The sequence below is a fragment of the Leptospira sarikeiensis genome, assembly GCF_004769615.1.
Classification (GTDB): Bacteria; Spirochaetota; Leptospiria; order Leptospirales; family Leptospiraceae; genus Leptospira_B; species Leptospira_B sarikeiensis.
Genome location: NZ_RQGF01000028.1, coordinates 1 through 57,671, shown reverse-complemented (window position 1 = coordinate 57,671; position 57,671 = coordinate 1). Strand labels below are relative to the sequence as shown.

Annotated in this window: 55 protein-coding genes, 2 tRNA genes and 1 riboswitch (1 of these 58 running past the window's edge); of the genes, 25 read left to right on the top strand and 32 right to left on the bottom strand. The window is 40.2% G+C overall.

Annotated features, from left to right (window positions below; all coding sequences use genetic code 11):
- Together EHQ64_RS11535 and EHQ64_RS11530 are read right to left on the bottom strand one after the other, a co-directional pair.
- Positions 1 to 413, bottom strand: the beginning of a protein-coding gene (locus tag EHQ64_RS11535) for an SDR family NAD(P)-dependent oxidoreductase (RefSeq protein WP_135649639.1). 430 nt of this gene lie to the left of the window's left edge; the window shows 413 of its 843 coding nt (coding positions 1-413); the start codon lies at positions 411 to 413; its stop codon lies off the left edge, out of view.
- A gap of 32 nt (positions 414 to 445) precedes the next feature.
- Positions 446 to 1,897, bottom strand: coding sequence for a flavin-containing monooxygenase (locus EHQ64_RS11530; protein WP_135649638.1), 1,452 nt, complete (start codon positions 1,895 to 1,897; stop codon positions 446 to 448).
- A 286-nt stretch (positions 1,898 to 2,183) separates the two neighbouring features.
- On the opposite strand from EHQ64_RS11530, the gene EHQ64_RS11525 reads away from it, so the two are divergent.
- Both EHQ64_RS11525 and EHQ64_RS11520 read left to right on the top strand, forming a co-directional pair.
- On the top strand, positions 2,184 to 3,473 hold the full coding sequence (locus EHQ64_RS11525; protein ID WP_135649637.1) for an Ig-like domain-containing domain: 1,290 nt from the start codon (positions 2,184 to 2,186) through the stop codon (positions 3,471 to 3,473).
- Positions 3,474 to 3,594: 121 nt separating this feature from the next.
- Positions 3,595 to 4,134, top strand: coding sequence for a hypothetical protein (locus EHQ64_RS11520; protein WP_135649636.1), 540 nt, complete (start codon positions 3,595 to 3,597; stop codon positions 4,132 to 4,134).
- 41 nt (positions 4,135 to 4,175) lie between these two features.
- On the opposite strand, the gene EHQ64_RS11515 is transcribed toward EHQ64_RS11520, so the two are convergent.
- Positions 4,176 to 5,264 carry a helix-turn-helix transcriptional regulator gene (locus EHQ64_RS11515; RefSeq protein ID WP_135649635.1) on the bottom strand — a complete coding sequence of 363 codons (1,089 nt, stop codon included), beginning with the start codon at positions 5,262 to 5,264 and terminating at the stop codon, positions 4,176 to 4,178.
- Positions 5,265 to 5,376: 112 nt separating this feature from the next.
- On the opposite strand from EHQ64_RS11515, the gene EHQ64_RS11510 reads away from it, so the two are divergent.
- Positions 5,377 to 5,856, top strand: coding sequence for a TfoX/Sxy family protein (locus tag EHQ64_RS11510; protein WP_246048732.1), 480 nt, complete (start codon positions 5,377 to 5,379; stop codon positions 5,854 to 5,856).
- Between the two features lie 89 nt (positions 5,857 to 5,945).
- On the top strand, positions 5,946 to 6,890 hold the full coding sequence (locus EHQ64_RS11505) for an SHOCT domain-containing protein (protein WP_167882391.1): 945 nt from the start codon (positions 5,946 to 5,948) through the stop codon (positions 6,888 to 6,890).
- Between the two features lie 29 nt (positions 6,891 to 6,919).
- Here the strand turns inward: EHQ64_RS11505 and EHQ64_RS11500 are convergent, their stop codons facing one another.
- On the bottom strand, positions 6,920 to 7,240 hold the full coding sequence (locus EHQ64_RS11500) for a DUF1330 domain-containing protein (RefSeq protein WP_135649633.1): 321 nt from the start codon (positions 7,238 to 7,240) through the stop codon (positions 6,920 to 6,922).
- Between the two features lie 143 nt (positions 7,241 to 7,383).
- Here EHQ64_RS11500 and EHQ64_RS11495 point away from each other — a divergent pair, with 143 nt between their 5' ends.
- Both EHQ64_RS11495 and EHQ64_RS11490 read left to right on the top strand, forming a co-directional pair.
- The gene (locus EHQ64_RS11495) at positions 7,384 to 8,079 is read left to right on the top strand and encodes a FecR family protein (RefSeq protein ID WP_135649632.1); all 696 of its coding nucleotides are present in this window, start codon (positions 7,384 to 7,386) and stop codon (positions 8,077 to 8,079) included.
- Between the two features lie 362 nt (positions 8,080 to 8,441).
- Positions 8,442 to 9,728 carry a hypothetical protein gene (locus EHQ64_RS11490; protein WP_135649631.1) on the top strand — a complete coding sequence of 429 codons (1,287 nt, stop codon included), beginning with the start codon at positions 8,442 to 8,444 and terminating at the stop codon, positions 9,726 to 9,728.
- A gap of 44 nt (positions 9,729 to 9,772) precedes the next feature.
- On the opposite strand, the gene EHQ64_RS11485 is transcribed toward EHQ64_RS11490, so the two are convergent.
- A complete protein-coding gene (locus EHQ64_RS11485; RefSeq protein WP_135649630.1) occupies positions 9,773 to 10,621 on the bottom strand; it encodes a tetratricopeptide repeat protein in 849 nt (282 codons plus the stop codon).
- Between the two features lie 116 nt (positions 10,622 to 10,737).
- Between EHQ64_RS11485 and EHQ64_RS11480 the strand changes: the two genes are divergently transcribed.
- Positions 10,738 to 10,917 (top strand): hypothetical protein, encoded by a 180-nt coding sequence (locus EHQ64_RS11480; protein WP_135649629.1) that lies wholly within the window; start codon positions 10,738 to 10,740, stop codon positions 10,915 to 10,917.
- Between the two features lie 69 nt (positions 10,918 to 10,986).
- Here EHQ64_RS11480 and EHQ64_RS11475 read toward each other — a convergent pair whose 3' ends face one another.
- The 7 genes from EHQ64_RS11475 to EHQ64_RS11445 form a co-directional block, all read right to left on the bottom strand.
- Positions 10,987 to 11,811 (bottom strand): crotonase/enoyl-CoA hydratase family protein, encoded by an 825-nt coding sequence (locus EHQ64_RS11475; RefSeq protein ID WP_135649628.1) that lies wholly within the window; start codon positions 11,809 to 11,811, stop codon positions 10,987 to 10,989.
- Positions 11,812 to 11,854: 43 nt separating this feature from the next.
- Positions 11,855 to 13,228, bottom strand: a complete 1,374-nt coding sequence (locus tag EHQ64_RS11470) for a histidine kinase dimerization/phosphoacceptor domain -containing protein (RefSeq protein ID WP_135649627.1) — start codon at positions 13,226 to 13,228, stop codon at positions 11,855 to 11,857.
- A 305-nt stretch (positions 13,229 to 13,533) separates the two neighbouring features.
- The gene (locus tag EHQ64_RS11465; protein WP_135650538.1) at positions 13,534 to 14,625 is read right to left on the bottom strand and encodes an alpha/beta hydrolase; all 1,092 of its coding nucleotides are present in this window, start codon (positions 14,623 to 14,625) and stop codon (positions 13,534 to 13,536) included.
- A gap of 9 nt (positions 14,626 to 14,634) precedes the next feature.
- Complete coding sequence (locus EHQ64_RS11460; RefSeq protein WP_135649626.1) at positions 14,635 to 15,756, bottom strand: peptidoglycan DD-metalloendopeptidase family protein; 1,122 nt, start codon at positions 15,754 to 15,756, stop codon at positions 14,635 to 14,637.
- Positions 15,757 to 15,848: 92 nt separating this feature from the next.
- Positions 15,849 to 16,259, bottom strand: coding sequence for a bactofilin family protein (locus EHQ64_RS11455; RefSeq protein ID WP_008593196.1), 411 nt, complete (start codon positions 16,257 to 16,259; stop codon positions 15,849 to 15,851).
- Positions 16,260 to 16,696: 437 nt separating this feature from the next.
- The gene (locus tag EHQ64_RS11450; protein WP_135649625.1) at positions 16,697 to 19,171 is read right to left on the bottom strand and encodes a penicillin-binding protein 1A; all 2,475 of its coding nucleotides are present in this window, start codon (positions 19,169 to 19,171) and stop codon (positions 16,697 to 16,699) included.
- A gap of 21 nt (positions 19,172 to 19,192) precedes the next feature.
- On the bottom strand, positions 19,193 to 20,260 hold the full coding sequence (locus tag EHQ64_RS11445; RefSeq protein WP_135649624.1) for a zinc dependent phospholipase C family protein: 1,068 nt from the start codon (positions 20,258 to 20,260) through the stop codon (positions 19,193 to 19,195).
- A gap of 77 nt (positions 20,261 to 20,337) precedes the next feature.
- Between EHQ64_RS11445 and EHQ64_RS11440 the strand changes: the two genes are divergently transcribed.
- Both EHQ64_RS11440 and EHQ64_RS11435 read left to right on the top strand, forming a co-directional pair.
- Complete coding sequence (locus EHQ64_RS11440; protein ID WP_135649623.1) at positions 20,338 to 21,609, top strand: diaminopimelate decarboxylase; 1,272 nt, start codon at positions 20,338 to 20,340, stop codon at positions 21,607 to 21,609.
- Positions 21,584 to 22,294 (top strand): IspD/TarI family cytidylyltransferase, encoded by a 711-nt coding sequence (locus EHQ64_RS11435; protein ID WP_135649622.1) that lies wholly within the window; start codon positions 21,584 to 21,586, stop codon positions 22,292 to 22,294. Before EHQ64_RS11440 ends, EHQ64_RS11435 begins: the two co-directional genes overlap by 26 nt.
- Positions 22,295 to 22,392: 98 nt before the next feature.
- On the opposite strand, the gene EHQ64_RS11430 is transcribed toward EHQ64_RS11435, so the two are convergent.
- The 11 genes from EHQ64_RS11430 to coaE form a co-directional block, all read right to left on the bottom strand.
- Entirely contained in the window at positions 22,393 to 22,641 is a 249-nt protein-coding gene (locus EHQ64_RS11430; protein WP_135649621.1) for a hypothetical protein, read from the bottom strand.
- A complete protein-coding gene (locus EHQ64_RS11425; RefSeq protein ID WP_135649620.1) occupies positions 22,642 to 23,373 on the bottom strand; it encodes a hypothetical protein in 732 nt (243 codons plus the stop codon).
- 346 nt (positions 23,374 to 23,719) lie between these two features.
- Positions 23,720 to 23,801, bottom strand: a tRNA-Leu gene (locus EHQ64_RS11420).
- 119 nt (positions 23,802 to 23,920) lie between these two features.
- On the bottom strand, positions 23,921 to 25,492 hold the full coding sequence (locus EHQ64_RS11415; protein WP_135649619.1) for a methyl-accepting chemotaxis protein: 1,572 nt from the start codon (positions 25,490 to 25,492) through the stop codon (positions 23,921 to 23,923).
- A gap of 149 nt (positions 25,493 to 25,641) precedes the next feature.
- The gene (locus EHQ64_RS11410; protein ID WP_135649618.1) at positions 25,642 to 26,484 is read right to left on the bottom strand and encodes a CPBP family intramembrane glutamic endopeptidase; all 843 of its coding nucleotides are present in this window, start codon (positions 26,482 to 26,484) and stop codon (positions 25,642 to 25,644) included.
- A 27-nt stretch (positions 26,485 to 26,511) separates the two neighbouring features.
- Entirely contained in the window at positions 26,512 to 26,934 is a 423-nt protein-coding gene (locus tag EHQ64_RS11405) for a VOC family protein (RefSeq protein ID WP_135649617.1), read from the bottom strand.
- A gap of 9 nt (positions 26,935 to 26,943) precedes the next feature.
- On the bottom strand, positions 26,944 to 27,651 hold the full coding sequence (locus EHQ64_RS11400) for a DUF4386 domain-containing protein (RefSeq protein ID WP_135649616.1): 708 nt from the start codon (positions 27,649 to 27,651) through the stop codon (positions 26,944 to 26,946).
- 24 nt (positions 27,652 to 27,675) lie between these two features.
- Positions 27,676 to 28,365 carry a hypothetical protein gene (locus EHQ64_RS11395; protein WP_135649615.1) on the bottom strand — a complete coding sequence of 230 codons (690 nt, stop codon included), beginning with the start codon at positions 28,363 to 28,365 and terminating at the stop codon, positions 27,676 to 27,678.
- A gap of 100 nt (positions 28,366 to 28,465) precedes the next feature.
- Positions 28,466 to 29,110, bottom strand: a complete 645-nt coding sequence (locus EHQ64_RS11390) for an FFLEELY motif protein (protein WP_135649614.1) — start codon at positions 29,108 to 29,110, stop codon at positions 28,466 to 28,468.
- Between the two features lie 116 nt (positions 29,111 to 29,226).
- The gene (locus EHQ64_RS11385) at positions 29,227 to 29,889 is read right to left on the bottom strand and encodes an SPOR domain-containing protein (protein WP_135649613.1); all 663 of its coding nucleotides are present in this window, start codon (positions 29,887 to 29,889) and stop codon (positions 29,227 to 29,229) included.
- A complete protein-coding gene (gene coaE, locus EHQ64_RS11380) occupies positions 29,886 to 30,512 on the bottom strand; it encodes a dephospho-CoA kinase (protein WP_135649612.1) in 627 nt (208 codons plus the stop codon). Before coaE ends, EHQ64_RS11385 begins: the two co-directional genes overlap by 4 nt.
- 153 nt (positions 30,513 to 30,665) lie before the next feature.
- Here coaE and EHQ64_RS11375 point away from each other — a divergent pair, with 153 nt between their 5' ends.
- Positions 30,666 to 30,905 (top strand): hypothetical protein, encoded by a 240-nt coding sequence (locus EHQ64_RS11375; protein WP_135649611.1) that lies wholly within the window; start codon positions 30,666 to 30,668, stop codon positions 30,903 to 30,905.
- A gap of 8 nt (positions 30,906 to 30,913) precedes the next feature.
- On the opposite strand, the gene EHQ64_RS11370 is transcribed toward EHQ64_RS11375, so the two are convergent.
- A tRNA-Phe gene (locus tag EHQ64_RS11370) sits at positions 30,914 to 30,986 on the bottom strand.
- Between the two features lie 39 nt (positions 30,987 to 31,025).
- Here EHQ64_RS11370 and EHQ64_RS11365 point away from each other — a divergent pair.
- Positions 31,026 to 31,727: a protein-L-isoaspartate O-methyltransferase family protein gene (locus EHQ64_RS11365; RefSeq protein WP_135649610.1), complete on the top strand. Its 702-nt coding sequence runs from the start codon at positions 31,026 to 31,028 to the stop codon at positions 31,725 to 31,727.
- 142 nt (positions 31,728 to 31,869) lie between these two features.
- Here EHQ64_RS11365 and EHQ64_RS11360 read toward each other — a convergent pair whose 3' ends face one another.
- Together EHQ64_RS11360 and EHQ64_RS11355 are read right to left on the bottom strand one after the other, a co-directional pair.
- The gene (locus EHQ64_RS11360; RefSeq protein ID WP_135649609.1) at positions 31,870 to 32,766 is read right to left on the bottom strand and encodes a porin OmpL1; all 897 of its coding nucleotides are present in this window, start codon (positions 32,764 to 32,766) and stop codon (positions 31,870 to 31,872) included.
- A 289-nt stretch (positions 32,767 to 33,055) separates the two neighbouring features.
- Positions 33,056 to 33,946: a porin OmpL1 gene (locus tag EHQ64_RS11355; protein ID WP_135649608.1), complete on the bottom strand. Its 891-nt coding sequence runs from the start codon at positions 33,944 to 33,946 to the stop codon at positions 33,056 to 33,058.
- 342 nt (positions 33,947 to 34,288) lie between these two features.
- Positions 34,289 to 34,381, top strand: a riboswitch (TPP riboswitch).
- Between the two features lie 121 nt (positions 34,382 to 34,502).
- Between EHQ64_RS11355 and thiC the strand changes: the two genes are divergently transcribed.
- Together thiC and EHQ64_RS11345 are read left to right on the top strand one after the other, a co-directional pair.
- Positions 34,503 to 36,098, top strand: a complete 1,596-nt coding sequence (gene thiC, locus EHQ64_RS11350) for a phosphomethylpyrimidine synthase ThiC (protein WP_135649607.1) — start codon at positions 34,503 to 34,505, stop codon at positions 36,096 to 36,098.
- A gap of 51 nt (positions 36,099 to 36,149) precedes the next feature.
- Complete coding sequence (locus EHQ64_RS11345) at positions 36,150 to 36,917, top strand: hypothetical protein (RefSeq protein ID WP_246048731.1); 768 nt, start codon at positions 36,150 to 36,152, stop codon at positions 36,915 to 36,917.
- 56 nt (positions 36,918 to 36,973) lie between these two features.
- Here the strand turns inward: EHQ64_RS11345 and EHQ64_RS11340 are convergent, their stop codons facing one another.
- Positions 36,974 to 37,165, bottom strand: coding sequence for a hypothetical protein (locus EHQ64_RS11340; protein ID WP_135649606.1), 192 nt, complete (start codon positions 37,163 to 37,165; stop codon positions 36,974 to 36,976).
- Positions 37,166 to 37,740: 575 nt separating this feature from the next.
- Here EHQ64_RS11340 and EHQ64_RS11335 point away from each other — a divergent pair.
- Both EHQ64_RS11335 and EHQ64_RS11330 read left to right on the top strand, forming a co-directional pair.
- Positions 37,741 to 38,658 carry a hypothetical protein gene (locus tag EHQ64_RS11335; RefSeq protein WP_210410850.1) on the top strand — a complete coding sequence of 306 codons (918 nt, stop codon included), beginning with the start codon at positions 37,741 to 37,743 and terminating at the stop codon, positions 38,656 to 38,658.
- A gap of 46 nt (positions 38,659 to 38,704) precedes the next feature.
- Positions 38,705 to 40,090 (top strand): S26 family signal peptidase, encoded by a 1,386-nt coding sequence (locus EHQ64_RS11330; protein ID WP_135649604.1) that lies wholly within the window; start codon positions 38,705 to 38,707, stop codon positions 40,088 to 40,090.
- Here EHQ64_RS11330 and EHQ64_RS11325 read toward each other — a convergent pair whose 3' ends face one another.
- From EHQ64_RS11325 to EHQ64_RS11315, 3 genes are all read right to left on the bottom strand, one after another.
- The gene (locus EHQ64_RS11325) at positions 40,091 to 42,181 is read right to left on the bottom strand and encodes a PP2C family protein-serine/threonine phosphatase (RefSeq protein WP_135649603.1); all 2,091 of its coding nucleotides are present in this window, start codon (positions 42,179 to 42,181) and stop codon (positions 40,091 to 40,093) included.
- Between the two features lie 65 nt (positions 42,182 to 42,246).
- A complete protein-coding gene (locus EHQ64_RS11320; protein WP_246048783.1) occupies positions 42,247 to 43,008 on the bottom strand; it encodes a formylglycine-generating enzyme family protein in 762 nt (253 codons plus the stop codon).
- Between the two features lie 241 nt (positions 43,009 to 43,249).
- Entirely contained in the window at positions 43,250 to 44,407 is a 1,158-nt protein-coding gene (locus tag EHQ64_RS11315; protein ID WP_135649601.1) for a hypothetical protein, read from the bottom strand.
- Between the two features lie 212 nt (positions 44,408 to 44,619).
- Here EHQ64_RS11315 and EHQ64_RS11310 point away from each other — a divergent pair, with 212 nt between their 5' ends.
- The 4 genes from EHQ64_RS11310 to EHQ64_RS11295 all read left to right on the top strand — a co-directional run bounded on the left by EHQ64_RS11310 (position 44,620) and on the right by EHQ64_RS11295 (position 48,157).
- Positions 44,620 to 45,069 carry a DUF2147 domain-containing protein gene (locus EHQ64_RS11310; protein WP_135649600.1) on the top strand — a complete coding sequence of 150 codons (450 nt, stop codon included), beginning with the start codon at positions 44,620 to 44,622 and terminating at the stop codon, positions 45,067 to 45,069.
- 61 nt (positions 45,070 to 45,130) lie between these two features.
- A complete protein-coding gene (locus tag EHQ64_RS11305) occupies positions 45,131 to 45,580 on the top strand; it encodes a DUF2147 domain-containing protein (RefSeq protein WP_135649599.1) in 450 nt (149 codons plus the stop codon).
- 123 nt (positions 45,581 to 45,703) lie between these two features.
- Positions 45,704 to 47,212: a M14 family zinc carboxypeptidase gene (locus tag EHQ64_RS11300; protein WP_135649598.1), complete on the top strand. Its 1,509-nt coding sequence runs from the start codon at positions 45,704 to 45,706 to the stop codon at positions 47,210 to 47,212.
- Positions 47,213 to 47,218: 6 nt separating this feature from the next.
- Positions 47,219 to 48,157 (top strand): DMT family transporter, encoded by a 939-nt coding sequence (locus tag EHQ64_RS11295; RefSeq protein ID WP_135649597.1) that lies wholly within the window; start codon positions 47,219 to 47,221, stop codon positions 48,155 to 48,157.
- On the opposite strand, the gene EHQ64_RS11290 is transcribed toward EHQ64_RS11295, so the two are convergent.
- Positions 48,154 to 49,050, bottom strand: coding sequence for a hypothetical protein (locus EHQ64_RS11290; RefSeq protein ID WP_135649596.1), 897 nt, complete (start codon positions 49,048 to 49,050; stop codon positions 48,154 to 48,156). The genes EHQ64_RS11295 and EHQ64_RS11290 overlap by 4 nt on opposite strands.
- 101 nt (positions 49,051 to 49,151) lie before the next feature.
- Between EHQ64_RS11290 and EHQ64_RS11285 the strand changes: the two genes are divergently transcribed.
- Positions 49,152 to 50,267 carry a hypothetical protein gene (locus tag EHQ64_RS11285; protein ID WP_135649595.1) on the top strand — a complete coding sequence of 372 codons (1,116 nt, stop codon included), beginning with the start codon at positions 49,152 to 49,154 and terminating at the stop codon, positions 50,265 to 50,267.
- 96 nt (positions 50,268 to 50,363) lie between these two features.
- Positions 50,364 to 51,938, top strand: coding sequence for a methyl-accepting chemotaxis protein (locus EHQ64_RS11280; RefSeq protein ID WP_135649594.1), 1,575 nt, complete (start codon positions 50,364 to 50,366; stop codon positions 51,936 to 51,938).
- A 58-nt stretch (positions 51,939 to 51,996) separates the two neighbouring features.
- On the opposite strand, the gene EHQ64_RS11275 is transcribed toward EHQ64_RS11280, so the two are convergent.
- Complete coding sequence (locus tag EHQ64_RS11275; protein ID WP_135649593.1) at positions 51,997 to 52,437, bottom strand: carboxymuconolactone decarboxylase family protein; 441 nt, start codon at positions 52,435 to 52,437, stop codon at positions 51,997 to 51,999.
- A gap of 893 nt (positions 52,438 to 53,330) precedes the next feature.
- Between EHQ64_RS11275 and EHQ64_RS11270 the strand changes: the two genes are divergently transcribed.
- From EHQ64_RS11270 to EHQ64_RS11255, 4 genes are all read left to right on the top strand, one after another.
- On the top strand, positions 53,331 to 53,837 hold the full coding sequence (locus tag EHQ64_RS11270; protein ID WP_135649592.1) for a hypothetical protein: 507 nt from the start codon (positions 53,331 to 53,333) through the stop codon (positions 53,835 to 53,837).
- Between the two features lie 1,140 nt (positions 53,838 to 54,977).
- Positions 54,978 to 55,634 carry a hypothetical protein gene (locus EHQ64_RS11265; protein ID WP_135649591.1) on the top strand — a complete coding sequence of 219 codons (657 nt, stop codon included), beginning with the start codon at positions 54,978 to 54,980 and terminating at the stop codon, positions 55,632 to 55,634.
- 170 nt (positions 55,635 to 55,804) lie between these two features.
- Entirely contained in the window at positions 55,805 to 56,434 is a 630-nt protein-coding gene (locus tag EHQ64_RS11260) for a hypothetical protein (RefSeq protein WP_246048730.1), read from the top strand.
- Between the two features lie 210 nt (positions 56,435 to 56,644).
- Positions 56,645 to 57,349 (top strand): DNA-3-methyladenine glycosylase I, encoded by a 705-nt coding sequence (locus EHQ64_RS11255; RefSeq protein ID WP_135649590.1) that lies wholly within the window; start codon positions 56,645 to 56,647, stop codon positions 57,347 to 57,349.
- The last annotated feature ends 322 nt before the right edge of the window (positions 57,350 to 57,671 follow it).

Below are 57,671 nucleotides of genomic sequence, written 5' to 3'. Positions count from 1 at the left end.
TGACCTTCTCCGCTTTTTTTGAGATAAGGAAGAAATGCCTGCGTTCCGTTCAATACTCCGCCAAAATTGATATCCATTACTCGTTGGAAGTCCTTCGATTCAAATCCTTCGATAGTAGAACCGAATGCGATCCCCGCGTTATTAAAAATAAGATTCACTTTTGAATGATCTTTCTCAACTTGAGAAGCCCAGTCAAAAACCGCCGTTCTGTTAGAAACGTCCAGGGTCTGGCTTGTAATGTTTATTCCCTTGTTTAATCCTTTTACTATACGAACGGTTTCTGAAAGTCCAGTTTGGTTGATATCTGATAAAGCAAGATGGCATCCTTGTTTCGCCAAGGCGATCGCCAATTCTCTTCCCATTCCGGAACCTGCTCCGGTAATTGCTGCCACTTTGTTTTTAAAATTTTTCATTCAAATTCTCTTCTTATACTTCTAAATATTTTTTACTCGAAAGAAAGATTCGAGTCGTTTACTCTTACGAAATTGATATCGAACAGGTCCATTAGATAATTCTGATGGAATCTCCAGGGGCGTTTTGCACCTCTTTGAGGGAATTTGTCAATCGCTCTTTGGATATAACCGGAATTCAGATCTAATATCGGTTCTTTTTCCATTTTGGATTCGTCTACCAACGGAACACATTGTTTATAACGATTTGTTTCCATATGGTTCAGAAGTCTCGCGACGTAGGTAGAAGTTAGATCCGCTCTAAGAGTCCAAGATGCATTCGTGTACCCTACACAAAATGCAAAGTTCGGGATCCCACTTAACATTAAACCTTTAAAAGTATAAAGTTTAGAGATATCCACATCGGAACCGTTTAATTTTAAACGCATTCCTCCCATTGCGACCAGATCCAATCCTGTTGCGCTTACGACAATATCTGCTTCTAGTTCTTTGCCGGATTTTAATTTGATCCCGTTTGGAGTAAAAGTTTCTATATGATCCGTTTCTATCGAAGCTTTCCCTTTAGAGATCGCCTTGAAAAGATCAGAGTCCGGAACAAGGCAAACCCTTTGGTCCCAAGGTTGATAATTCGGTTTGAAGTGAGTATCTATATCATAACCTTTTGGAAGGGACATTTTGAGCCTAGCTCGTATTAACCATTTCGCAAAATCTGGAGACCTTTTGCAAATTTGGAAAAACCAGATTTGGATCAGTATATTTTTGATCCGAGTGATATGATGGGCCAGTTTAGCCGGAAGGATAAATCTTAAAAAGTCCGCGACTATATCTTTAGAAGGTAAACTTGTAATATATGTCGGAGACCTTTGGAGCATAGTGATATGTGCCGCCTTATCCGCCATCGATGGCACTAAGGTCACTGCGGTTGCTCCACTTCCGATCACTACTACTTTTTTGCCGCTGTAGTCAAGGTTCTCCGGCCAAAATTGAGGATGGATCATTTTACCTTTAAATTTTTCAATCCCGGGAAAATTAGGAGTAAACCCCTTTTCGTAATTATAATACCCGCTGCAGATATATAAGAAATCCGTTGTGTAGGTCCTTTTTTCTTTTTTAGGACCCACTTCTACATCTACTGACCAAAGTAAATTTGCATCCGACCAGGAGGCGGAAAGCACCTTATGCTCGAATCTGATATTGCGATCGATCCCGAATTCGGATGCGGTATCTTTTACGTATTTTAAGATAGAAGGTCCGTCTGCGATTGCCTTTGCTTCTTTCCAAGGACGAAAGGAATAGCCTAGGGTGAACATATCGGAATCGGACCGAATTCCTGGATAACGAAATAAACTCCAAGTTCCGCCGATATCGGCTCTGCTCTCGAGGATCGTATATTTTTTGCCCGGACAAAGTTTTTGCAAATGATAGCCTGCGCTGATCCCGGAAAGGCCGGCTCCTACCGTGATCACGTCGAAATGTTCTTTGGTCATTTTTCCTCGATCGGAAATCCGCTGCCCATCGGGATTAGGATATCCACTATTCTCAAAAGATTTTGCCAGAAAGAAGCGTCCGAATCGACTGATCTTATAATATCGATCCTAAAAATTCTTACGAAACTGTAAGAATCTAACCGATTCCAGAAAAATCTCCGCCCCGTGATCAATCTTGCAGAACATTACATTTGTCATGCCCTGGAATTCCAAACTATGACATGCGAGCGTTGACCATTTCCCTCAAAAAAGTGTAATCTTAAGAGGAGCAAATCCCGAGGTGAACATGGTTAGGAATTTATCCGTTCTTATTCTAATATTTCTATTTTTTGTAGGAATTTCGACAAATTGTAAAGTAGAAGAGGTGGATCCGCCTCCGTTGCTCGAGGCGCTCGCACTAATCCAAAATCCTTCTTCTTCTCCTCCAATCAACGAGGAGGAAATCCCTTCTTATCCTCTTACAGTATCGAAAATGGTCCCTTCGGATAATGCTTCTTTAGTAGATGTAGGTTCATCAATTTCGGTGCAATTTAGTTATCCTGTGCAACCTGAAACGATAACAGTTAATTCGGAGAATGAAGTATGTTCGGGTATGATTTGGATCTCGAAGGATGCTTTTAATACCTGCGTTCCTGTTCATCCTGTTGCGGCTTCCCAAGATGGAAATCGTAGTTTCGTATTTGTTCCAAAAGAAGAACTCGCAGGTGGAATTCAGTATGTCGTTTCGGTCCGAAATGAGATCAAGGACATATTTGGGAGAAATCTAACTTCATTAGGAAATTATAAATTTAAAACAGCAAGCACAGAATCTACAACATTTACGATCTCTTCTTCCTCGCGGATTGACAGGACTCAATTTTTAGCTTATATGAATTTTGCTGAGATCGCGATCAGGGTCAAGCCTGTGTCTGGAAGTCGAATTATTAGCCAGATTGTTTTGATCGGGCAGTATAAAGACAAGAATGGAGTAGTCACTCAAACTAAATATAAAGGTCTCGGAGATTTGGATCTGAGTTACGGAAGCATTTTTGCGGGAGAAAAAATCATTCATATGTCTCTGAAAGACTTCACTCCTTCTCTCACAGATGTGAAGAATTGGAAAACGGATCAAAAATTAAGAATAGGAGCCTCTGTAGTTTATAGTGATGGAGCTTTCGGTACGAATCAACTGGGGCCTCTTGAAATATTAATGGAGAACGAAATTCTTCCTACTATCGATGCATTCGGTTATTTAGTAGGAATATCATTTGATGTAGAAGAATTTATCCCTTCTGCTTCGGAACTTCCGAAAGACCAATGGAAAGCATGGATAGAAGTAACTTATCCTGGAAATATCGTAAAAAAATCCGCAATAGAAACATTGGATGAATTCGGTTCAGGAATATCCCAGTTATCGATCCTTAGACCAAAAACCGGACCTAGAGAAATTGTTCAATGTCATATAGATAGTAACGGCGATTCAATTCCGGATTATACTTGGACTAAAGACTTTGAAATTTCAAGTAACAGTGTGAGCAGGATCACCTACGCAACCGGCAAAAGGGAAGGGGACCAAAACGTTCCTAAGAATCCTTAATATAGTATAAAAGTAAAACATTACGTTTGTAACATATATCTTTCTTCAAATATGACGCTTGGGATTTGTATCTTCTTTCATAAGAAGATATCCTAAGCGGAAATAAAAAGATGGAGAAAATATGTTTCAAACATATAAAGTTACTTTTTTAGTTTTAGGTTTTTTATCTTTCGCGCTTACAAATTGTGCAGAAGAAAAGAAGAATGATCTGGCTGTTTTATCGATAGTGTTTTCTAAGCATGGAAGCCTTGGGGAAATAAAAGAAATTCCGCAACCTACTTTGGATACTGTCACTTTGATATTGGATGATACTAGTATAGAATTACTAAACCAGGAAGAATGTAAAACCGGAAATCTGGGGATCATAGTCAGTAAAGATGCTGGATCTGTAACTCCTATACTTAATATTCATTTGATAGATATGTCTAAAAATTCCGGAATATTTTTGGAGACTCAAACTCCTACAACCGGATCTCATATGGATCTGGATCATACCGATGGCGAAACCTATAATGTAGTTCAAGATTGCCCTGCTACAGTGATGGAAAATACTCCTCAGATCTACGATTTGCAGGTATTGAATTGTAAGATCGCGGATCAGTTCGGTGGAGGATCGAATCAAAAAAATATGTCTTTCCGAGTTCGTTGCACCAAGGGATAACTTTTATAACCTTCGTTCGGATCTTTGATCCGAGCGAAGGTTTAGTCCGTTTTAGATTTCTTCTTGGAAAGAAATACGGTTAGCCTTTGTAATTGGTCTTTGGAAGAAGATTTTGATTCAGGTAGGACTTTCGAATAAATATTTTTGAAATGATTTCGTAAGGTCCCGTTGGAAACGTTCAGAACTAGTTGGATGAATGATCTACTATGTCCTTCTTCTATCAATTCGCAGATCCTGATCTCTTGTTTGGAAAGACCGTATTTTTCCAAATTTAATTTTGGAATAGAGAATACCTGATTCGATTTGTATTGATGAAATAATAGAAAAGAAAGAAAAGAACAGGCGATTAAAGAAGAAGCTGCAGTCACATAAATTTCTCGGAACGAGATAGCCGCAAGTAAAGACCAAAGTAACATTCCGAATAAAACGCCGATCGCGATCGAGATAAGAATATTCGCCCCGATCCTTAATATTCCGAATTTTGCTTCGCTATATCTGTTTAAATAAACGGAAAGTATCACTGAAAGTACTGAGTCTGCTACCGGATGAAGAGGAGGTAGTTCCTGACCATATAGAGGAAGGAAGTTTGAGAATAATGCCAACCACCAAAGCATAAATATACTTATGAAAAATTTCTTATCAAAGAATACGTTCCATTTTACCGGCTTTAAGAAGAAGTAAATGCAAAAGCACATAGAAAGAACATGTATTCCTCCTCCTATCATACCTCCACGAAGTGTAAGCAAGGGACCAGAACCGAAATTATAAGTAACGATCTCTACTACGAACATTCTAGGTAAAGAAGAGCAAAGAAAGTCCGCAATCACTGCGAGTATTAACACTAAGATCGTAAAAGGATTTAGTATCCTTCTGCCCGTGCAAAAACCGGCCATACCTACAAGGATTGGTGCCAATGCAAAGAAAGAATGACATTGAAAGATCCACCATGCAAGGCCTGCTTCTTGGGAAGAGGTGATACACATTGCCGCAGTGGAAGCGTTTTGGATCCCGATCGCTAGATAAAATACGGTTATTAATCTATGGAAAGGGTGGTCTCTCCAGATGTTTTCGATCAAACAGCTCAGATTGGCGAGTGCAGCTACGATCGGTACTATGAAAAAAATTTCCAAACGGTTAACTTCAGTTTGTAATGATGTAGGAACTCAATCCTTGGAAATCTTTTGATAGAATGAGTATCTAGATTGTCCATGACAAAATTTCATTCCTTTCCTTAAAAGAAGTTTGAATTTCTTTCAAAATGCTCCTTACATTTCAAAACATATGGCATTGAACGAGAAGTTAGCGGGTCGGATCAGAGAATCTCTTGCTGGTCACGAAGATGTGGAAGAAAAGAAGATGTTTGGCGGCCTATGTTTTATGGTAAACGGCAAAATGTGTGTCTGTGCCAAAACCGAAGAGATGATGTGTAGAATAGATCCGGAAATATTCGAATCCGTTCTAAAGAAGAAAAAAGCCAGACCAATGATCCATAATGGAAATCTGATGAAAGGTTTCTTGTTTATCAGCGAAGAGGATCTTAAGACCAAGAAGGAATTCGAATATTGGATTAAACTTTCTCTTGAATATAATAAGGTATCGAAACCTGCTAAGGCAAAGTCGAAAGAAAAAGGAAATCCAACTGCACGGGCTGGCGTGAAAAAAAGATTATTAGTCGAAAGAAGTATTAAACAAATGGGAGATTTTCTTTCAAGTATCCAGTAAAATTCTACAGAATTTCCTAATATGAAATAAATATATTGCTATTTACACGTTATACTTATATTTCTCTTTTTTAAGAGGAAATGATGGATTTGTCGAAGTTTATTTTTATTCTTAGTGCAACGAGTTTTATGATCGGATTTTTTCTTACGATCTTTGCTTTAATTAACCCTCAAGTATTTTTACAACATCCGTTAAATTTCTCCAGAGCTAGAGTGTTAAAGCATGGCGTCCTACTTTTTTTGGGGAATACTTCCTTTTTAATCGCTTCTTTGGGCCTGGTCGTTCAGGATAAGGTTGAAGAAGGGCTCATCATATTTTGCATTTTCTTCGCAATATCATTAATCGGATTCATTCCCTTTGTGCTGGGAGTATCTAAGGATAGAAACGAATCGAATATGTTTAAAGATTCCATTAACAGTTTTAAATCCGAATTTTTAGAAAAAAATAATGTATCTAAAAATGCATCTTTAATGGGGGGATTGGGGCCGGGGGAACTCGGGAACGTTTTGGCAGCATCTGGGATTGGAGACTTTTATATTTGGGAGACTCCCGGGAATCTTAATATGGCGATGGTTTGTTTTGACGAAAAGAATTTATCTTCTTCCACTTGCGTTTTAGTTACACTTCCACAAAGCAAGATTGTCGGTTATACTTTAAAAGGGAATAGAGACGTTTTAACTCATGTGTCAGGAATGGATCGACCAATATTCAAAACTTATGCCGATCAACAATATACGCCCGTTACGACAACTCACGAGATCGTAGATGATCGTGTGACTATATTCCATTATTTGGATGAAAAAAATGAAGAGAAGATACAGCAATTTTCTCTTCAGACATATGATATCTTTTTAGAATTGATACCCGAAAAGGATATTACTCGTGCGAATGCAGCTCCTGTTCGCCCTATGGAAATTCCGAATGGTGGGGACATTGCTGAAAAGTTAGAAAAATTACACTCTTTAAAACAAAGTGGGGCAATTACTGAAGAGGAGTTTCAAGACTTAAAAAGAAAACTCATTGAAAAGGGTTGATATTTTCTTTTTAAGTTCTACGAATTGGCTTACTCCGGAACGTTAGCGAGTTGATTTACGTCTTCGCCGGGGACTAAAATAAATTCTCCGTTCGAACCTTTTAGTCTGCTTTCTAAATAAGGTTTGTATTCTTCGGATTCATAAAAATTGCGCAAAGCCTCTTTAGTAGGCCATTCGATGATCAGGAATAGTTGGGGTTTCTCTCTTTCCCCTTCTATTTTTTCCATGTTCGAGGTTCTTGCTAAATATTTTCCGCCGTAACGTTCTACCATTTTTGTAACATTTCGAACATACGCTGGGATCCAGCGGACGCTAGTGATATTTAACTCGGCGACTGAGTAATATTTCATTTAGAACCTCTCGGGCTTTATGGCGATTCAGGCTTTCGTGATTGAAAGAGAAGTCAAGATAAAAGAACGATACTTTGGCTTCCCTACTATACCGAATAAAAATGGATTTACTTCTTTAAGCAAAGCCATAAGAATCGATGGCTATGAAAAAAGTATCGATCCTGTTCGTTTTAGGTTTCGTATGCCTTCAATTCTCCTGCGGTAAAAAGAACGTAGAAGAATACAAAGGGATTATTACATTCGTTGTGGGAACTGTGGTTTTGGAAAGAGGTCCGGAAAAAATAAAGGTTTCCGTAAGCCAAGAGATCCAAAACGGAGATGTGCTCGTTACAGAGGCTGGTTCTACTGCTACAATCGCATTTGGCGAAAATTCTTCCTTACTTGAGATACAATCCGATTCCAGATTCCGTTTTGATAATATCAAAGCGGACAAGAAATTTTTCCAAGAGAAAGGAAGGTCTTGGTTACTTTCCAACAAACTTGTGAAAGGTGAGGGGATTAGCTTAGGAACTCCTACAAGTACTGCGGGTGTGAGAGGAACAAAATTCTATACCAATGTTATTGGAGATGTAACAATGATCTGCCATTGTGAAGGGAAGGTGGAGTTGGAAAATAATGCAGATCATTCTAAGTCAGTAAATGATTCCGATTATTTAAGCATAACCAAAGGAACAAAGACCATCTATTTAACTTCTAAAGATTTGCAGAAGGGAAATGTTCCTTACTCTCATGATCATAGTGAGCTATCGGACTCTCCATTAGGAAAGCAGAATCAAATGACTGCGGAACAAGGAGATCTCCTTATGAAACTCGTGGAGAAAAAATTCTCAGGCAAATAAACTCTGTAAAAATCCTTCTATATGCGGGGAGAAAATTAAAAATTCCCGCATAAATTCTATTCTCTTAAAATCTTTAACTCTATTTTCTTATATCACAAATGGAATATACTATTCTATAAAATAAAACGTATCTTAGAGTTTTACCCGGCAAATATAACAAAAATAAGGAATATCCGGCAAAATTTTATTGCGCCTAACGTTAGCCAAAACCTATAAGGTATTCATTCGTAGTTTTTTCATTTTATTACAGCATGAATAAAGCATTATTTTTTTCAGCCTTGATTTGCGGATTTTATATTTCCTCGTCCGGATGCAGATTTGATTCCGGAGCTGATCCATTAAGTAAATTGAATTTCTTATATGTGAATCTTCAGTCGACCTCTAACTCCCCAAAATATCTGATACAGGCGCTTCCTACTAAAAAAGATTTAATCAAACTTGGTAATAAATCTTCCAACCAAAGTCTTGGGGCAATGGTGATTATGGAGCAATCAGAATTATTCACCTCTAACTTGAATGCAGAAATGGATAATGTGTATTCTGTGATCCAAGAGAATGATCTATGTAAATATATTATCTTAAATTATACGGATATGCTTGGATTGGGGGAGGCTATTACATTAGGTAATATTGAATTCGAAGGTAAAGAATATAGAAATGTTTCTTTGCGTTTTTATTTAGAAAATGAAATTTATTTCATAGAAATGAAGTATGATCTGGATGAGTATTTAAGACGTTTCGTGACTGTCCAGGTGGAACACTTTAATACTTCTTCGGAAACCATTCTTCTTTCATATTTTGATAAAATTGTTAATCCATTTCCGACTTATTTTTATTCGGAATATTCAGTGGTGAAAATGGCTAATACCTTATATTCAAAAGAAAATAAGGCTTTGATCCATTTCAGAAAGTATGATTATCAAAACTACGGAGATAATCAATTTCAGAGATATGCGAAAGCATTTAGAATTAGCCAAGTTGGCCAAGATTATTATTTCTATTCTTCTATGAATTCCGTGTTAATAAACTTCACCGACGGAGAACAGTTTTATCCGGAATATATAAACGAGATGGAACGAACATTTGCTTTTCTATCTATATCCAATGGGTATGCCGGAAAATCTACAGGTTTCCATAACGGCGCCGTTACTTTTCAATATTATAATAACGATTTTGACTTAGTTCATGTAGGTAATATCGGGACTTTAGCGCCGGATTCTTCAAGTTTGGCAATATATGGATGGCCATTAAAATTTGTTCTGCCAATAAATTCCGCCTATAATGTAATTTACGATGAAAACCAGCTGCGTTTTTGGATTGATGCGAATGGAAACGGGTTGTTTGATAATGGGGAGTCCAAACTTCAAACCGACATGGAACCTCGAAGCCAAATTTGTACATGTGGTTATGATGCGAAATTTTTTCCTGCGTTTTTCACATACGTACCTTATAACACTGCTCCATTTGATGCAGTGTTTAATTTTTACCAAAATCCTCTTTTTTCAGATTTTGTTTATGTCGGACAAAATTTTTTGAATGCGAATGGAAGCGAGATCAAATCCATTTTGGATAATGGTGTGATTAATTCCGGAAAATATGATCTTTCCGGTTTTCCAACAGAAGCAAGCCCTACAAATGTAGAATGGTAAAAGCTTAAAAATACGGATCGTAATTTGTAACTTAAAACTGTTGTTCAAGCTTCGTCTATTTCTACATTTTCTAAAGTATCAAAAAAACCGGTCTGAAGTAAAGGACCGAAATCCACCATATCTTCTGCAGAAAGTTTCAAACCGTTTTCCATAGAGTAAGCTTGCAATAAAGAAGCACATGCCAAATGACTTTCGTGCAATTGAGCATGAGCACGCGCTTTAACTACTAGAATATCCGCGTCCGAATCGCCGAAATATTTGATATAAAGATCAATGAATTTAAGAGCATTCTTATGATCCGCTACTTTCAAATAACATTGTGCGATCATATCGTAATGTAGGAAGGCTTCTTCTTCCTCCATTCTCATTGCAGTTTTTAAAGAAGCCAGGGCAGAGTTATAATCTCCCCTTTGATAATATAAATAACCGAGTTCCGACCAGATATCTTTTCGTTTGATCCCTCTTCCTCTGGAAAGTTTTTCTTGAGAAAGTGCCTGCTTTAACACTGTGATCGCTTCGTTGGATCTATCCGTGTCTTTCAATAAGCTTGCGAGGGTAAGATATAATTCCAATTGATCCGGAAAGATCTCTATAGAGGAGGTTAGGATCTTCTTTGCGGATTTATAATTATGGACCTTGATCAGATAATTTGCGTAATACAGCCTACTTTCCGGATGGGAGGAAAAACGATCCTGCAATTCCTGAAAAAGATTCAAAGTTTCTCTGGTATTTCCAATGTAATATTGGCACCAAGCTTGTCTATTTTTGACTTTGAGGATGGTTTTAGGGTTTTGGGTGAAATTCAGGGATTCTTTGTAAAGATTGAACGCTTTGGTAAATTCTCTCTGCCTTTCCCTATGAATGGCGCTGATGATTAATTCCCGAAAACCCACGACTGGGACAGGCTAAAAAAATTCCTAAAATAATCAAGTTTTCCACAGATCAACCGATGATTGAAATGGGGACAAAGGAAAGAAAAAACCCCCGAATTTGAACCGAGGTAACGAAAATGGAAATTGGTAGCCAAACCAGCCAAGCTCTCATGATCGAAAGGATCGCGAATTTACCTAGAGAGATCTTCCAGACCCAGTCTGATTTGAACTCTAAACTTTTAAAATTGAATGTAGAATCTCAATTACAAGCCCAGGCTTCCGAAGGAAAATCCAGGCTTTTGGATCTATACGTTTAATAGCGGATTTTCGAAAATTCCTTCTAGCTTAGTTTGTAGGAGTTCCTACGTCCGCTGATAAAGTGGATCTTAGTTCTTGTTATATTCAGGTCTTTTTCTCTCTTTAAAAGACTTCATCGCTTCTCTAAAATCTTTAGAATCCATAAAACTGGAATTCCAAACCGCGACATAGTTCAAGCCTACAGTTAAAGGTTTTCCTTCGGAGAAGTTCATTACTTCCTTCGTTCCTTCCACTACGATCCTAGGGTTTGCAGCGATTTCGGAAGCAGTTGCAATTGCAGCTTCCAGAAGTTGGTCCTGGTCCTTGAAAAGTTTAGAAACTAATCCGATCCTGAGAGCTTCTTCTCCATCTATATCCTTTCCGGTGTATGCAAGTTCTCTAGTATGACCCTGTCCGATAATTGAGGGGAGTCGATTGATAGAACCCATATCTGCAACGATTGCTACTTTTGCTTCTCTTAAGGAAATACTTGCGTCGTACGTTGCATAACGAATATCACATGCGGAGATCAGATCCAAACCACCGCCGATACAATGTTTTTGGACTGCGGCGATAGAAGGTTTCGGAGAATCGTATACTGCGTTGATCCCTTTCTGCATTCTTAGGATTAATTCGTAGAATTTTTTGCGATCGTCCCCATAAGTTCCCTGGACAACGGCTCCGAATTCTTGGAAGAATGAATCCAAGTCTAAGCCTGTGGAGAATGATTTTCCTTTTGCGGCGACAACGAAAGAGCGGATCTTAGGATTTGAATTGATCTCTTCCACAACATCCGGAAGGTCTCTCCAGAAACTCCAGTTCATTGCGTTTCTTTTGTCTGGGCGGTTTAAGAAGACTATGGCTACTCCGTCTTCTCTCTCGGTGATTTCAAAGAATTCAAAGTTTGTCTTCATCGTGATCAGAGTTATCCGATTCGATGAATGAGTAAAACGTTTTTTAGGCTTCGTGTCTGGCAGGGAAACTTAAGGTGACTTTGCAGCCTCCTTCGTTTTCCAAACTAAGTTTTCCTCTTAGAAGTTTTACGAAAGAATCTACAAGAGAAAGCCCTAAAGACCCTGAATTACGGGACAAATTTACATTTTCGGCAAGTCCGACCCCGTCGTCTTTGACTTCTAAGAAATATTGTTCGTCATTCAAACTAAAGCGAATTTGTATAGAGCCTGTATCTCTTCCTTTGAATCCGTGTTTGAATGAATTCGTCAAAAGTTCATTGATGATGAGTGCGCAGTTCATTCCCATTTCGCTAGGGATCCTAGAAGTTTGGATATCCAACGAGAGTTTGAATTTTTCACGATCTACCTTATACACTTCAAAAAGTAGATCCGTTAGTTTGCGAACATACAGATCGAAACTGATAGAAGACAGATCATGGTTTTCATAAAGCACTTCGTGCAGAAGTGCAACTGCCTGAATACGATGCTGGCTATCCTTGAATATATCCAAGGTTTCCTGATCTTTTAGGTTAGAGGCATTCATGCTCAGTAAGGAAGAAATGACTGTAAGATTATTTTTGATCCTATGATGGATCTCTTTCAGATAAGATTGATTTGTGTTATCCAATTCTCCTAAACGAAGAACAGTGATCGCGCCGCTTGCTTTTCCTTCTATGCTTAAGATAGGGGAGACTTGGACGGATACTGAGGTTCTATTCCCGATCCCGTCTACAGCAAAAACGGAATTCTTTTCGATGGTTTGATTGGAACTTAATACTTCTGAAATCGGGATCGTGTAGGAAGAAGAATTAGATTCTTCTAATTTTAATGCTTTGGTCAAAGGTTGCCCGATACATTCTGCGTAGCTTAAGCCAGTGATCTTTTCTGCAACAGGATTGCAGAAAAGGATGAGTCCATTCTCGTCCGTAGTAAGGATACCCGACTCCAATTGATTTAATGTGGATTTTAAACTTTCTTCGTTCTTACGATTTCTATGTTCGAGCTCGTTTTTATACAATGCGACTTCGATAGAAGAGCGTAATTGATCCGACTCGAAAGGTTTTACGATATAGCCCAGGGGCTGGGTCCTTTTAGCGCGGTTCAGAGTATTTTCGTCAGCATAAGCTGTGAGATAAATGACAGGCGTTTGGAATCTATTTCGGAGAAGTTCCGCGGTTTGGATCCCGTCCAGATTCCCTTCTATATTGATGTCCATGAGGACTAGATCCGGATGATTCTCTTCCGCCTTTTGGATCGCTTCTTCTCCCGAGGAAGTGATGCCCACGAGATCATACCCTAATTTTTTGAGTTTCTGTCCTAAGTTGACCGCGACTATGATTTCGTCTTCTACGACTAGGATCTTAGGTTTTGTGAGCATACTTCTAATCTACGAATAAAACCGATTGTTTCAACTACATAAATATGGAATGATTCGCGAAAATGTAACCGGAAAAGGGCAGAAGAATTTCAAACGTATCTTTGCAAGTAAAATCGAACCCGGACGATATTTTTATCGAATGAGATCTATATCTTGTAATCTTTTTTAAAACAACGGGTTCTCGGAAAAAGAAGTCCTAATCCTTTCGGATTAGATTCGGAAATTTTTTGATATATCGTCTAACGTTGTTCGTTTTCCAATATTACTCTTTGAAAAATATGGATCGATTCCGAACTTAGAACGGTTTAATTTCGAAGGATATAGTTTTCGTTCCCGAAAGACTTTCGGATAAAGAGTCTCTTTTCTGCACCTAGTCCCAGAAATAACTGGTACAGATCGGTAAGAATGGGACGAGAAGAATAGTATCCGTGACCTAATGACAGTAAAGAAGCATCGATCGGATTTACATTTACTACATCCACTCCAGGAAATTTGGAACATGCGCCTAGTCTTCCTGTTTGATGGATCTGGGCGGAAGCAAATAAGGCAGAATCTCCCGGAGAACAGTACAATGTGATACGTTCAGAGGATTTGAGTAAACTGTCCAGGATCAGAATAAATTCACCGGTATCATAATCCGGAGCATTTAGGACTAATTCTTTCAGAAAAGGTTTGGATCCTGATTCTTTGGAGATCTCGGAGACCGAATTCAATGCGACTTGATGGCCCATAGAATGCACCAGGAGATGGACTTTCTTTTTGGTACCGATCATCTTTCTAAGGAAATTTTTGAAGGAATCCCTACTGCTTCTTGCGGAGATCAGGTTTTTTTCGTAAGTATTCCTTAGGAATAAGGTCCCAAACATGGAGGAGTTATCTCCTCCAGCCGGCCAAGTGTATAGAGCAACTTTACCAGGGAATTTCAGATCGTATTTCAGTTGGGCCGCTCTGAGTACTGCTTCCTCGAAATTCACATTGAATCCGTGAACAAAAACGATCACTTCTTCGAAAGGATCTTCTTCTATCCGTTTCCACCAGAGTTTTTCCAATTCTTCCGGGGTTTTGCCTTGGAGTCCGATCCTATGCTCTAAAAATTGAAAGGACTTCTCCCGATTCCCGAGACCAAAGGGAAGGGTTCCTACTTCTCTATCTGCAGGAACATTGATGAGACAACTTCCGGATAGTGAGTTAAGGTTCCCGAAATTCAAAAAATAAGAATTAGAGCAAGCGACTTGTGTGCCTGGGTTAACTGCCCTAGAGCTATGAAAGAAAACTTCGATACCTTGGGTGGAGGAATAATGATGATTGGTCCTCTTCTCCAGATATTCGGAGGGGGACTGTCCACAACCGAAGTAAAATGCCGAGCCGATAAGAACTAAAAAAGAAAAACGAATCATCATAAAATCTTAATGGTTCGGTTTGGAGCCTCTTTTGTAGCTGAGGCCCTTCAGGTATTTTCCAGGGTTTACTGATTTTCCCTTATGGATCACCTCGAAATGTAAGTGAGGGCCGAAACAATATCCGGTACATCCGGATGTCGCGATCTTTTTACCTGCGACCACATAGTCCCCACGTTTTACATTCAATCTGGAGTTATGAGCGTATAAGGTCTTAAAATCGTCATTATGTTCGATCACGATCGCGTTTCCGTAACCTCCCATCCATCCTGAGAAGACAACCTTTCCGTTACGAGCCGCCATAACCGCTTCATAATTTGCCTTTAGGTCCAAAGCTTCGTGGAATTTATGTTGAGGGAAGGTTCTCCATCCGTAATTGGAAGTGACCACATGAGAAGTGACTGGGACCACCCATTTAGGAGCAGGGTCAGGAATGACTGCGCCAGGTAGGAACACTTTTTGGCCTGGACGAAGAATGTCCAGATCATCCAGTTTGTTCTCTTCTAAAATTTCATCCAGATTCACTTTATAAAGGGAGGCAACTTTTGCGACAGTGTCTCCCGCTTTGAATTTATATAGTAATCCTTGTTTATTCGGGATTTGTAATATTTGCCCCGGATATAATGTGTCTTCCATATTGATATTGGAAGAGCCTGCGATGGACTCCATAGAGACCTTGTAACGGGTAGCGATCTCGGAAAGAGTTTCGTTCCTTTTAACTTTATAGGTAACTACTTTGAATTGTTTCTTTTTATCGGAAGGACTTTTGATCTCATTCGCCATTAGGATGGTGAGTTTTGCTTTTTCGGATTCCTCCAAAAACTTCTCGTCCCCTTTTTTGGCTTTTAAGTCTTCCTGATCGTTCTCTGTTACTTCAGTAGAAGCAGATTCCATGGATGCGTTGGAAGGGCTCATCCAAATTCCTAAGAACATAATTGTAAAAATGACCGAAGCGACTAGGGGAATGATCCTGAACTTACGTCTTCTGAAGTCCAGATTTCCATGATATAGATTTCCTCTGAAATAGAAGGAATAATGGAAGTGAAAGGCACCCAGGTATATCAGAGTGAAATTATCGGTCCGGAGGATTTCCTTTCCGGCTGTCAACTGCCTGGGTTTCTTGAAGATCATACTATGAGTATCGGTCGATCGGGCGGGAATCCACCCGAGTTTTTGATTCGAACAAGTCTAAGAGGTGGGAAAAGAACTATAAGTTGCCTTAGTTATTCTTCCTTTCCGTTGTCCAGGGTTCTTGTGCCGCCAAAAGATTCTTCCACGATCTTTTTCACGTCTTTCTTCTGTCCGCCGGTTACGGTGATATTTCCTTTTGCAACTACCCCTTTGGCCAAAGAGAGAGCAGGTGCGATGATATCCCCTAAGAGACGTCCAGTTTCTTCCAAGCGGACTTCTGTTTCCGCCTTAATATTTCCGATCAAAGTTCCTGCTACGATCACTTCTCTTGCAGAAATGTTTGTGCGAACTTTTCCTGTTTCTCCGATAAATAATGCGTCGTCGGTTTTGATTTCCCCTTCGAATTTTCCGTCGATACGTAGGGAACCAGCGATATAGAATTTGCCCTCAAAAATGGAACCCGGGCCGATTACGCTGTTATTATTGTCCTTACCGATGGCCATCTGTTACTCCTGACTGCTGATTCATCTATTTGGTGGGCGGTTCCGAAATCGACAACTCTTTTTGCGAAGGAGAATCGGGAAAGGTTTCAAGCTAGGTTTCGTAGGAGATTTCGCACGGAGGGCACAGAGTTCACGGAGAGTATAGGAGCGGAAGAAATAGTTAAACTCCGCGTCTTTGCGCCTCTGCGTGAAATTAAAAACCAAAAAATTGGCACGCAGAGCCGCGGAGTCGCAAAGAAGTTAGATTAAGAAAATAACCCTTTGTGATCTCGGTGTCCTCTATGCGAACCTTAACGAATTACGTCTTCATCGCCTTTCGCAGCGACCCGTCGGGAGCGAGAAAACGACCGAGCTTGCTTGAGTCGGTGACTGAAGCGAAGCGAAGTCAACTTTCAAATTCGTCGCAACCTTAGCATCGCGAACGTTGCATATAAATTCTAACGAATTACGTCCTCGTCGCCTTCGAAGAGATTTGGTTTTTTCTTCTTGGTGGTCGATGGTTCTGTGGTATGGGTCGGAGTAGGATCCGGCTCTGTCATTCCTCGATGGTCTTCGCAAACTTCCTTGGGGACTGTGTCCTTATCGAATACTTCTTCTTCTGTTTGGTAACAATGAGAGCCTGGAAGTTTTCCCGAGATAGAACAGATGGTCCTTCGAACAATTTTAGCGTCCCCGAAATCGAAAGATCTGGATTTTTCTCTGGAAAGAGCGTTTGCCATAAATCTTCCCCAAATGGGAGCGGCGACCACTGCTCCGGACATTCCTCTTCCTAAAGAAAGTGTTCCTGTATCGTAGCCGACCCAAACGACCGCTACAAGTTCCGGAGTGTAACCCGCAAACCAAGCATCTCTGAAATTATTCGTGGTCCCGGTTTTTCCAGCGGCAGGCCTCGTGAGTCCGTAGGATCTCGCTCCTGTTCCTGTTCCTTTTTTGATCACGTCTTCCATCATGGAAGTGATCACGTAACTTGTTTCGGGTGAGAGTAATCTTTTTCTTTCTTTGGATTCGAATTCTTTTCGGAAGTCTTTGATCAGATTTCCTTGCTCATCTTCTACATATAAAACGCTAAGAGGAAATACTTGTTTTCCTCCTGAGGCGAATACAGCGTAGGATCTTGCGAGTTCGTAAGGGGATACTTCAAAACTTCCTAATGCAATGGAGAAGTCTCTTGGAAGATTTCTGTTCTCTACTTGCAAAAGTTTTTCTAATTTCGGTAGAAGATTGTTTAGGCCAGTATGTTCCAACAATCGAACTGCAACACTATTTCTAGAAAGTTCTAGAGCTTGTCTAAGTCGGATGAATCCGGAATATTCTCCAGAATAATTACTTGGGTTCCATTCGTCCCCGTCTTCCAATACGTACTGTAAAGGGGAGTCGTCGAAAAGAGAGGCTGCCGTTACATTCTTCTTATCATCCGGATGTTCATGATAGTACTCCATTGCGGAAGCATAGACCAAAGGTTTGAATGCGGAGCCCGGTTGTCTATATGCTTGGAAGGCTCGGATCTGTTGGTTATCGGATCTAAAACCGGAACCCCCTACCATTGCAGTTATATAACCTGTGTCAGGGCGAATGGAGATAAGCGCACCTTCTACCGGAAGAAGATGATCTTCTGTGGCTTGGTTGCGATAGTTCCAATCGATTGCTTCTCCAAGTCCTTCTGTTCCGGAGATCAAATTTAGAACGGCTAAATCGTCCCTAAATTCTTCCTGCCAAGCACGGTTAAAAGTCCTATAAGATCTGGAGATCTTAAATTTGAATTCTGGAAGATCGTGGAGTTCCGCGAGAAGTTGATAAGTGGAGCCGTAGGAATCTTCGAATGAATCGATTTTGGTGAATGCTCTTTGGTTGGATTGGATCGTTTGTTGTTTTAACCCAGCCGCCATAGCCTTTTCCGCCTGGGTTTGGTGCTGGATATTTAGGGTGGTGTAGATCTTTAAACCACCCTCGTAGATCTGATTAGCCGGGATATAACGAGCTAGGTTCTTACGAACATATTCAGTAAAATATGGGAATTTGTTCAGACGATCCGAGAACGCGGAATCATTAGGAGAACGATTTAAAGTAATATAATATTCGGAGAATGCCTCATATTCTCTTTCGGCGGTTTCCACATCCAGGATCCCGTTCTCCACCAGTTTTTTGAAAACAACTCGGACCTTAGAAGCGGATGTATTCGGGTTTACTAAAGGGGAAAATTCCTTTGGTCTTGTGGTCAAACTAGCGAGGAGCGCAGCTTCTCCCCAGCTTAAGTCTCTTAGATCTTTTCTGAAATAAAATTTGGCCGCCGCTCCTGCCCCGATGGTTCCATGACCAAGAGGGATCTCGTTCAGATAAATATTCATCAAGGTTTTCTTGTCGAATACTGCTTCGAGTAAAACTGCAAGCCAGGCTTCTCTTGCCTTACGTAAAAAGGATCTTTCTGTGTTTAAAAACTTAAGTCTTGCAACCTGTTGGGTGATTGTGGATGCACCTTCTTTCACTCTTCCTGCAAGAAGGTTGACCATGGTCGCTCTGAAAATCCCTCGAAGATCCAGACCCTTATGAGTTCTGAAATTATTATCTTCTGTGGAAACAAAACAACGGATGACCTTATTGTCTTCCCAACCTCCAGGAAGATCCTCGTCAGTGATCACTACTCTGGAGAAACGATAAAACTCTGCGATCGGTTCGTATTTTCCTTCCGAGTTTATTCCGAATAGAAGAGAAGGTTTTTCATAACGATCCGCTTTCGGGACCTGCCAAATATCCTTAATGGAGAATACGAATAAGAATCCGTTTAGAAACAAAAGACCAAGAACAAGATAGAGAAGTTTGCGCACAGGATCGGAAGAATCCAGTCTGGGCTGGACCCTATCTCTAAAAAGAACTACAAAATATCTTGTGAAAAAATCTACAGGTTCGTGTTTCATTTCATTTATTTCTAATATAATTTATAAAGGCGAGAATTGTCTCATCTTATCTATTCCGTGGAATCTAAGTCCTGTATCCAGATTATATCCTTGGTATTCTTTGATCATTGCGGAACGGGAAGTTTTGTCATGAACATAACCCCACGCATTTGTGACTGCGTCTTTTGCAGACTCGCAGGCCTTATTGATCAACTCCACAAAAGAATCGTTTCGAACCAAATTCGGGTCCGCGGGATAAGACCATTCTCTTTTTTCTTCGTTCATGATCCGTTTGTCTATATGTTCCTTTAACGGAAGCATTAGAACGGAAGAATTTACTTTATGCAAAGTGATCGTATCTAAAAAGCTAAGTGCTGCTCTTACGATCTTACTTCTGGAATCCAAGTAACGATGAAAATACAAATACCCTAAGAAGGATTCGTTCAGGATATCTCCCGGGATGATCTTTTCTTCCGAGCCGATGTATTTTTCTCTGAACTCTTTCGGGAAGGTTGCTTTTAAACCTTTGAGCCAAAAGTTCCAAAGCATAGGATCCATTTTTTTCTTCCCATCTTTTCCTTTGAAGATCACATCCACATGCTGAACGAAATCATAAGCCTTCGGGGTCATTCCCCATCTAAAATCCAAAAGCCAAGAATCCAAAGCGAACTCTACTCTCATATGATTGTATTGTGCCTTGGAACTGATCTGCTTATCCGGACTATAATAATCACCTGAGATAAAAAAGATATAAGGATGAGTAACGATATCCACTGCGCAATGGATGATATAACCTAAAGTAAAAGCCAGAAAACGATCTCTATAAATTCCTTCTTCGACGGTAAGAACTCCGTCCAAAAAATTTAAGACCAATTCTAATACGTTTTCGTGATGACTTAGGTCTCCCCAAGGAAGAGCTTTTTTGGTCCGGACAGGAGATAGAACATGATAGAAGTAAAAAATATCCGGAGCGATCGCACCGATATTTGCGAATTTACGGGTACCTTCTTCTCTTAAAAGTTTTGCGATCTTTCTCTGCTCGGCAGTGCCATGATCCAAATGTTTGCAGACTTGAGAGAGAGCTTCGAGATGAGTGATTTTGCCTGCCATATCGGAATTTTGCCTTTGAAAAAACCCGGACCGCTCTAAAAGATGGCCTAGAAGGATCTAGAAAACCCTCGAACCCTATGCAATCAATAGAAAATCTTAAATTTTTGACTCCCGAAGAAGCCAGAAAAATCGCAGTAAATTTTGGAACCCCTGTTTTTGTTTATACTCGCAAAGGAATAGAAAAAAGTTGCGATGAGGCTCTTGCCTTTCCGAATGCTTTCGGGCTTACGGTTCGATTTGCGATGAAGGCAAATCCTGGACGAACTGTGTTGGAGATCCTAAAAAAGAAAGGGATCCATATAGATGCTTCTTCAGAACATGAAGTGCAACGCGCGATCCTTGCAGGATTCGAACCTTCCGATATTCTACTCACTTCCCAACAATTAGCGAGATCCTTGAAGGAACTCATTCCCCAAGGAGTCCAGTTCAACGCCTGCTCCTTAAGGCAATTGGAAGAATTTGGCAAAAACTTTCCTGGAAAAGAAGTGAGCGTTCGTTTTAATCCAGGACTCGGTTCGGGTGCGACCAAGAAGACGGATGTAGGAGGAAAAACTTCTTCCTTCGGTATCTGGCACGAAGAGATCGGAAAAGTAAAAGAGATCGTCACGAAATACGGGCTGAAACTTGTAAGAGTTCATACTCATATCGGTTCGGGTTCCGATCCAGAAGTTTGGAAAGCGGTAGCACATTATACTTTGGAGATCGCGGCTCAATTCCCTGATTGTAGAACAGTAAACCTTGGCGGTGGATTCAAAGTAGGAAGAATGATCGGAGAAAAAACCACCGATCCTCAAGTCATCGGAAAACCTGTGAAGGAACTTTTCGAAAATTACGCCAAAGAAAAAGGCATCCAACTCAAAATGGAGATCGAACCTGGATCCTTCTTAATGGTGAATAACGGAGCGATCATTTCCCAAGTAGATGATATCGTACTTACCGGAGACGGCGGATATACATTTGTAAAATTGGATATGGGGATGGATGTGAATACACGTCCTGCACTTTATGCTGCAAAACATCCTTTGATCGTGATCTCACAAAAAGAGACTTCCGCTTCTAAAACAGGTGAATTCGTATACGTAGGTCATTGTTGCGAAAGCGGGGACCTAATCACTCAGGAAGAAGGTGGTGGGCCACAATTGAGAACTACCGAAACTCCTGAAATAGGTGACTTGGTAGTGATGGAAGGGACTGGAGCGTATTGCTCTTCTATGTCCACGAAAAATTATAACTCTTATCCTGAAACTCCTGAAGTGTTGATCGATTTGGATGGAAGTCCTAAATTAGTTCGGAAAAAACAAAGTCTGGAACAAGTCCTTCAAAATGAAGTCCTGGTTTCCCTCGGGTAATATTTACGCGCTTCTTCTTTCGGGAGGGACTGGCTCTCGAATGGGAGCCAAAATGCCGAAACAATTTTTAGAATTGAACGGCAAACCGATCCTTCTACATAGCCTTGAAACTTTTCTCAATTGGGGAAAGACTAAAAGTATCATACTCGTTTCCAATAAGGACTATATCCAAGAAACGGAAACTCTGTCCGCGCCACATCTCAGAGAAAGAGATCGGATCGTAGAAGGTGGAGAAACAAGGCATGGTTCTACGTTAGCTGGTCTTTCTGCTCTGCAAATTTCGAGCAACGATATCATTCTCATCCATGACGCTGCGAGGCCTTTTGTTTCTGCTGACGAATTGGATGGACTTGCAAAAGAAACGGAAGAATTCGGAGTGGCAACTCTCGCTACTCGAAATTATGAAACCGTTCTGGAAGAAGAGGAGGCCGGTTTTCGATTTTTGGATCGAGATAAAATTTGGTTCATGAAAACTCCTCAGGCAATCCGAGGAGATATTCTAAAAAAACTTTTAGAAAAACCTGCTTCGATCGAACCCACCGATCTTTGCACCTGGACCCAAACTCACGGAATTCCTTCGAAACTCGTGGAATCCAATCCTTATAACCTGAAGATCACCGAAAGCTCCGACCTTCCTTTGGCCGAGGCGATTTTACCTTTGTTCCAAAAATGGAATAAGGATTAGGCCGCGCCCTTCGGGCCAGGCTCTCACCTCCGGTCAAAAAATCTCATGCGCGATTTTTTGACCCCGGCTCGATCCTTCGCGGGTTGTTGGAGTGGGGTTTATTTTTGAGATTCTTCACTTGTAAGATCTGATATATAGACTTGTTCTCCGCTGACGTAAAGTTCGAAGTGATGAAGTTTATAGTCAGAAGCAAGAAAGGATACTTTCAATTTTTTATGATGGAGTTTTTGAAGATTTAAATCTTGAAAATATGTATGAACGTTGTCTCGAAATACCCTGTCTTTATTTAATAGTTCTTCCCATAGAGGCCGAATATTCGGATCTATTAGAGGATTTTTCTTTAGCATCTAGATTAAATTAGTTGGGAGGTAAGATGCAAAATTTTTAGGTGAACTTTCTTTTGGTCGAATATTTTCTATTGCTTCTTGTAATTTCCCTTCTTCTGCAAAGGAGGAAAGATAATTCTCTATGCTTTTCTTTAGCGTATCGTTTTGAATATCTAATATGATTTTTTGTTCGAGTAAGTAAGCTAAAAATGGCCCGCTAACTTGTTCTGAAAATCTGGAAAAAGAAATCGGCCCAGATTTAAAATGGATCATGAATTCTGAATTCACTGTAATATCAATTTTCAGATTGATTTTAAGTGGAAGGATAAAATCCGAAAAGTGTAATTCTGAAACTCCAAAACCAAAATGAAATGGAAATTGTTCCGGATTAATTCGGCTTTGAAAATATTTCTCTACGATTTCTTTATCTTGATTCGAATTCTTCTTTTGCCATTGAATGTTCAATTGCCCAAGGGCTTGATTTGTTAGGCTTCGTAGAGATTTAAAAATTCGGATCGAATTTTCCAGAACATCATTAAATTCATCGTATTTTCTTAGGTTGAATAGAACAAGTCCGAGTGAAATATAATCATCTTCTGTTGCAACAGCGTTCTTTATTACTTTTTCTAACTCTTTTTTCCAAAGCCTTAAAGTGAACTCTACTGCTGTTGATTCAGAGCCATAAGACAACTCGGTTTGTATCTTTTGAGCTAACCTTAGCGGTTGAGGACCTGTGATAAAATTTTCTCTCATTTTGAGTAAGTTCACAATGTGTATAATTACGATAAGAAAACTTGATAAGGAAAAATCAAGTTAGCTCTAACATTAAACATTTTTTCACTTAATGCAACAAAGAAATTTTGGAATATTGATTCCACATTTTTTTTGGCTCGAGTGGAGGGACTCGCCCGCTACACAGTTTCGCATCCTGCTCAACTTGGTTCCGCGGCGTGCTTCGCTGGCCTCGACACTTCCTGTGTCTCGGTCGCAAAAATATACGCTCGTTACTCGAGCTATTTTTGCTTACCAGCTCAGCCGTTCGAGCCCCTCGGGATTTTATTAAGTTAGTAGGATTGTGTTGTTCTTGAAGAAGAACTTTTGCGAGTGGAGGGACTCGAACCCCCACACATTACTGCACCAGAACCTAAATCTGGCGTGTCTACCAATTTCACCACACTCGCGACGGGTTACGAAAGTCAGTTTTTCGGTATGGGTTCGGAAGTCAAGAAGTTTGAGGATTCGGGTTGAGGGGAGTTTTGAAGCGGGAGTAAAAAGATCGCTCCCGCTTTTGGATTGGAACTTACTTTGAAACCAGTCGTTCGGATTGGTCGGATAGTTCTTCCAGGCTGGATCTCATTCGGGTCGATCCTTCCGAGATCACATTCGAGGATTGTTCTATGGAAGAAAGCGCTTGGACAACTTCCTTGGTTCCATTCTTCTGCTCGCTTGCAATTGATTCCAACTGTCTAGATAGATCGAATAATTCACGGAATGATTTTAAGAAAGATTCATGGATCCTTCCTTGGTTTTCTACCCTGGATCTGAGTTGGTTCAAGTTTTCTACAACCGAAGTAAAACCGGATTCTTGGACCGAAACTTTACGTTTGGTTTCTTCGGCTGCAGAATTTCCGTTAGTGATCAGTTTTGCCGCTTCTCCGATAATTTTGGAAATTGTTGCTGCGTTTTCGGAAGCGCTATCTGCGAGTTTGGCAACCTCTTGCGCTACCACTGCAAATCCTTTTCCATGTTCTCCCGCTCTTGCAGCTTCGATAGAAGCATTCAATGCAAGTAGGTTGGTCCTGTCCGCGATCTCTCTCATGATCTCGTTTACATCTTGAACTTTTTGGAAGGATTTACTGACTTCTCCAAAATTATTTCCTAATATTTCCATTGCTCCGGAAACATCTTTACTATAAACCTTGGATTCTTCCGTTGTTTTGGATAATGATTCTGTAGAAATTCGTACTTCTTGTAAAATGGAATTTAAGGTGTCACTTTCTCGATTCAGATCTTCTATCTTTCCGAACTGAGCTTTCACAAATTCGGCAGCGCTGTCCGTAGATGCCGCCAACTCTTCTAAAGAAGCGCTGATCTGTTCCATACTGGAAACCTGGCTTTGGATCTCTGAGTTGAGAGTATCCATTTCATTCTTCATTTCCGTAGTGTTTCTATTCAATACGGTTGCCTCGTCGGAGATCCGATCTTTAGTTTTCTCCGCTTCTGCACTTTTTGCTTCTGCTTCCACCGTGGAAGCGATTGCTATATCGGATACCGTAACTAAAAATTTGACCACCGAGGTTAAGATATGGATCCCTAAAACGAAGAACACTAATTTTATGATCTCGAAAAATACGGAGATCTCATCCGCTTTATCTGTATTGTATTTGAATTCAACACCATTGATCCATGCGAAATAATCCATGGAAAAAGTCCCGATCAAAGCTAAATACCCGACGATCAAAGTTGTCCTAGGAGAGAGAAGTAAGCCCGAATAGATCATCACAAAAAAATACAACATGATGAAGAATGGCATTTTTAAGTTTCCTACCATCGCTTCTTTATTAGCCGCATAAACCGTGACGGTTATGAAGATCAGGGAATACATTAATATGTCCAAGAACACACATAAGGTTACGAACGAACCTTTCAGTTTTCCTTTTTTAAGTAGAACTATCTGTGCTACCCCGTAACCGAAAATGGAAAGTTCGATCAGGAAGTTTATGAGAGTGCTTGTATTGGAGCCTGCTCCTTGGGAAAATAAAGCGAGTACGTTTACAAAAAGCATCACGATCGAAAAACCGATCCGGATCCTATTGATGCTTACTGCTCCCTTCTCTGAAAAATTTGTAGCTTGGACAGAATTTGCCAACATTGTGTTTTGCCTTTCTAATTCTAATGGAAAATAATTTGAATATACGAATGGCCGGGAATTAGGTTCGGCCAATAGTTTTGGACTTTCAAAAACGAAAAAACCATACAGTTTCTCAAAGATTTGAAAACAGAAACCTTAGAGTCGTTAGATTATCCGAATTTTTCCTTCCTTCTTCTAAACAAAAAGAAGGTCAAAGATAAACCAAAACATGTAATCAGTAAACCCAAAAGATCTAACCAAAGGGGTTGAAGTACTTGAATTTTACTGGGAAAGGGAATCGAAAAACCGGGTATTTCTAACTTAAATCCGTAAAGGATCAAGATTGGGGTCCCGTTAAATACCGCGTGTACTAAAATTGAATTTGCGATCGAATTCGTTTTAAATACGATCCAAGCCATATACACTCCAAGAATACTCGATCCGATGAATTGCCATGGGTTTAAATGGATCAGTCCGAAAAAAAATGCAGAAAGAAGAAATGACGCCCAGGCGGAGTAGGACCTTAAGAAACGATCCAATATAACCCCTCTAAACAAAAACTCCTCGGTAAGAGGTGCGACCACAGAAAGTAATATCGCTAATAAAAAGATATTATCTCCGTTAAAGATTCCCTGGACTAAGTTTGTGAAAAGCTCCCACTTAGGAAAAAAGATAGAAAATATATTATCGAGTTCCGAAAGAACGATGGAAAAGCCGATCGCGGCGATTATAAAGCTGACAGATTCTTTCCAGTCGGGCAGGTTAAGCCTAAGTACTTCTTTATATTTTTGTTTGCTAATTTTTAATCCGACCCATATCGCAAAGCCGAAGGATAAAGAATTCCCCATAGCCATTATGAGTTTTTGGTCAATCTTTAGTTTTCCTATGGATTGTATTGCGAAGAAAAGGACTCCGATTACACCTCCAGCGATTACTGTAATTGTGCAAAGAGCTAAGGCTTCGAAAAAAATAAGGGCCTTTGATCTTTCGGAATTTATTTGATCTTCTTCCATGAAATTGTTCCTGTTGGATTAACCTTATTAAGGAAGTTCCAATCTTCCGTCTTCCGTAAAAGAAACAAAAGGGTTCCAAGCAACTTCCCAAAGAAAACCGTCAGGGTCAGCAAAATATCCGGAGTATCCGCCCCAAAAAACGTCCTGGGCAGGTTTGATAATTTTACCGCCCTTACTCTCTACGAATTTTAAGACAGAATCCGCTTCTTCTTTGGATCTTACATTATGTGCTAATGTGAAGTTTGGAAAACCGGAACCTTTCGGATCCACTGTCGCATCTTTCGCTAATTCATTTTTAGGATATAAAGCGAGCACGATACCTCCCATTTTAAAAAAGGCGATATCTCCTTGGCTGGCCTCGGAAAGAGGAAAGCCTAAAGATCTATAAAATTCCAAAGATCTTTCGAAATTACTTACACCTAAAGTGATGATACTGATCCTAGATTCCATACATTCTTCCTATTTAGCTCTGATCAAAAAGATCCCTAGTAAGATCATCCAGACTAACCATAGGCTACTTCCGATCAAACCCGCTTCACCTGCTACAGGAAAATTCGGGATCACTGTTGCGAATAATTCAGTTTGGGCGAATAGATATATAAATCCCGCAACAAAACCGAACCATCCTAACCAAGGTTTGAAAATTTCAGAACGCAACATTATAAAACTAATGATCCCCATCCAAATGATCGTAAAGATCTGACCTATATGTTCTCCTAAAATGACTCCACCATATTGATGGATTGTATAAAAGATGACAGTAACGGAATCTTTATGTGAAAGGTCTGTGCTCGGATTGGCGTAAAGGGAAGCGAGAATAGGCACTACAAATGTCCAGCGAAGTAGCCCTATAATTTGAACGATCCCTCCGACTAAACCAGAGAATGTCCCTATAGAAAGATAAAATCTATCTTCTCTTTCTAATACTTTATGAAGTAGAACGATCCCAAATAAGATCGGAAGTCCAGTCCAGGCAAAAGCAAACCAGGTCCAGATCAGCCCAACCCCGCCTTCATGAAAACGAGTCAATATCGTACCGACAGGTTCCCTAAGTATGTCCGGATAATTAAAATTAGAAATTAGTAAAGTATATGGAATATTTACGGCGACCGCTCCTAAAATAAATAGAGATCCGGTCGTTTTTTGAAGAACAGATTTAGATTCCATGCAAAACTCCTTTTGAATAAAAGATCAGGATCCTATCGGTATTCTCTTTTTGTCTAGCCAGCCTGCGACCCATGCAAGAACTACATATCCGAACAATGCTTGCGCGGAAAATTCTGGGATCGTAAGTGGAGGAGGGAAAAAAGGAGTGGCGATCGCTAAGATGATCAGGAAAGCTCCGAAAATTTGCATTCCATACTTACCACCAAATCCAGGACCCGGCTTGGTAGCTTTAAAGTATAAAAATAATCCTAAAAGAGTAAGACCAACCTCTAACGCGATTGAAATATTCCTGTGTTGCCATAGACCGAAACCGATCTTAAGTCCCGAGTCAAAAAGGATCGGAAGATCTTGAGTGTGCATCGGAAGATCCAAAAAGTAATGAGAAAGAACCGACAACCCGATGAGCCCTGAGATCTTTTTCTTAGTAGCGTCCGGATATGGTTTATTTTTCAAAAAAAGAAATTTAACGATCAAATATGCGAAGATAGCCCAAACGATTCCTGCCGCCAAACTATGAGTAAACGGCATATAGTATAGATCGTAATTATTCATCTCCGTAAAATGAGGAACGAATCTAATCCCTTCGATCCCAAACAGAATAAAAATCATGAAGAGAACGTCTACCCATTGGACTCCTAAAAATCCCGCCCATAAGGGAATATTAGGTTCCGCTTTTTTGACGGCGAAAGAAACACTATAATGTCCGATAAACATAAGTCATCCTCGGTCGAAAGAATTCGGCCGGATCAAAGGATTGGGGAAACAAGAAAAAAGGCAAGAGAATCCTATGAAAAAACAGGATGAAAATGAAAATCTAAATTGAGTCTAACTTTTCGCCGTTGATCAGTTTACCTAAAAGTCGATTTTCCCGATCGATGAAAGAATCGATAAAAGGCTGAAGATCTTTGATCTTAGAGGAAAGATTATAGCCGGCTTCCATTGTATCTACCAAGGAAGTTGCACCTACCATCGACGCTGCAACTTTGATCGGAGCCATGATCAATTTCACCATTGGTAGTTTGGAAAGAGAAAAGAAAAATTTTAGAGTCTCGCCTACCATTCTGATCTGTTCTCTTCTTTCCTCGAATCTTCCTACGGCTCCCATGGCAGCATATAAACTTTCTTGAGGGATTTCTCCGCCCTCACTAAGATTATTTTCGATTACAACTCTTGCCGTATCAAAATCCAAAGAATCCGTGAGTTTATTCAGTAGGATGATCTGATGAATATTATCGGTCATCGATTTGCCCGCGACGGTTTTTAATTTTTCATACAAACTTTCAAGAGCATTATCTCTTTCTTCTTTGTTACTTGGGGCGTAGAGATTGTTTTCGAAAAAGGCAGGGATCCCGTCGTAACCTTTGATCGAACCCAAGAGGTCGGAATAGGTGTGACGCAATCTTTCGATTGTGGATCTGACTACGGCAAGACGAACTGGTTCGAGTTCTTTCAGATCCATTTCTATTAACAACGAACTTGGGGTTTTACGGTTCCTAGGTCAATTGAAAAAATAATAGACCTAGACTCGGACATATATCCAAAAAAAGAAATGTACAAACGTTCTTCCGAAACCGTTTATTCCTTAGAGACCAAAGCGTTCTCTTTCAAATTTCCCGGAAGTTTTTTCATGGATTTTTCCGCGTCTTCTTTGGACGGAAAATTTCCCATACGGACCGTAAAATATCCGTTTTTGGTTTTTTTCACGTAGGATTTCCCACCTAAGGAAGATTTGAGTTCATCCGCTTTTTCTTTCGTTTTGAAGGCTGCGACTTGAACGAAAAAATCGTTATCGGATTTATGGACTGCAGCTTTACGAGGAGAAGTATGGATCGATTTTTTGGATTCCTTTTCTTTCCGAACTAATTTTTTTTCAGTGTGAGAAGAAGGAGCTTCCACTTCGATTTTAGAAGGTTCTTCTTTTTTGGCCGGAGAAACTTCCGATCTTAACTCGACAACTTCCGCGCCCGGAGGAAGATTTCTAAATTTAACTTCTTCTTCCTTTTTTATTCCTGAGCTTGGAGAAGATTCTTCCATGGTTTGATTCACTGTGGAAGAAGACATAGAGGAAAGATTTTCCTGAGAAGAGTTCAGTGCTAGATCATCTTGGACCTGGCCTCTTTTTCTGCCTACGGAAACACCTAAGAAGAAGAAAGAGAAGAGTAGTCCTACTAAAAATAAAGAGAGTAGTGTGATCCTTTTATTGTCCAGATTGATGACGTAGAAAACTTTTTCCTTCATTTCGTTCTTCCTTTTAATTCAGCGTACAAATGTTCGCATTCTTTTCGAAGGTCTTCCAGATCCCCTGTATTCTTAATAGAATAGTCGGCCTTCTTTGCTTTTTCCTGAAGAGAAAGCTGGTTTTTGGCTCTCGCTTCCGCTTCTTCCCGGCTGATCCCGTCCCTTTTAGCAGTTCTTTCTAGGGAAAGATCCGGGTCGGAAATTACGCATACGGTCGCATCACAGAGGGTATAAGAGTCCGTTTCGAAGAGAAGTGGGACTTCCCACATCACTAAGGTTCCTTCTTTCTGAGCACCAAGGACCCCCAAAAACTCCTGACGAATTCTTGGATGGGTCAAAGAGTTTAGGACTTTCAGTTTCTCCGGATTTCCGAAGACTAAACCTGCGATCTTTTTGCGATCTATCTTACCGTCGCCGTCCAGAATTTCAGGACCTAAACCTTGGAGTAACTCTTCTGCAATTGGACTTTCCGGATCCGTATACTTGCGAGCGATCTCATCCGCGCTGATCCTGAAACATCCTAGTTCCTCGAAGACCTTAGCTGCGGTGGATTTTCCTCCCCCGATCATCCCGGTGATCCCAACAAGGAATGCCTTGTCGGTTCTAAGGGAAGATCGAGTCATTCTGAAAGCTTATACGAAAAGCCTTTTTAGTACAAGCTTTTTAACGTAGCACGATGAGAGGAATCGGGTTGTTGGAATTTCAACAGAGGCTTGCCATTGTAGGAAGAATAAATCTCTTTCCAAAAGATCTAGACTTGATAGAGCGGTAGAATCATGAAATACTTGGAAACTTCTCAAATTATCCCTTCCAAGGGGATGTCCTACACGATGTATGAAATCGAAGGGGAGGATCAGATCTTAAGAATGCTTACATACATACCGGATACGGATGAGATCCATGTGTATCCCAAACCTCCGGTAAAAAAATTGTATAAGCCCGAGCTTTGTAAACCTGTAGAAGATCTGGTATTTACCGAATTATGGAAATTGGGAGAGGAAAGGAAAAAAGGATAAGAGGGTTTTGGCTTCGGGCAGAATCGAACTGCCGACACAAGGATTTTCAGTCCTCTGCTCTACCGACTGAGCTACAAAGCCGAACCCAGAACCAAAATACTGAGTCGGGCCTAGGCGTCAATGGAAAATTCTGATCTGGGCTTCGTCTCCCGTTTCGATACTACGGAAACAGTTCTTGCCAGAGAAAAAATGGTAAGAACTCAAATCTCGGAAAGAGGGATCAGAGACCCGAATTTACTTACAGCGTTTTTAAAGATCCCGCGTCATATTTTTTTGCCTGAAAAATTCAGAGAACATTCTTACGAAGACAAAGCGCTTCCAATCGGAGAAGAGCAGACAATTTCGCAACCATACATAGTGGCTTATATCGCGGATCAACTGAAAGTAGTTCCGGGAGATCTGATCTTAGAACTCGGAACAGGCTCCGGATATCTTGCGGCGGTTTTAGACCAATTAGGTGCTAAACTTTTGTCACTGGAAATTATTCCTTCACTTCATGAAAGAGCATCGCAAGTTTTAGAAACTTGGTCTCCCGGATTTACGAAACGAAATCGGATCCTGCAAGGGGATGCACTTCTATTTAATTTGAGAAAAGCTGGTTTTACGAAATTTGTTTCTTCCGCTTGTTTTCCGAAAATTCCTGAAGCTGAAAGTTTGGTATTCGATCCGGTCCGGGAGAGTGGGATTATAGTTCTTCCTGTAGAATGGGACAAAGAAATACAAATGCTCTTAACCTTGGAAAAAACAAAAACAGGATTTACGGAAAGAAAACGTTTGCCTGTTAAATTTGTGCCCTTACTCGGAAGGACCGATTTAGTTTGAAAAATTTGGGCGGCCCCTCTTCGAGGGCCGCGCTACTACGTGCTCCGCTTTCGCTTCGGTCGCGGAGAAATATATTCGATAAATATAATATTTTAAACTCCGCGACTGCTTCGCACACTACGTATCGCTGCCGCAAAAAAAGTCAGATCTCGTGTTTATAACCGAACCTATATTGTGTTCCGCCTAAAACCTGAGGATAGGCAACACTTGGCGCGAGGCCTACAATTCCACCTTCCGATCTAGGGTGAGCAATCCCATATTGGAAAGAAAAAAGTGTTTCTGCTTCCATGTATACATGTCCCTTGTCTGAAATCCTTGCTTGAGCACCGATGAGCCAGTTTGGTGCAATTCCGGAAACGTTGAACTTAGTATTCTCCCAATTTGCTGCCGGGTCCGTTCCGTCTGATACTAAGCCGAGCACCGTAGGATCATTTATGTTTGCTGCAACTAAAACATTATGCACATCACTCAAACGGTTATTTCCTGCAAGGCTCCAGCCACCTTTGAAATAATGAATTCCTGCTCCAATATAAATCGCTGCATCCTCAGAAACCGAAAGTTTAATTCCTACGTTTACTGGAATTTGGATCGCCGTGTAATCCCAGGTCATATGATAAAAAGATTGGCCAGCGAATTTGGCTTCAGTATCTCCACCCATAAGTTTGCGAGTGTAATGCGCGTTTATTCTCCAGAAGAATGCTTTCCCAAAATCCTGCTCGTATCCGAGAGAAAGTGTAAGCCCGGTCATGGCTCCGTTTGTTTTTGTGCTGATCAAACCGTTGGAAGAATGTTGCAAAGTTAATAAACGATTTTCGGGTATAACCGCTTTTCTGGGAAGAACTCCCGGTTGGCCATCTGTAGAAGTAGTTGCATAACTTCCCGAAGAATCCAATCCATCTGTTGCAATAGTTCCTCCTAAATCTCCAAGATCAAATTGAAGTCCTAAACTTCCCATCGCATAGCTTTTAGCTTCCACATATACTCCGGGCAAGAGTAACAGAAGAAGGATCACAATTATCTTTTTGGCGGTTTTAGTCATAGTCGTCTCCATTGACTTTTTCTTTGTGATTTCACTGGAAAGATAAATAATTCAAGAAAGCTACAGTTTTTTCTTTTTAGATATTCATATGATTGTTATGCGAAAAAGACGGAATAAACCGTTTGTATTAGCGGGACTTATATTTCGCTTATTAAAGGATGAATGCTGTCTAACGTATATTTTGATCGATTTTAGCCGACTGAGGGAAATAACAGAGAGGATGTGTGGAAATAAAAAAGGCCCCCCTTTCGGAGAGCCTTTACAATCAGATCAAACTAAAATCTAAGAATTAGATTTCGTGTTTGTATCCGAATCTGTACTGGTTTCCACCAAGAACTTGAGGATAAGCAACAGAAGGAGCTAGACCTTCTGCACCACCTTGTGATCTTGGGTGACCGATACCGTATTTGAAAGAGAAAAGAGTCTCAACTTCCATGTAGATATGGCCTTTATCGGAAATTCTGGATTGAGCTCCGAGTAGCCAGTTTGGTGCAAATCCGGAAACTTGGAAGGTAGTTTTTTCCCAGTTAGCAACAGGATCGGTTCCGTCTGCTACTAATCCAAGGACAGTGGCCGGAGCGTTTGCTGCAGCTAATGCATTATGAACGTCGTTTAAACGGTTGCTTCCTGCAAGACTCCATCCACCATTGAAGTAGTGAACCCCTGCTCCGATATAGAAGGAAGTATCTTCAGTAACGGAAAGTTTGATACCTACGTTAACAGGAACTTGAACTGCGTGGTAGTCCCAAGTAATATCATAGAAACCTTGTCCTAAGAATTTAGCACTAGTGTCTCCACCCATAACTTTGCGAGTGTAATGAGCATTCACTCTCCAGAAGAAAGCCTTTCCAAAATCCTGCTCATATCCAAGAGAAAGAACAAGACCGGTCATTGCACCGCTGGTTTTAGCGCTGATCAGACCATTTGTTGTGTGCTGTAGGCTTAACAAACGGTTTTCAGGAATGATTGCACGGCGAGGAAGAACCCCTTCTTCACCTGTAGTCGCGTTTGTTTTGAAACTTCCAGATGCATCCAAACCGTCAGTTGCAATTGTATCGCCCAAAGATCCCAGGTCAAATTGGAGACCGAGGCCCCCAGTGATATATGACTTTGCGCTCAAGCCGAATGAAGAACAGATTACGGCGAAAACTAACAAAGCTTTGGTTATGTTACGAACCATTTAAATAGCTCCTTAAACTTTTCGTATAGTAGAGTGATTTTTCACCTGGACCATTTATGTCTATATCTTGGGCCCAAGCGTTGGACAGGACAATATCGACGCGGACCTGAGTGTCAAACAGATATTCTGGATAAAATAAAAAAGTCTGTTATATAGGATTTTATTTTGAACATTTGTTGTAAAAAATAAACATTCACTTCCCCTTTAGTGCAGAGCTTAACACATGTTCGTTATTTTTATATAGTAACCAGTTCGAAATAAAACTCCTGATCTTCCGAACTTGATTCTCTAAGAATGTTTTTGAAAACTCCTTGCAAGACTAGAATTTCAGATTCGAATGGAGAGAACCGTTGGGGGTGGGACGAAAAGTCTCTGAGAGAGTCCCCGGAACCTGATCAGGATAATGCCTGCGAAGGGAAACGGAAAAAAAATCGGAAACGATTTCTAATAAATTAGTCAGGCGAAAATTATATTTTTTGCATAGACTATTTTCTATAGGCGTTTTCTTTTTCCCCGTTTTTCAAATTCCGGAATTTCCCCAACATGGGAGAAAACCATGGAATCCAATCCGAACCAATCATCCGCTTCTTTCGAGATCCCTCGAAAAGAAATCCGTTTAACAGACGGCTCCGTTTACAAAGCATATAGCACAGAAGGTCCTTGGAAGGACGGTTGGAATCCTTCCGACTGGAAAGCAGGGATCCCCAAACTTCGAGAGCCTTGGTTAAGATCCAGGACTTCCGGGCAAAATCCTGCAGAAAATCATTCTCAAATGTATTTCGCAAAACAAGGGTTGATAACCGAAGAAATGAAATACGTCGCCTTAAGGGAAGGAATGGACCCTGAGTTTGTAAGAAGCGAGATTGCCAGAGGAAGAGCGATTATACCTTCCAATATAAAACATCCGGAACTGGAGCCGATGATCATCGGTAAGAACTTCTTGGTTAAGATCAATGCGAATATCGGGAACTCCGCTCTTTCTTCTTCCATTGAGGAGGAAGTAGAAAAATTGAGATGGGCGATCAAATGGGGAGCGGATACAGTCATGGATCTTTCCACAGGTAAGAATATTCATGAAACAAGAGAATGGATCATCCGAAATTCTCCGGTCCCAATTGGTACAGTTCCTATCTACCAAGCCCTTGAGAAGGTAAAAGGTAAGGCGGAGAATTTATCTCTTTCCGTATTTTTGGAAACTTTAGAAGAGCAGGCCGAACAAGGCGTGGATTATTTTACGATTCATTCCGGTGTACTTTTGAGATATATTCCTCTTACAACTAAGAGAGTAACAGGGATCGTTTCCAGAGGAGGTTCCATCATTGCAAAATGGTGTCTTGCCCATCATGAGGAAAATTTCCTTTATACAGGCTTTGAAGAGATCTGCAAAGTTATGAAAAAATACGGTGTATCCTTTTCTTTGGGAGACGGTTTGCGTCCTGGGAGTATCGCAGATGCAAATGACGAGGCTCAATTTTCCGAATTAAAAACCTTGGGAGAATTGACTCAAATTGCTTGGAAAGAAGATATCCAAGTTATGATCGAAGGCCCGGGGCATGTTCCTATGGATAAAATTAAGGAGAATGTAGACCTGCAGATGGAGATCTGTAAAGAAGCTCCATTCTATACTCTCGGGCCTCTAGTGACTGATATTGCTCCCGGATACGATCATATTACTTCTGCTATTGGAGCGGCTATGATCGGTTGGCATGGCACTGCGATGTTATGTTATGTGACTCCAAAGGAGCATTTGGGCCTTCCTGATAAAGAAGACGTAAAACAAGGAGTGATCGCATATAAGATCGCTGCTCATGCTGCGGATCTTGCAAAAGGTCATCCAGGGGCGAAGGAAAGAGATAATCTGCTTAGTAAGGCCAGATTCGAATTTAGATGGGAAGATCAGTTTGCTCTTTCATTAGATCCAGACACAGCTCAATCTTTTCATGATGAAACTCTTCCCCAGGATAGGATGAAAACTGCGCATTTTTGCTCTATGTGCGGCCCACATTTTTGTTCCATGCATCTCACCCAAGAACTTAGGAAATATGCCGAGGAAAAGGGAATTTCTGACCAAAAAGCCCAGGAAGAAGGATTTAAGGAAAAATCCGAGGAGTTCCTACGAAAAGGAGCCTCGGTTTACGTCTCTTCCGAGTAGCTTGACCTTTCCCAGGAAATCTGTAATCCTGGATCGGATTTTAGGACTCCTATGAAACGAAACCTTATGCAAAAACGTATAGTCCGCTTTGCGAGCTTCAAGAGTAACGCGGCTATTTTCTCATTCTTGCTTCTATTATCGTTCCCGAGCTTTGCGCAAGGGAACGATCTTGCACCTGTGCCGGGAGAGTTGGAACAGGCGAAAAGAAGAGAGGTAAGGAAATTTTTTGTAGGAGGTTTCACTGCGAACGGTCTGAGCTGGTTCGGAGCAGGTTATCAATATTCTTCTAAGATCGCTCTTTCCTTTCAATGGCAGGAGCAAAGAGTGATCCAAAGATTCGATTTGGATGCCACGGCTGTGCAAGCGGATTTGTCCGGAGTTTTGACTCTTACGAATTCCGAAAAGATCCAAAGACAATTAGCTCTTCAATTGGAATGGTTTCCTTTTTCCGGTCCGTATTATTTTGCGGCCGGTGGAGGATTGGAAAATTATTCCGAAAAACAACGGAAGACCGAGGCCTATGTACCAAGCGGAAATTATAAGGATTATTCTTGGGATTTTTCTCAACAGAAGTTATTCTTATCTGCAGGAGCGGGTTTTCGTTACATTTTCCCTTCAGGATTTTTTATTCATGTAGGAGGAAATCTTCTGCTATATCCCAATCGGCCTACTCATGAGAATAGAGGGGCGTATCATACGAACTACAATTGGGATTATAGACAATTTCAAAAAGATTGGGATGAACCTTCTAAGGAAGCAAAAAGCCATCAGAATTTATATGGAGCTCAACTGCAGATCCTTTTTGGGATTGCGATTTAGTATCCGATAACTTTATAAAATTTGAAAGTGTTTGCGGGAAAGTAAATTTTGCAGGTTTATAGAAGGTTTGTATTTTCTAAAAATACTTTATAAGTTTCGATCACCTGCATACATTCCATAAGAGAAACTTCATAGCCGAGGGTTTGGAACCAATCATGTAAAAAACTAGGATCCTCCTTTTGTATGCTCATCATGAACTGAGGATGATTCGTTTTTTCCGTATGGATAAAGTCTAAGAAGGTTCTCAATTGATTTGTTCCGATTTTTCAAAGGAATCTTGATAAACATAAAAATCTGCAAGAAAAATATTCTTCGGTTTTGTTTTTTGTATAAGTAAGGAAACAAAATTCGTTCCAAACATTCTCCGGAATTTCTATTCGGAATGTAGATTCATATGTGCATAACTATCTATCGTGGGATAAACCCTTTCACCCATTAACAATTGTTCATCGAAGCATACGAAACAAAGGTAAGAAAGGTTTGGAATCTGCATTCCGGATTTATAACATTCTGGAATTCGGATGATAGATCCTGAGATGTTATGAAAAGTTTATGTTTTATGCGTTAGTTCTTCTTTCTAATTTGTAGCGTTCTATCTGGAAGCTCTCTATGTTGTGATATATGTGACATAATATCCTAACTTCGCATATAACTAAGATCTAATATTACTGCGGTTGGCCTGAGTTTTTTAGTGAATTATAAAATACCAAAAAAGGGATATGATCCGAGGTATTTTTATGTGCAAAGATCTTATTTATAACAAAAATTTCCCTTAAAAAAGGAAATAAATGGTAAAAAAAAGAATTTTATCTAGAGTGTGGCCATGCAAAGGCTTGATTTCGGGCTTTCGGATACCACTGACGAGTCGGAAGAATTCTGTAAATTACTCAATAGATCCGCACTCAGCCTATGCTATGGGCTTCCTGTTTCCTTGAGAACGGAGGCGGTCTTATTCTTATATAAATATTCTCATAATGGCATTACCGAAAGTTTCAATTTCTTACGTAAATACCATAGCCCTAGTTATTCTATTTTATATTGGATCAACGAATCCGCTCACGCATTACCTTGGGAAAATCCTTGGCTGACTTTATTATTAGAATCTCATTCTTCCGCGCTTCTTCTTCATTCTTTGGATGATCATTTATCTGATGGTTCCTTAAAGGCAAATCATACCGTTTTACAACTCAGGACGGAAGCGTGGAATAGATATGCTCAATCCAGTAAATTGTTCGGGAAAGAGGTTCATGATGGTGTATTGATCGCCGAGGACTTTATAGATAAATATTTCAAAGCAATTGTGGATACCGGGATTTCGGAAAGTTTAGAGACTCATTTGTCCAGGTTTCGATCTCAGATGGCAATTTGGTCCCTGCAACCTTATCTTTTAGCGAGATCCTTCTTTTCCAAAGACCAAGCGGGACTTGTGCTAAAAATGTACGAATCTTTCGGGATCGCTTGGAGGCTTTTGGATGATTATCAAGATCTATCAGAGGATTTGGCAAACGGTCATATTTCCTCTTTAGTCTATTTTCTTCCGGAAGAAAAAAGAGCGGATTGGGCGAGTGATAAGAAAGAGGAAATACTAGGCCATTTTAGGGAAATCCGATTGGGAAGACAGATTTCCGATTTGGTAAATTCGTATTTGAGCGAATCCGCTAGGATCGCTGACGATCTACATTTGTCTAAGTATTCGGATTCCTTGCTTGCTTTAAAAGTAGTTGAGCATAGTCGCACTTAAAGTTTTGTAGGAATTCCCCAAATTTCGCATAACGGATAAAATAGATATGATTTATCAAATCCCCGAAAAAGTGAGAGAAAATATCGTTCTCGTCTTTTCGATCTTCATCTCCGTTATATTGGTAGGGATCGTATTATTTTCTCCTGAAAACGTTTCAGCTCTCATAAAGATCGTTTCCGTATTTTTGGTTATTCCTTTTTTCTCTTTAAATCTGTATTTTAAGAAAACGCAAAGTACCTTTAAAGGCGGCGGATTATTTCTATTTATTTTTCCAAATCTTGCATTGGTGGGATGGGCCTTATTATTTTTCACAAACTTTGCAGTTTTAATTCTTTTGGCATTTTGTGTGTTTATTTATACTTTGGGGTTGGCTTCTCTTTTTAGATTAGTTCGCTTTTTTATCTCGGTATATTTGAACTTCCTATTTCCACCTGCTGGGTTTTTATTTTTAAAGGACCTGCGCTCCTCGGTTATTTTTTCTTTGATCTTATATCCTTCTTTGTTCACGATCCTTTCTTTATTTCATTTTTTAGGAGAAGGTTTCGGGTCTTATTTTTTATTTTGGGCTCTTGTTCTATTTTTCTGCATCTCTCCTTTCCTTCTGGTTTATTTTACTCGAAAGAGTTATTATAGATCCTTGCAGGAAAAAGATTTTTTCCTATTTGTAGAGAACGGAAAAATTTTCGCATTCGCAGGATTTTTTGTTCTTCTTTTGGTATTCTCTTTTTTTGGGACTTGGTTCGTGAAAGGATCTTGGGTCGATTTTTATGAATTAAGATCGGATGCAATGGAACCTAATTTCCAAAGAGGAGATTTGGTTTTGGTCCTTAAGTCAGATTACGATCTGAAAAGAGGAGATCCTATATTAAAACGAACCGAGGAAAATTTAGTTTTACCTTCCAGGGTGATCGGTCTTCCGAGAGATACGATCTCTTATAAATATTCCACGGAAAATCTTCCCGCTTTGACCGAAATTTTTGTGAATGGGATCCCGATACGCTCGGGAGAATTTGATAAAGATTACGTTCATTTGGATGAAGACGGTAATACTACTGTATACAATCATTCTTTGGTGGAATCTATTTTAGGAAAATCTTATACTACTATCTATTCCGAAAAAACTCCTGATTCCATTATGTCCTTGTTCCAATATTTTCCTTTTAAGGTGATTACTTTAGGAAAGGAGCAATATTTTTCTCTGGAGGATAATCGGACTTACGGAATTGTCCCTATTTTCTATCCACCTTTGGCAAAGGAGAATATTGTAGGAAAAGTTTTGATCCGGATCTTCTCCATTAATTGGAGAGATTCCATTTGTAGAGAGTTAGAAGAAGAACCGGAACTTCTTTCGCAAAAGCCTGAATGTAACCTAGGTCTTTACGGGAAACTGGAAAGGTCCAAGATCCGTTGGAGAAATATTGCCTCGGAATGATTAACCTAAAAATTCCACCACCAATAAGGCCATATCGTCTTGGTGTTGGAATTCTCCTTGGAATGCCTGCACTCCATGGATTACCGAATCGCAAAGATCTTCGGGAGTTTTAAAAGAATTTTTTTTCAATAGATCGGAAAGCCTATCTTCTCCGAAAAATTCTCCTTCCGTATTTCTGGAATCAGGGATCCCATCCGTATATAAGACTACTTTGTCTCCGGGTTTTAATTCCAAAGATTCGGTTTGGTATGTGGTTGGGATCGCTTCGTAAATTGCGACACCTTTCGGCCTATAAAATTCAACCAGACCGTCTTTTCTTAAGATCAGACATTCAGGATGTCCTGCATTCGCGATCAAAGTTTTTCCGGAACGTAAATCTACAGTGACTAAAGTTGCAGTAATAAAATGCCCGTCCAATTTCCCTTCGAACTGATTACGGATATGTAATAAAAGAGAAGAAGGATCCTGAAGTAGAATGGACCAATCTCCCAAGGTCATTTTTAACATCGAGGCAAGAAGTGCCGCGGAAACTCCATGACCTGTAACATCTCCTATGAACATTCCGAGAGAACTTGTAGAAGGATCATAGATCACATCTAATAGATCTCCTCCGATTTCCATCATAGGTTTGTATCTATAGGAAATTTTGGCATTCGGAATGATCGGAAGTTCTCTAGGCAATAATGAATTTTGGATCTTCCCCGCGATCGATAGATCCTTTGCCAAGATCCTTCCTTTCTGTACCAATTCCGCTTTTTGGAGTTCAATAATTTTGGTCCTTTCTTCCACCTTGGTTTCCAAGGACTCGTTCAAGGTTTTTAATTTTCCTTCCGACTTCTCCAATGCACGAAAAACTTCTGCATATCTTTTTGCTAAAGCGAGACTAAATAGTAATGTCAGTCCTAAAAAACTTTCATTCACCCAAGGTTGAGCGGATCCGTATCCTGCAAAACTCATGACCGTATAGAAGGAGGATACAGCTACTAATATGAGTCCTGTGACTACCCAAGGATAAGATAGAATGCTGGATCTTCTATATCTAAAGAAAATATACAAAGTATTTATATAAAAGAATACTAATATGACTAGAAAGATCTGGAATGCGATCTTTCCGAAAAATTGATGACCCCCTGTCAGCGCGAATTCTAAACTAGGCCAGATAGTTAGAAGGATAAATAAGAATTGTAAGATCCTTCCTGCGGTTCCTCTGGGGGCTTGGAAGATACCGATCGTAAATTCGTAGAAAAGGACCGGAAGAAAGGCTCCTAATGAATATCCGAAGATCACCCAAGTCCATGGAGAATCCGCTAAGTATTGGAACCAACCCTCGTAAGCTGGATACCAGATCGCTAAAGATAAATTCAGGAGTGAAAATGATAAATTGAATTTATCCTGAGGCCTTCTAATATAGATGAACGCAAAAAAGAAAAAAGAAAAGAACTCTAAAGAGCTGAACAGTAGCACCCTTAATGCCTTGATTAGATATACGGTTTGGATTTCGGAAAAACTACCTATGATAGGATTTTCCATCATATTCCTAGGGCCGTTAAAAGGGAAAAGTTGTAATGCGAGAGTCACCTCTTCATTTTGGATCGGAATGACTACGATCCTGGGTTTGGATGAATCTTCGGATTCTCCAGGAACCACTATTTGTTCCTTTCCTTCCGATTTAACACCTAAATAACATCCTGAAGGACAGAAAGGTATATAAGCAGAAAGTAATATATCCAGATCTTTTTTTTCTCTACGTATGGAATGGAAAAATACGAAAGAAGAATCCTTTCGTTTTGGATTATAATTTGCGATGTCCGAAGGTGTGGCGGAGAATGTTTCTATTTTATAAGAATCTTGGCCAGAAACCGTTTCGGAAGTTTGGCCTGGTATGATCGGAAAATGACCATGGAAAAAACTTCCGGGAGGAACTTCCGAAAAGGCCCAGTATGAAATCGTATATGGACTAAAATTTTGTTCCCAATTCGTAATCGGGGTTTCCGTTCTAGGACTTGGAGGTTCTTCCGTTACGGAACATTTCCCTAGTTGGAGGACCAACAAGAGAGAAACGAAGGGCTTCTTTAGATTTTTTATTTTCATTTCGCAGGACCATTTTTAGCTTCTTAGGTATTTGTTTATAACCTCGGTCTAGGTTGTATAGCTTTTTAACTCGGATCCTTAGCGCAACGGAAACCGAAATGATGATATTCCGGAAAATTAGAGGGAACATGGGCCCTTCTTTTGGATCCTCTTGCATAACTTGACGGCCACCACCAGGATCCTCCTTTTAAGGTTTTTTTATCAAAACCAGGACATTGATCTTCTCCGTTGCATGGTCCTTTCGGATCTTTTCCGTTACATGCTTCTCCGCATGATGAATAATTTTCCGAATACCAGTCTTGCACCCATTCCCAGGAGTTCCCCGCCATATCGTATAATCCATATACCCCAGGTGGTCTACTTCCTACAGGAGCGGTGGGCATAAGATTTGGCGGATTCAGTTTTTTATAAACACAACCTTTCCGTTCGTCCTCTTCGATGACGGCTAACTTGCAGTTTGCAGGTTTATTTCCCCAAGGAAATAAATTTCCTTTAGGACCTCTTGCTGCTTTTTCCCATTCCGCTTCCGTTGGTAATCTTTTTCCTACCCACTCGCAATATTCTTTGGCAGTATACCAACTCACACCTAAGACAGGTTGTTTCGGTCTTAAGTATAAATCTCCGTAAGCAGGTCCGATGTAATCGCAAGTACCATTATAAAGACAATCTTTGCAGTATCCTTCTTCGATACATTTGCTGAAGTCCTCGTTGGTGACTTCGTAAAGATCTATAAAAAAATCGCTGATGAAAATTTTCTGCTCGGGGGCCTCGTCCGCGTCATGAGTGTTACTTCCCCGAATAAAAAAACCTTCCGGAATACATTGCATTCCTTTGACCTTTTTTCCGTAACAAGGTTTGCTCGGATCCGGAGATCCTAGAATATGAGGAGCGATCAAAAAGACTAAGGATAGAAATAAAATTAGAAAATGGATCGGACGAAATGAGTAGGAGTTCATCAAACCTGGAAGATATTCCTTTCCCAAGATGATTTAGCTCGGCCTATCCTTGTGCAAGAGAAAAATTATTCTCCGACCGCACTTCCTTCTTCCTAAAAAAATTAAAAAGAGATTATAGAACGAAAAGTGGAACACTACAGGATGAAAAATCCAGGCTGCCTTGGTCAGTGACAGTGTTTCCGTCCGAATCCGTGACAGTATACACGTAGTTTCCGGATCCATTGGAGAAGGATATGGAGCCTGTCCCTGTCAGATCTCCACTCAGAGTGAAAGAAACCTGGCCGGATCTAGGAAGACAGTCCACATATTTCCATTTGACTGGACTAACTACGGAAACTGTTAATGTGAAATTTTTTTCTACATGGACTACTTGTAAAGATCCTCCGCTCCAGAGGCGATACCAAGAAAGCGGATTGGAATCGCTTCTATCCACACCGTATTGTAGAGGGCTTGTACTAGAAACTTGGTGAGAGAATAACAAATTACTCCCTGAATAACCTTCTCTCAATACGGATACATCTTGAGAGTAGGAAGATATTCCAGGAGAAGATCCTGTTAGTATATTATTCCAAGTCAGAGAGTATGCCTGATTTGTTGTAGGAGTTCCTGCAGCGTACGATATCGGAGTGCCGGTACCTGTGACTTTGACTGAGATCCCTTGAAAATTATTTTGGATGGTCCTGTTTACGCCGATCTTCAAATTCGTTCCGTCTTGTACGAATGGTGAAGAACCGGAAAGGTTGCTCCAAAGATTTTCCGAAATCCCGTCGATTACCCAATTGCTAAAAGGTAGGAAGCGACAGTTCCCGAATTCTTTAGATACTAGAAAGGAAGAAGATGGATCATTCCCATTCAGAATATAATCTAAAAAATCATATGCGTTGGAATCTGTGGAGGAAACTTGTCTTTGGTAGTTTCCTCCTCCCCAACAATTGAAGGAAAAATTATAAGCTTCTAATTCTCCGAAATTCGGACCCTTATTCCAAATACGATGACCTAAAGAACTAAGTCTTTCCGACCAATCGATCCGTTTTCCTCGGATCGCAACCGAAGCTCCTTCTCCACTTAAACCTTCCATAGATCCGGACACTGGGTCCATTGCAGAAGTTAAAGCTTCCGCAATTTGATCTTTATTTTGAAGAAGAGATAAAATTAACAGATCATTTGTTTTAGAACTCTTATCTTCTTTAGAACAGTACACTAATGAAAATAAGGTAAGTGAAACTGCGATTGTTACGCGTGAATAAGGGAGTTTATGATTGGAAAACATGTAATAATTACTCTGGAAATCCGCAAAAGCAGGAAGATCTATACTAGATTTAACCTATAAGACTACCTGTTTTTGCGCAAAACCCTGTGTTAGGACCGAAAATCCGGGTTTTTTCGCAAAAAAAACGGTTCAAAGAATAGTTTGCTTGCTAGCTTCCAATTGGCGCGAAATATAACCGATTTCAATAAGAAACGTTAAGGGGTTAATCAAAAATGAAAAAATCACTCGTTTTATTTGTCGTTCTGGCGGCCTTTTTAGTGGGTGAATCTGCGTTTGCAGAACCACTAGCTGTAGTAGGAAAATGGAAGACCATAGACGACGAAGACGGTAAAGAAAAGTCCGTAGTAGAGATCTACGAACAAGGCGGCAAAATTTACGGAAAAATTTTCAGCCTAAGAGATCCATTGGATAAAGAAGGAAAACCGAAAATTTGCACTAAGTGCGAAGGTGCTGATAAAGACAAACCTGTTGTAGGACTAGTCATTATCAAAGGTTTGAGCGCTGACGATGATGAATTTACCGGTGGAACGATCTTAGATCCGAACAACGGTAAAATATATAAATGTAAACTAAAAGCCGTTGATGGCGGTGCTAAATTGAACGTAAGAGGGTTTATCGGTTTTTCATTGATCGGTAGAACTCAGACTTGGCTTAAAAAATAAAAATCCAAATCTACGGGGAGTAATTCTCCCCGTTTTATTTCTATTTAACGAGGTTATTTTTGTGAAGAGCATCAAAGGTATCATTCTACTTTCATTATTTTTTGCGGGAGTCGCTAATATTTCCGCAGACCCAGCTCCAGTTACCGGAGTTTGGAGAACTTTCAACGACGCAGGAACCAAAGAAGAATCTTCCGTAGAGATTTATGAAAAAGACGGAAAGATCTATGGAAAAATCCTGAGCCTAATTGAGCCGAACGATAAGGATGGAAAACCTTCTCGTTGTACTGAATGTGACGGACCGGAAAAAGACAAACCGATCTTAGGATTGGTGATCATCAAAGGTTTAGCAGCGGACGGAGATAAATGGTCAGGTGGACGCATTTTGGATCCGAACGACGGAACTTGGTACAAATGTAGCCTAAAAGCAACTGAAGGTGGTAAAAAACTGGAAGTTCGTGGTTACATCGGTTTTTCTTTGATCGGACGTTCTCAGTTCTGGCAGAAAAAATAATACGATATTAAGGTTCGAAGCCGAATAAACAGGAGACTGTGATTCGGTTTCGATCTAAAATATTTCCTCTCTTATTCTCAATTCTTTCTTTTCTTCCCCAAACGGGTCCTAAAAATTACAACTGTGACGGGCTTCTCTAAAGTCTTTCTTCTTCCATTCTTTTATTATTTAATTTCCTGTTCCATCATTCGAGAAACGATCCCTTCTCGGCCTTTGAACGATGGATCTATTTCTATACTTCTAAGGATCGATAAGAAGTTTTTGGAAGAATTCGAAAAGATTACTTCGGGATCGGTCCCATATACTTATTCCGAAAAAGAATATAATTATGCGGTAATTTCCAGGGAGAAGATGAAAGAATACGGATTTCCGAAAGAAGGGATCAGTATTTCTAAAAGCCTTCCTTTTAAATATTATTCCGGAAATTACCAAGATGCTTTGTCCGAGTCGATATTCGCTTTGGCGGACATCAAAAAAGGATATAAGGATAATATATTAAATTCTCATTATCTATATTGGGTGAATAAACTTTTCCCGAAACATTCCTTGTATAAGGTAATCGGTAAATCTAGCAGGGGAAGGGAGATACCTGCGATCGTTTTGACGGATGTCTCCGTTCCGGACGAAGACAAAATTTCGGTTCTATTCAATTGTGCTCATCATTCCAACGAAGTTGTTTCTGTAGAACATTGTTACGATGTGATCTATGAATTATTAGCTCATAAAAGACGATATTCGGATCTATTTTCTAAATTGAAGATATGGGTGGTACCTATCGTAAATCCGGATGGCTCCAGAGTGTTTTGGCATGAGAACATGTCCATGGGAAGAAAGAACGGATATCCAGGTTGGGGACAGATCACTGAAAAAGAAAATCAAGGTGTGGATATAAATCGGAATTATCCTTTCTTATGGGGAAAAACAAAATCCAATCAAACTTCTTCCGTTCCTGCTAGCGTGTTTTTTAGAGGACCTTATCCTGGTTCCGAACCTGAAACACAAGCAATGATGAATTTGGCAGAGAAGGAAAGATTTGCCGCATCTATAAGTTATCATGCATTCGCGAATTGTATTTTAGTTCCGTATACAATTGATGGGACTTCTAATCCGGAACCTGATCTTGTTTGGAATCTTGGGAAAAAGATCGCGAGTTCGATCGATAGTAAAAATCCGAATCATAGTTTCAGCGCTAAAAAAAATATCTATGGTGTCGACGGAGTGGACCAAGATTATTATTTCTTTAAGTACGGAACTTTGGCTTATTTACTAGAATCTTCTCATTTAAATCCTCCTTATTCCGATGTGCCTAAGATTATGGAATCTTTGCGCCCTGCCTGGGGTTTGTTATTGGATGAAATTTCGGAAGGAAGCAAACTTTATTTTAAGATAAAGGATGAAAATGGGAATCCCCTCTCTGCGAATATTAAATATGAGAAGATAAATTTTTTCCATGGAGAGGTCAGGACTTCTCGCAAGGAAGACGGAATGTTCTTCCAATCCTTTCCGAATATAAGAGGGATCAAACTGAAATTCGAAAAAGAAGGTTATGAAAGTTTGAACTGGGAAGGCACTACTTGGAAATCTTGGAAAGCGGTAGAGATCGTATTAAAAAAGAAAATTCCCGCACAATAAGATCTAATGAACAAATATAAAAATGAAGCGGCATTGATATTCTGCACCTTAATTTGGGGAGGAACATTTTCCGCTACGAAACTAAGCCTCGTATCCATTTCTTCCTGCCTTTTTATTGGGATCAGATTCGCTATCGCTTCTTTTGTTTTTTTAATTTATATTTATTTTAAGAATAGAAAAGAACAGGTCTCTTATCCTGAATTTAAAACGAATCGATCCTTATATTTTTTAGCATTTCTTTTGGGTTTTTGGATGTTTATGGGATTCGCATTCGAGACCATCGGTTTAAAGTATACTACAGCGACTAAATCCGGATTTTTAACCGGTACCTTAGTCGTTATAACGCCTATCCTTCAAACGATCTTTCTGAAACGTATGCCTAGTTCGGGAAATCTATTGGGAGTGATCGTTGTGATGTTAGGATTGTTTTTCTTATCTGCAGAGTCGAGAGGGGAAAATAATGAATTCGTAATATCTTTGCAGACTGGAGATGTTCTGACTCTTGCCGGGGCATTTTTCTTTTCCCTCTATATCATTTATGTGGATAAGGCGAGTAAATCTTGTCCGTTGGACATCCTTCTTCTTTCCCAAACATTGGTAACGAGTATATTTTCCTTTATGCTTGCTTTTGTTTTGGATTGGACTGAATTCGAACCATTGTTCATAAAAATGGACTCTAAGGTAATGCCTGCGTTATTTTATAATGGGCTCATTTCTTCTGTAGGTACTACATTCTTGCAGACGAAATATCAAAAAGGGATCTCACCTACTAGAGCAGGATTGATATTTTCATTAGAGCCCGTTTTCTCCGCGATACTTGCGTATTTTACTTTAGAGGAAAGATTGGACTCGATCGGTCTTATCGGTTGTAGTTTGGTTCTTACAGGGGTTCTACTCGCGGAACTTTTAGGAAGAGAGAAAAAATCTAAAATTCCAAAAGTTTAATTTTGTTTGATCGGATCTTCCGAGCTAAGGTTTGGGATCGGGATCTTTGCTTTAATTGCCGCTTCCCTGGTCTTCGGATCCAATATTAAAAGTTTTTTAATAGCGATATCCTGCCAATATCTAGATCTATTTTCTTTAATGAATCTTTTTAAGAAAAAGATCTCAGCACCTTTTACGCTCAATTCTTCATTTCCATAAAATCTATTTTTTAGGCCCTTGCCTTGTTCCGGATTTTCGTTTAAATACTTATGCAAGTCAGTAAGAACATATTTTCCAGAGTAAGGTCCTCCATAGTAAAGATTCGGAGTTTCTGGATGAGCGATAAAATTTCCTAGAAAACGTATCTCCAGCCCACCAGGATTAAAGAATGTGAATTTTTCTTTTTCTAATGGTCCGTATTCTATCGGAACTGAACTTGTATGCGTAACCGTGCTTGTATGAGTTTGCACATTTCCATATTTATTTACGGTCGTATACGTATGAGTCGTGGTATATGTGTAAGAAGCGCTGCTTAAGATTAAGGGTTTTTTAGGAGGTAAACGACTGATCGTGAAATATTTGGGAGCGTTCGGTTCTGAATTACCTAATCGTAATTTTTGGACCCAGATAAATCTATAATTTCCATCTCCTTCCATCTCTTTTCCGGGGTCGTTTAAGCTGATCCAGCGATTCGGATCTGTCACGGATGAGATTTTGGTTTCGGTAGAAATTGAATCCTCTAACCCGGAAATTATACCATTTGAGATACCTCCCTTAGCAACGATCAATCCGAAAGCTACTAATCCTTCTTCTCCCGGGTCAGGCTCTTCCAAAACCGGAAAAGTTTTTAAACATCCAAGTAAGAAGATCGGAATAAAAAGAATACAGAGAAGAAGGCGAAGAATGTATTTCATCGGAGACCCAATCTTAAGATCATATGCTTCTAAGATCAATTCGTTTTGTTAGTTGACTTGAGCAGGAATGTTCAAATCATTATGCTACCTTTCGCCGGCCGATGAAACGATCTTTTTACGTTATATTCTTCTTATTTATATATTTATCTGTCGGCTTGATCTCGAATAGTTTTGCTTCTCCTTGGAGAGCCGGTCTGGATGAAGATGTTCTAAAAGAGATCAAGGAACATTACGATTCCGGACAAAAGGGAACAAAATTCGATCGAGATCTTGGTGTTCCAAAAAGTAAGGCTAAATATTTTTCCATACAACCGGGAGGGAGTTACGATTTTCTCTCAGATCTAACCTTTAATGGAAGAGGAAGATCGGCGGATATGGGGATCGGTCGCCCAACTCCTAATTTTTTCTTCGATATCAGAAGTAAGGATCTAAAAATAAACGAAGCATTTGGAGTTCAGTTATTATTTCACTCCGCTTCTAAAGAATTTGATCGCCAATCTTATTCGGTTCCAGCCCCGGATGCTGATTCATCTTCCGGATCGAGCTCCGGTTCTTCTTCCAGTAGTACTACCGGAGAGAACAAAAAAAATCAAGTCACTGCAGATCTAGGTACAAGAGTAAAGGTAGATTATAATTATATAATACCGACTTTCTATTGGGGAAATCCCGAAGTGGATGGATTTCGTATGGGTCTCGGTTTCGGATTAGCGGACATGAGACTTCGAGGGAATGTGGACTTTAGGGATCCTGGAGACACCTTGGCAAAGATGTATGGAGCGACAGGAGATAGGGAATCTTTTCTAAATACTTTGAGCTTTGTTCAATTGAGTTCCGGTTTGGTGGATCTGAGAAAAGGAGATCCTATATTCAATTATCTTTTATTAAATTTAAGCCAAGGAAATAATTTAGAATTGATGGGCGCCTACTTGGCTAGTCAGGGGACCCATTTTTCCACGGATATCATTTCACTTTTTGTTTATGCGAATTTGCAGGGAAATTTTACTCCTTTGGAATTACTCGCTTTAAGCGCTCTCTCCCGGACTAGCGTAAATGCAAAAGATCGCCAGGTTTTCGCATACATGCTTTATGTCGAAACTCCAAAATTCGGGTTCGTAAGGGCTAGATTAAGTTGGCATGGACCGTTGTTCAAGGATTCGGGTTATACGATCCATATGAGTACTTTAGAATTTGCGCTAATGGTCCCGATCGACTTTTGATTCTTCTTAATTAGATCTGCATAATATCCCTGCTTGACACTCGGTCGATTTGAAACGAATCTGGGTATAAAAAGAAAACCGCCTAACCGAGGAATAATGGATAGAAATCTGGAACTGGAGCGCCAAGGAGAAGTCGCCGCTAATTACTTGCGGGTTTTTTTAACTATCGTATTTATTTTCGGGACCGTATTCGGATTGCTCTGGAAAAGCGGGATCCAAGCGGTTTTAGGGTATTACATCGGCGGGATCGTAGCTTATTCTTTCATTATTTTCTTTTCCATTTTTATAATGAAGACTTTCGGCTATCAACCTTGGCTGAAATACGCAACTGTCTTTATGGAATTTGCCGGATATGCGATCGTTCAGATCGGATATTTCGGGACAGAAGATCAATGGAAGCCAAACGGTATAGTCAGTCCTGCTAATTACGGAATTTATTATTTAATACTCGCCGGAACTATTTTTAGATTCAATCCTAGATTCACTTTTATCACATCTGCTATTCTTTCCATCCAGTTCACTGCAATGGCGATGGCGCTTACGATCATGAATCCTCAACTACTTACTATGGGTTACGATGGAATGATCCGACTCAGACCGGCACTCGTGATCCTAATGGGAGTTTTTATTTTTGCATTCGGGGTTACGATCTCTTACGCAACTAAATTCGTAAGAAGAATTGTAGAAGAGGCTCAAAATGCGGAAGATAGAGCGATCCGAAATTATATCTCCGCGAAGGAGATCCTACAAAGTTCCGAGACCGTAGCGGACGAACTTAGAAAATCATTGATCGATGTGGAAGATGTTGCTCGAGCAAACGAGGATAGCAGTCGTGATCTAGCCAGTATGGTGGAAGAAACTTCCGCAACTTTGGAACAGATGGGAGCGAGTATCGAATCCATTGCGAAGATGGCGGAACAACAGGATGATTTCGGGGACGATACTTCTACTTCTATCGATAAATGGAAGGACCAAATGGTCCGAGTGTTCGAAGCAGTTTCATTTGCCAGAAGTTTGGGAGAAGGTTCTGCAGCGACCGCAATAGAAGGAGAAGGGACCGTTCGAGTTGCGTTAGATGTATTCTCACAATTTAAGGGTACTGTACAAGAAGTGAGTAAGATCTTAGGAGTGATCCAGGACCTCGCAGGAAAAACAAATTTACTTTCATTGAATGCGGCGATCGAAGCAGCAAGAGCTGGAGAAGCAGGGAAAGGGTTTTCCGTTGTCGCAGAAGAGGTTAGCAAATTAGCGGATTCTTCTTCTAGAAACGCGAAAGAGATCGTAAAGCAGATCGGGGCCTTGGGCGAAGCTTCCAATACTAGTTCCGAAAAATTCGGAGAGCTGGTGCAAGCATTTAGAGAACTCACTTCAGGGATCGGATCCATCGGAGAGGCATTGGCGCAAGTTTCAGATTCAGTTGACAGACAAAAAAGCCTATCAACAGAAGTAGAAGATAAGAATAAACAGATCAGAGAACTTTCCAAAGAGATGAAAAATTCCACATTAGAACAATCTAATGGAACTAAACAAATATTGGACGGGATCCAGTATCTAAGTAGAAGATCTATGGAAATGTCCGAAATTACCGAAAAACTTCGGACTAGCTTGGAAAGATTAAAATCTACTTCTCAATCTTTGACAAATACTTTAGAAGCGACAAAGATAGATTAGAATAAGATAGCAGACGACGATTTCGAACTGATCCGAATTCGACGTCTACTTTGCCGGATCAGTTTGGAGCTGCCATTCCTGTAGAAATCGCAATACGATTCCAAGAATTGATCGTATTGATTACTACTACTAAGGCGATAAATTCCTTATCTTGGAATTGTTTTCTAACACGATCATACACTTCTTCCGGAACTCCTTGTTCTGAAATTTTAGTCACGTATTCAGTCAATTCCAGAGCCGCTCTTTCTTTTTCAGAATAATAAGGAGCCTCTTTCCAAGCATTCAAAAGATAGATCCTTCTTTCTTCTTCGCCCAATTTTCTTGCGTCTACAGTGTGCATGTTGATGCAAAAAGCACATCCGTTGATTTGAGATGCGCGAATTTTGATGAGCTCGTATAATTTTATATCGATCCCTGAGTTTTTAGCAAAGTTTTCCATCTCCATCATTTTTTCTAAAACTTCCGGATATACTTTTGCGTAGTTGAATCTAGCGTTCATTGATTTCCTCTTTTAAAAGAAAGACGCACCTCGGCTGAGTTTGTGACAAAGATACGTGATTTTTTAAGGAAAAAATTTTTCTGCCTAATATTTCTGAACTTGGATTCTCCGTTCCGCATTAAATAGTAAAGAAAAGCCCCGCGCTCTTGAACGACTCTGCTGGTGTTGATGTAGGCGCATGGCAATTGCTATCCGATCGGATAGCATCGACTTGCTTTCGCAGTCGCCTGCTCGCTTCCTATGGGTCGCTGCGCAGGGGTAGGGGCCGGTCGGTGGTACCTCGGGTTGCGAGTGATCTCCTTAGCACTTTTTATTTAAGCAACAATATTTCTTTGCCTCGATGCATGTAGGAGCTCCTACAAAATATAATAAGTTTGGGCGGCTCCTATGCTTCGCTCGGATCGCGCTTCTACGGGCTACGCTATCGCTTCGGTCGCATTCGCGACTTCCCCTTCGCATCGCTGCCGCGGAATATTTTTCGTAAAAAGCGGATATTGTAGTTCTACTGATTTGGATTTTGTTCTCTTCAATTTTGTGAAGGTTTGCGAATAGGTTTCTCGATAAATAGGGAAATAGCATCGAGTGTCTTCCTCTTTGGATATAATCTTTGACATATCATTTCTATTCCATTTGGGTAAGGTTCGCTTTTGTATCCCTTTCTTTTGCATTTGACGTTTACTCTGTTTCTCTAAACTTGCCTTAAGATGTGCAACGCTTTGGAAAGACTGCTTTCATTTTTATTATTTACTTTTTTTATTTTCTTCTCCTTTGCATGTGATGGCTCAGGTAGTGATGTCTTTCCTCTTTTTCCTGCAGTTGCAGCTACTGATGATAATGTAACGGACAATGGTTGTTTGAATCTGCCGGAAAGTGTAAGGATACACAACTCTTCAATGGATAAACTTTTTACCTGTTCTGTGTCTGGATTAACTTATGATTGCGTTCAAGAAGGCGAAACTTTCGATTCGAGAACATTTACTTCCATAGAAGCAGCAAAACTTGGATTGATCGATACTCCATTTTTTTATCTAATTCCGGTCTCTCAGAGAGGATTGGAATCTGCGAAGGTAACTGATTTATCTGAAGCTGGGATGGGATTATTTCAGCATTATACATATACCTATGATTCTGAAAGTAGGCTTGTTTCTCGTAAGGACGAATTATCTTCAGGGACTTCTAATTTCAGTGATTATAACTCTCAAGGATTTCCTCGAAATGGAGGGGATTTTAGTTATACGTTTGCTCCCGGAAGAACTCGTCCGAGTAAGATTACGGTTCCTTTGTCGGTTTCTTCTGCTGTAATTGAGTATAATGAAAATGGATGGGCTACTCGATTATATAATGGCACAGATTATTTTTATATAACGAATACTGGAACCTTATCGATTTGTCCTGAATAGATTTAACAATTTTCTTATTCCATTTGGGTAAAGTTCGCTTTTGACTACCTTCCTTTTGAGTTTGACGTATATTCTATTTATCTAAACTTGCTGCATAATGTGTATCCATTTGGAAAAACTTCTTTCGCCTGTATTGTTTTCTTCATTTATTTTTCTCTCCATTGCATGTGATGGTTCAGGGAGTGATGTCTTTCCTCTTTTTCCTGCGACTATTAATTCCAATCAAGAAGATGGGACATGTTTAATTCTTCCCGAAAATGTTCGACTACAGAGTTCTACAACGGAGAACTCATATAGTTGTTCCGTATCTGGTTTAACCTACGAATGTGTTCATTCTGAAAGTGGAATAATTGACTCAAGAAAATTTATTTCTATAGAGGTTGCAAAACTTGGGCCGATCGATCCCCCCTTTTTTCATTTGTTAATGGTAGCTTCTCATAGAGGCATAGAATCTGCAAAATCGACTAATCCGTCGGAAGGCACATCTAATTATTCATATTCTTATGATTCGGAAAATCGGCTTGTTTCTAGTTACGATGAATCGGTCTCTTCGACTCAATATTACAATGACTATAACACCCAAGGATTTCCTCGAAATGGGGGAAATTATAGTTATACGTTTGGTTTTGGGCAGACCCGCCGTCCTAGTAAGATCGCAATGACGAATCTCGAGATCGATTATGATCAGAATGGATGGGCTACTAACGTACTTTATGCTCCAGAGGGAGAATACTCTGTGACGAACACAGGTTCCTTATCGATTTGTCCTGAATAGTTTTAACTTTTCCTAATAGATATATTTAGGCTCCAATCGGGAGCCTTTTCGTTTTCAGCGGTGAACGCGGATTCTCCGTTCCGCATTAAATAGTAAAAGAAGGCCCCCACCCAGGTTCGGGAGGGGAGGCGGGCCTTGTGGGAAGGCATTTCGCTCTATATCATAAATTCGCATTCTTATCAACAATATTTATTTCCCGCACCCCATGTAGGAGCTCCTACAAATCATTATCACTCACTAAGTAGTTCTACTCATACGCATAACGTTTCTACGTAGAACCCGATATTGTTGCGAAACTCGGATTATGATAAAATCGCGCCCATCAAAATGCTAAAAAGAACTTTAGCAATCTCGAGCGGATCAAAATGAAAAATAAAATCTTATCTTTAATCTTATTACTATCCATCTCATTTGTTTTCAATTGTGACGGAGGGTCAAGTGATCAAAGCGCAGTCCTCGCTTTACTCATGAACAAGAAATGTATGAACCTTCCTAAAGACGTAACCGTGCTGGATTCGGGTGGAAATCCTATCGTAGGTTTTAGCTGCTCGGTTTCCGGTAAATCGTATATCTGCGATGGTGACGGTATAATCCAAACCAGAACCTATTTATCCATTGAAGGTGCGTTACTCGGGGTGGTAAACCCTCCTGGTGGTAATCAAGGTTTTGGATTTTTCCCTTCTCAAAGAGGACTTCTTAGGAATAAGTCCGTGAGCGCTTCTAACGGCGGTGTATTCTATGATTTTACTTACACGTATGATTCTTCTCATCGCTTAAGGACTGCTTACAACGCGACTGACTCTAGTAATCGAATGTATCTGGATTATGATTTAAACGGATTCCCCTTAGACGTAGATGGGGTCAGTGGGACCTATTCGTATGAACCAGGAAGTAAGCGTCCGAGTAATATAACAGTCAACGGACTTAGTTTATTTTTCGATTCAAAAGGATGGGCAATTGGACTTGAGGACGGAGACTCTTATAATTTTGAAAATACCGGGTCCTTGCAAATCTGCGATTGATTGATCTAAACTTTGGGCGATCCTCCCGCTGCTACGGGCTTCGCTAACGCTTCGGTCGCATTCGCGACTTCCCCTTCACATCGCTATCGCATTATATAATCTTAATGCTTCTTTGATAACCTAAAAACCGTTTTAAAATGAAAATTAATATATTGGAGAACCCTATACACATGAAAAACCGCAGCCTACCTTTCGCCTTGCTCTTACTTTTTTCGCTTCATCTGAATTGTGGAGAAGATTCTAAAAATGATCCCCTTGTTCTCGCCTTACTTGGCAGGAATTGTATGACAGTACCAAAAACAGTCAGAAAGCATGATGGTGTATCTACCATTTCTACCTACCAATGCTCTGCCTCCGGACTAGTCTATACATGTTCCGCATCCGGGGTTTCTTATGTAAGGACCTATCTTTCGGTAAATTCCGCTAAGTTAGGATTGATCGATCCCCCTGAGTCTAGTATGCCGATCTCTCAAAGGGGATTGGGAAGCTATAAGCTGATCACTCCAGCGGGAACAGTCGGACAACATTATACGTATACCTATGATTCTTCTCAAAGATTAGTGTCTCGCAAGAACGAAATGAGTTCAGGTGTGTCTACCTTTAACGATTACGATGCAAACGGGTTTCCGGAGAATGGAGGAGCCTACAGTTATAATTATGCAACAGGTTCTGCTCGGCCCATCGGGATCGCAGATGGAGGTACTGTAACCGAATATAATTCCAAGGGTTGGGTCACAAAGGAAGATAGTGGCTCAGATACATTTTATGAAAGTACAGGCACATTGGAAATCTGTGATTGATCCTATATTCAGGGTGATCCTCCCGTTTTGAGGGAAGATCGCTGCTATGTGCTCGTTTGCACTTATCGCAAAGAATTGCGAGAAAGTGTATTTTGTCCGACTATGATTTTATTTCTATAGATCTGTTTTGGTTTTTCTTTTACTAGGAAAATTCATACTTTTCACTGATATGCTTTTTTGCGAACATATCGTTTGTGTTTAGGAGTATGAATGAGCTCTTTTGATAAGATCCAAAAACGAGCAGCCAAAAGAAAAGGTGGAGAGAAGGTTTTACAATCTCTTCTTCCTAATATAAGTTCCAAAAACAAACTCAGTCGACTCTCAGACGATCGTGTGCTTAGTGAAATGGCAAAGCGAGTCTTCTCTGCGGGTTTTGTTTGGAAGGTCGTGGAAAATAAATGGCCTGGATTCGAAGAAGTATTCCTGGGATTCGATCCGGCAAAATTACTTAAACAACCAAATCGATTTTGGGACGCCTTAGGGGCGAACGAAAAGATCATACGTAACGCTCAAAAGATTTCAACGGTAAGAAGGAATGCACAGTTTATCGTAGAGATTGCTCGGGAACACGGTAGTTTCGGAAAATTTCTGGCGGATTGGCCGATCCAGGATCAGATAGGGCTTTTGGATTTTCTTTCCAAACACGGTTCCAGATTGGGAGGAAACACAGGTCAATATTTCTTGCGCTTCATCGGAAGAGATTCCTTTATTTTATCTTCCGACGTTATATTATGTTTACGTGATGCAGGCCTTCCCTTGTCTTCTACCGGAAAATCCAAAAAAGATCTGTCTATGATACAAAAACAATTCAATGTTTGGGCCGAAGAAACCGGCCTATCGTATACTCATATATCCCGTATTTGTGCGTTTTCGATCGGAGAAAACTATTCTGCAGAGATGGAAGAGGAATATTGATCCGATCATCGCCTGAGTATCGGCGCTTTTCGCAGTGCAAACAAGATTCTTTTCTTTCTCCTTTCTTCGTTTTTCTCTTAAAAAAATAGGAAAGATAATCTACGTTTTTCCTTGACCGGTCGCATCGATTCTCTACATTGGTTTTTACGGCCTTTTCCGTATGGGAAATCGCCGACAAAGCCAAACGGATCCAAAAGACGGAAAGTTCATTTCCTTCAAAAACAAAGATCTGCTGAGGCAAACAATCAGTTCTTTTACAACACTATAACTGCGAATGAGAAATTAAAATTTTTTATTAGCTGAGATTGATCCATGGTGATGA

Coding starts and splice junctions, on each gene's coding strand:
- EHQ64_RS11465 (WP_135650538.1), bottom strand. CDS start 14,625: ATGATTCGTTTTTCTTTTTTAGTTCTTATCGGCTCGGCATTTTACTTC.
- EHQ64_RS11430 (WP_135649621.1), bottom strand. CDS start 22,641: ATGCTAAAGAAAAATCCTCTAATAGATCCGAATATTCGGCCTCTATGG.
- EHQ64_RS11345 (WP_246048731.1), top strand. CDS start 36,150: ATGAAACGAAACCTTATGCAAAAACGTATAGTCCGCTTTGCGAGCTTC.
- EHQ64_RS11265 (WP_135649591.1), top strand. CDS start 54,978: ATGAAAAATAAAATCTTATCTTTAATCTTATTACTATCCATCTCATTT.
- EHQ64_RS11260 (WP_246048730.1), top strand. CDS start 55,805: ATGAAAAACCGCAGCCTACCTTTCGCCTTGCTCTTACTTTTTTCGCTT.
- EHQ64_RS11325 (WP_135649603.1), bottom strand. CDS start 42,181: ATGAAAATAAAAAATCTAAAGAAGCCCTTCGTTTCTCTCTTGTTGGTC.
- EHQ64_RS11360 (WP_135649609.1), bottom strand. CDS start 32,766: ATGACTAAAACCGCCAAAAAGATAATTGTGATCCTTCTTCTGTTACTC.
- EHQ64_RS11335 (WP_210410850.1), top strand. CDS start 37,741: ATGCAAAGGCTTGATTTCGGGCTTTCGGATACCACTGACGAGTCGGAA.
- EHQ64_RS11400 (WP_135649616.1), bottom strand. CDS start 27,651: ATGGAATCTAAATCTGTTCTTCAAAAAACGACCGGATCTCTATTTATT.
- EHQ64_RS11320 (WP_246048783.1), bottom strand. CDS start 43,008: ATGCAATGTATTCCGGAAGGTTTTTTTATTCGGGGAAGTAACACTCAT.
- EHQ64_RS11285 (WP_135649595.1), top strand. CDS start 49,152: ATGAAACGATCTTTTTACGTTATATTCTTCTTATTTATATATTTATCT.
- EHQ64_RS11455 (WP_008593196.1), bottom strand. CDS start 16,259: ATGGCCATCGGTAAGGACAATAATAACAGCGTAATCGGCCCGGGTTCC.
- EHQ64_RS11415 (WP_135649619.1), bottom strand. CDS start 25,492: ATGTTGGCAAATTCTGTCCAAGCTACAAATTTTTCAGAGAAGGGAGCA.
- EHQ64_RS11330 (WP_135649604.1), top strand. CDS start 38,705: ATGATTTATCAAATCCCCGAAAAAGTGAGAGAAAATATCGTTCTCGTC.
- EHQ64_RS11315 (WP_135649601.1), bottom strand. CDS start 44,407: ATGTTTTCCAATCATAAACTCCCTTATTCACGCGTAACAATCGCAGTT.
- EHQ64_RS11435 (WP_135649622.1), top strand. CDS start 21,584: ATGAAGTCCTGGTTTCCCTCGGGTAATATTTACGCGCTTCTTCTTTCG.
- thiC (WP_135649607.1), top strand. CDS start 34,503: ATGGAATCCAATCCGAACCAATCATCCGCTTCTTTCGAGATCCCTCGA.
- EHQ64_RS11275 (WP_135649593.1), bottom strand. CDS start 52,437: ATGAACGCTAGATTCAACTACGCAAAAGTATATCCGGAAGTTTTAGAA.
- EHQ64_RS11375 (WP_135649611.1), top strand. CDS start 30,666: ATGAAATACTTGGAAACTTCTCAAATTATCCCTTCCAAGGGGATGTCC.
- EHQ64_RS11280 (WP_135649594.1), top strand. CDS start 50,364: ATGGATAGAAATCTGGAACTGGAGCGCCAAGGAGAAGTCGCCGCTAAT.
- EHQ64_RS11495 (WP_135649632.1), top strand. CDS start 7,384: ATGAAAAAAGTATCGATCCTGTTCGTTTTAGGTTTCGTATGCCTTCAA.
- EHQ64_RS11440 (WP_135649623.1), top strand. CDS start 20,338: ATGCAATCAATAGAAAATCTTAAATTTTTGACTCCCGAAGAAGCCAGA.
- EHQ64_RS11445 (WP_135649624.1), bottom strand. CDS start 20,260: ATGGCAGGCAAAATCACTCATCTCGAAGCTCTCTCTCAAGTCTGCAAA.
- EHQ64_RS11425 (WP_135649620.1), bottom strand. CDS start 23,373: ATGAGAGAAAATTTTATCACAGGTCCTCAACCGCTAAGGTTAGCTCAA.
- EHQ64_RS11395 (WP_135649615.1), bottom strand. CDS start 28,365: ATGTTTATCGGACATTATAGTGTTTCTTTCGCCGTCAAAAAAGCGGAA.
- EHQ64_RS11460 (WP_135649626.1), bottom strand. CDS start 15,756: ATGATCTTCAAGAAACCCAGGCAGTTGACAGCCGGAAAGGAAATCCTC.
- EHQ64_RS11525 (WP_135649637.1), top strand. CDS start 2,184: ATGGTTAGGAATTTATCCGTTCTTATTCTAATATTTCTATTTTTTGTA.
- EHQ64_RS11290 (WP_135649596.1), bottom strand. CDS start 49,050: ATGAAATACATTCTTCGCCTTCTTCTCTGTATTCTTTTTATTCCGATC.
- EHQ64_RS11530 (WP_135649638.1), bottom strand. CDS start 1,897: ATGACCAAAGAACATTTCGACGTGATCACGGTAGGAGCCGGCCTTTCC.
- EHQ64_RS11255 (WP_135649590.1), top strand. CDS start 56,645: ATGAGCTCTTTTGATAAGATCCAAAAACGAGCAGCCAAAAGAAAAGGT.
- EHQ64_RS11500 (WP_135649633.1), bottom strand. CDS start 7,240: ATGAAATATTACTCAGTCGCCGAGTTAAATATCACTAGCGTCCGCTGG.
- EHQ64_RS11470 (WP_135649627.1), bottom strand. CDS start 13,228: ATGCTCACAAAACCTAAGATCCTAGTCGTAGAAGACGAAATCATAGTC.
- EHQ64_RS11450 (WP_135649625.1), bottom strand. CDS start 19,171: ATGAAACACGAACCTGTAGATTTTTTCACAAGATATTTTGTAGTTCTT.
- coaE (WP_135649612.1), bottom strand. CDS start 30,512: ATGACTCGATCTTCCCTTAGAACCGACAAGGCATTCCTTGTTGGGATC.
- EHQ64_RS11405 (WP_135649617.1), bottom strand. CDS start 26,934: ATGGAATCTAGGATCAGTATCATCACTTTAGGTGTAAGTAATTTCGAA.
- EHQ64_RS11480 (WP_135649629.1), top strand. CDS start 10,738: ATGGAAATTGGTAGCCAAACCAGCCAAGCTCTCATGATCGAAAGGATC.
- EHQ64_RS11295 (WP_135649597.1), top strand. CDS start 47,219: ATGAACAAATATAAAAATGAAGCGGCATTGATATTCTGCACCTTAATT.
- EHQ64_RS11355 (WP_135649608.1), bottom strand. CDS start 33,946: ATGGTTCGTAACATAACCAAAGCTTTGTTAGTTTTCGCCGTAATCTGT.
- EHQ64_RS11390 (WP_135649614.1), bottom strand. CDS start 29,110: ATGGATCTGAAAGAACTCGAACCAGTTCGTCTTGCCGTAGTCAGATCC.
- EHQ64_RS11270 (WP_135649592.1), top strand. CDS start 53,331: ATGGATAAACTTTTTACCTGTTCTGTGTCTGGATTAACTTATGATTGC.
- EHQ64_RS11475 (WP_135649628.1), bottom strand. CDS start 11,811: ATGAAGACAAACTTTGAATTCTTTGAAATCACCGAGAGAGAAGACGGA.
- EHQ64_RS11520 (WP_135649636.1), top strand. CDS start 3,595: ATGTTTCAAACATATAAAGTTACTTTTTTAGTTTTAGGTTTTTTATCT.
- EHQ64_RS11385 (WP_135649613.1), bottom strand. CDS start 29,889: ATGAAGGAAAAAGTTTTCTACGTCATCAATCTGGACAATAAAAGGATC.
- EHQ64_RS11365 (WP_135649610.1), top strand. CDS start 31,026: ATGGAAAATTCTGATCTGGGCTTCGTCTCCCGTTTCGATACTACGGAA.
- EHQ64_RS11410 (WP_135649618.1), bottom strand. CDS start 26,484: ATGGAAGAAGATCAAATAAATTCCGAAAGATCAAAGGCCCTTATTTTT.
- EHQ64_RS11310 (WP_135649600.1), top strand. CDS start 44,620: ATGAAAAAATCACTCGTTTTATTTGTCGTTCTGGCGGCCTTTTTAGTG.